The organism is Streptomyces sp. NPDC026522 (assembly GCF_055567555.1).
The window spans coordinates 361173-415905 of record NZ_JBVHQF010000007.1; the positions used below are offsets into that span (position 1 = coordinate 361173).

Annotated in this window: 56 protein-coding genes (2 of these 56 only partly in view); 33 read left to right on the plus strand and 23 right to left on the minus strand. The window is 73.2% G+C overall.

What is annotated here, in order from left to right:
• Positions 1-117, minus strand: partial view of an ATP-binding protein gene (locus ACZ4M3_RS20655; protein ID WP_467734591.1) — the 5' portion only. 333 nt of this gene lie to the left of the window's left edge; only the first 117 of its 450 coding nucleotides appear in the window; its start codon is at positions 115-117; its stop codon lies off the left edge, out of view.
• Between the two features lie 197 nt (positions 118-314).
• Between ACZ4M3_RS20655 and ACZ4M3_RS20660 the strand changes: the two genes are divergently transcribed.
• Together ACZ4M3_RS20660 and ACZ4M3_RS20665 are read left to right on the plus strand one after the other, a co-directional pair.
• Positions 315-1199 (plus strand): helix-turn-helix domain-containing protein, encoded by an 885-nt coding sequence (locus tag ACZ4M3_RS20660; RefSeq protein WP_467734593.1) that lies wholly within the window; start codon positions 315-317, stop codon positions 1197-1199.
• Positions 1200-1211: 12 nt separating this feature from the next.
• Positions 1212-1433: a DUF397 domain-containing protein gene (locus ACZ4M3_RS20665; protein ID WP_136211544.1), complete on the plus strand. Its 222-nt coding sequence runs from the start codon at positions 1212-1214 to the stop codon at positions 1431-1433.
• Positions 1434-1436: 3 nt separating this feature from the next.
• Here the strand turns inward: ACZ4M3_RS20665 and ACZ4M3_RS20670 are convergent, their stop codons facing one another.
• The gene (locus ACZ4M3_RS20670) at positions 1437-2609 is read right to left on the minus strand and encodes an 8-amino-7-oxononanoate synthase (RefSeq protein ID WP_467734595.1); all 1173 of its coding nucleotides are present in this window, start codon (positions 2607-2609) and stop codon (positions 1437-1439) included.
• A gap of 158 nt (positions 2610-2767) precedes the next feature.
• Between ACZ4M3_RS20670 and bioB the strand changes: the two genes are divergently transcribed.
• Genes bioB through bioD form a run of 3 tightly spaced genes read left to right on the plus strand, consistent with a single transcriptional unit; the run spans position 2768 to position 6048 of the window.
• Entirely contained in the window at positions 2768-4024 is a 1257-nt protein-coding gene (gene bioB, locus ACZ4M3_RS20675) for a biotin synthase BioB (RefSeq protein WP_467734597.1), read from the plus strand.
• Positions 4017-5327, plus strand: coding sequence for an adenosylmethionine--8-amino-7-oxononanoate transaminase (locus ACZ4M3_RS20680; RefSeq protein WP_467734599.1), 1311 nt, complete (start codon positions 4017-4019; stop codon positions 5325-5327). The genes bioB and ACZ4M3_RS20680 overlap by 8 nt, the downstream gene beginning before the upstream one ends.
• Position 5328: 1 nt before the next feature.
• Complete coding sequence (bioD, locus tag ACZ4M3_RS20685) at positions 5329-6048, plus strand: dethiobiotin synthase (protein ID WP_467734600.1); 720 nt, start codon at positions 5329-5331, stop codon at positions 6046-6048.
• A 72-nt stretch (positions 6049-6120) separates the two neighbouring features.
• On the opposite strand, the gene ACZ4M3_RS20690 is transcribed toward bioD, so the two are convergent.
• Positions 6121-6744, minus strand: coding sequence for a hypothetical protein (locus ACZ4M3_RS20690; RefSeq protein WP_467734602.1), 624 nt, complete (start codon positions 6742-6744; stop codon positions 6121-6123).
• A gap of 218 nt (positions 6745-6962) precedes the next feature.
• On the opposite strand from ACZ4M3_RS20690, the gene ACZ4M3_RS20695 reads away from it, so the two are divergent.
• Positions 6963-7628, plus strand: coding sequence for a class I SAM-dependent methyltransferase (locus tag ACZ4M3_RS20695; RefSeq protein WP_467734604.1), 666 nt, complete (start codon positions 6963-6965; stop codon positions 7626-7628).
• A gap of 27 nt (positions 7629-7655) precedes the next feature.
• Here ACZ4M3_RS20695 and ACZ4M3_RS20700 read toward each other — a convergent pair whose 3' ends face one another.
• Positions 7656-8081, minus strand: coding sequence for a GNAT family N-acetyltransferase (locus tag ACZ4M3_RS20700; protein WP_467734606.1), 426 nt, complete (start codon positions 8079-8081; stop codon positions 7656-7658).
• Between the two features lie 210 nt (positions 8082-8291).
• Here ACZ4M3_RS20700 and ACZ4M3_RS20705 point away from each other — a divergent pair, with 210 nt between their 5' ends.
• The 5 genes from ACZ4M3_RS20705 to mug all read left to right on the plus strand — a co-directional run bounded on the left by ACZ4M3_RS20705 (position 8292) and on the right by mug (position 13558).
• On the plus strand, positions 8292-9629 hold the full coding sequence (locus ACZ4M3_RS20705; RefSeq protein ID WP_467734608.1) for a hemolysin family protein: 1338 nt from the start codon (positions 8292-8294) through the stop codon (positions 9627-9629).
• Positions 9626-10651 carry a hemolysin family protein gene (locus ACZ4M3_RS20710; RefSeq protein WP_467734610.1) on the plus strand — a complete coding sequence of 342 codons (1026 nt, stop codon included), beginning with the start codon at positions 9626-9628 and terminating at the stop codon, positions 10649-10651. The genes ACZ4M3_RS20705 and ACZ4M3_RS20710 overlap by 4 nt, the downstream gene beginning before the upstream one ends.
• 71 nt (positions 10652-10722) lie before the next feature.
• Positions 10723-11514, plus strand: coding sequence for an SGNH/GDSL hydrolase family protein (locus ACZ4M3_RS20715; protein ID WP_467734612.1), 792 nt, complete (start codon positions 10723-10725; stop codon positions 11512-11514).
• A 71-nt stretch (positions 11515-11585) separates the two neighbouring features.
• Positions 11586-13019, plus strand: coding sequence for an adenylosuccinate lyase (purB, locus tag ACZ4M3_RS20720; protein WP_361137608.1), 1434 nt, complete (start codon positions 11586-11588; stop codon positions 13017-13019).
• Positions 13016-13558, plus strand: coding sequence for a G/U mismatch-specific DNA glycosylase (gene mug / locus ACZ4M3_RS20725; protein WP_467734772.1), 543 nt, complete (start codon positions 13016-13018; stop codon positions 13556-13558). The genes purB and mug overlap by 4 nt, the downstream gene beginning before the upstream one ends.
• 19 nt (positions 13559-13577) lie before the next feature.
• On the opposite strand, the gene ACZ4M3_RS20730 is transcribed toward mug, so the two are convergent.
• The 3 genes from ACZ4M3_RS20730 to ACZ4M3_RS20740 form a co-directional block, all read right to left on the minus strand.
• Positions 13578-14015 carry a hypothetical protein gene (locus ACZ4M3_RS20730; RefSeq protein WP_467734614.1) on the minus strand — a complete coding sequence of 146 codons (438 nt, stop codon included), beginning with the start codon at positions 14013-14015 and terminating at the stop codon, positions 13578-13580.
• A gap of 40 nt (positions 14016-14055) precedes the next feature.
• A complete protein-coding gene (locus ACZ4M3_RS20735; RefSeq protein ID WP_467734616.1) occupies positions 14056-14808 on the minus strand; it encodes an ABC transporter permease in 753 nt (250 codons plus the stop codon).
• Between the two features lie 88 nt (positions 14809-14896).
• On the minus strand, positions 14897-15811 hold the full coding sequence (locus tag ACZ4M3_RS20740) for an ABC transporter ATP-binding protein (protein ID WP_467734618.1): 915 nt from the start codon (positions 15809-15811) through the stop codon (positions 14897-14899).
• A gap of 108 nt (positions 15812-15919) precedes the next feature.
• Between ACZ4M3_RS20740 and ACZ4M3_RS20745 the strand changes: the two genes are divergently transcribed.
• From ACZ4M3_RS20745 to ACZ4M3_RS20755, 3 genes are all read left to right on the plus strand, one after another.
• Positions 15920-17098: a sensor histidine kinase gene (locus ACZ4M3_RS20745; protein WP_467734620.1), complete on the plus strand. Its 1179-nt coding sequence runs from the start codon at positions 15920-15922 to the stop codon at positions 17096-17098.
• 4 nt (positions 17099-17102) lie between these two features.
• Positions 17103-17753: a response regulator gene (locus ACZ4M3_RS20750; protein WP_467734622.1), complete on the plus strand. Its 651-nt coding sequence runs from the start codon at positions 17103-17105 to the stop codon at positions 17751-17753.
• 100 nt (positions 17754-17853) lie between these two features.
• Positions 17854-19011: an ROK family transcriptional regulator gene (locus tag ACZ4M3_RS20755; protein ID WP_467734623.1), complete on the plus strand. Its 1158-nt coding sequence runs from the start codon at positions 17854-17856 to the stop codon at positions 19009-19011.
• Positions 19012-19735: 724 nt separating this feature from the next.
• On the opposite strand, the gene ACZ4M3_RS20760 is transcribed toward ACZ4M3_RS20755, so the two are convergent.
• Entirely contained in the window at positions 19736-20503 is a 768-nt protein-coding gene (locus ACZ4M3_RS20760; protein WP_467734625.1) for a GntR family transcriptional regulator, read from the minus strand.
• Between the two features lie 314 nt (positions 20504-20817).
• Between ACZ4M3_RS20760 and ACZ4M3_RS20765 the strand changes: the two genes are divergently transcribed.
• The 4 genes from ACZ4M3_RS20765 (at position 20818) to ACZ4M3_RS20780 (ending at position 26808) form a co-directional block, all read left to right on the plus strand.
• Positions 20818-21684, plus strand: coding sequence for an alpha/beta fold hydrolase (locus ACZ4M3_RS20765; RefSeq protein ID WP_467734627.1), 867 nt, complete (start codon positions 20818-20820; stop codon positions 21682-21684).
• A 98-nt stretch (positions 21685-21782) separates the two neighbouring features.
• A complete protein-coding gene (locus ACZ4M3_RS20770; RefSeq protein WP_467734629.1) occupies positions 21783-23381 on the plus strand; it encodes an alkaline phosphatase D family protein in 1599 nt (532 codons plus the stop codon).
• A 170-nt stretch (positions 23382-23551) separates the two neighbouring features.
• Positions 23552-24985, plus strand: coding sequence for a GNAT family N-acetyltransferase (locus ACZ4M3_RS20775; RefSeq protein ID WP_467734630.1), 1434 nt, complete (start codon positions 23552-23554; stop codon positions 24983-24985).
• Positions 24986-25101: 116 nt separating this feature from the next.
• Entirely contained in the window at positions 25102-26808 is a 1707-nt protein-coding gene (locus ACZ4M3_RS20780; protein ID WP_467734632.1) for a DUF885 domain-containing protein, read from the plus strand.
• 69 nt (positions 26809-26877) lie between these two features.
• Here the strand turns inward: ACZ4M3_RS20780 and ACZ4M3_RS20785 are convergent, their stop codons facing one another.
• Positions 26878-27402, minus strand: coding sequence for a rhodanese-like domain-containing protein (locus ACZ4M3_RS20785; RefSeq protein ID WP_467734634.1), 525 nt, complete (start codon positions 27400-27402; stop codon positions 26878-26880).
• A gap of 93 nt (positions 27403-27495) precedes the next feature.
• On the opposite strand from ACZ4M3_RS20785, the gene ACZ4M3_RS20790 reads away from it, so the two are divergent.
• A complete protein-coding gene (locus ACZ4M3_RS20790; RefSeq protein WP_467734636.1) occupies positions 27496-27942 on the plus strand; it encodes an Lrp/AsnC family transcriptional regulator in 447 nt (148 codons plus the stop codon).
• 22 nt (positions 27943-27964) lie between these two features.
• On the opposite strand, the gene ACZ4M3_RS20795 is transcribed toward ACZ4M3_RS20790, so the two are convergent.
• The 3 genes from ACZ4M3_RS20795 to ACZ4M3_RS20805 form a co-directional block, all read right to left on the minus strand.
• Positions 27965-30976: an AAA family ATPase gene (locus tag ACZ4M3_RS20795; RefSeq protein ID WP_467734638.1), complete on the minus strand. Its 3012-nt coding sequence runs from the start codon at positions 30974-30976 to the stop codon at positions 27965-27967.
• The gene (locus tag ACZ4M3_RS20800) at positions 30973-32142 is read right to left on the minus strand and encodes an exonuclease SbcCD subunit D (protein WP_467734640.1); all 1170 of its coding nucleotides are present in this window, start codon (positions 32140-32142) and stop codon (positions 30973-30975) included. The genes ACZ4M3_RS20795 and ACZ4M3_RS20800 overlap by 4 nt, the downstream gene beginning before the upstream one ends.
• 119 nt (positions 32143-32261) lie before the next feature.
• Entirely contained in the window at positions 32262-32888 is a 627-nt protein-coding gene (locus ACZ4M3_RS20805) for a YigZ family protein (RefSeq protein WP_467734642.1), read from the minus strand.
• A gap of 589 nt (positions 32889-33477) precedes the next feature.
• Between ACZ4M3_RS20805 and ACZ4M3_RS20810 the strand changes: the two genes are divergently transcribed.
• The 3 genes from ACZ4M3_RS20810 (at position 33478) to ACZ4M3_RS20820 (ending at position 35595) form a co-directional block, all read left to right on the plus strand.
• Positions 33478-34716, plus strand: coding sequence for an IS110 family RNA-guided transposase (locus tag ACZ4M3_RS20810; RefSeq protein ID WP_467734644.1), 1239 nt, complete (start codon positions 33478-33480; stop codon positions 34714-34716).
• Positions 34717-34768: 52 nt separating this feature from the next.
• Positions 34769-35089, plus strand: a complete 321-nt coding sequence (locus ACZ4M3_RS20815; protein ID WP_467734645.1) for a hypothetical protein — start codon at positions 34769-34771, stop codon at positions 35087-35089.
• Positions 35090-35190: 101 nt separating this feature from the next.
• Positions 35191-35595 (plus strand): CoA-binding protein, encoded by a 405-nt coding sequence (locus tag ACZ4M3_RS20820; protein ID WP_467734647.1) that lies wholly within the window; start codon positions 35191-35193, stop codon positions 35593-35595.
• Between the two features lie 9 nt (positions 35596-35604).
• On the opposite strand, the gene ACZ4M3_RS20825 is transcribed toward ACZ4M3_RS20820, so the two are convergent.
• Complete coding sequence (locus ACZ4M3_RS20825; protein WP_467734649.1) at positions 35605-36204, minus strand: XRE family transcriptional regulator; 600 nt, start codon at positions 36202-36204, stop codon at positions 35605-35607.
• A gap of 119 nt (positions 36205-36323) precedes the next feature.
• Between ACZ4M3_RS20825 and ACZ4M3_RS20830 the strand changes: the two genes are divergently transcribed.
• Entirely contained in the window at positions 36324-37190 is an 867-nt protein-coding gene (locus tag ACZ4M3_RS20830) for an EamA family transporter (protein ID WP_467734651.1), read from the plus strand.
• A 22-nt stretch (positions 37191-37212) separates the two neighbouring features.
• Here ACZ4M3_RS20830 and ACZ4M3_RS20835 read toward each other — a convergent pair whose 3' ends face one another.
• Positions 37213-37971 (minus strand): acyltransferase, encoded by a 759-nt coding sequence (locus ACZ4M3_RS20835; protein ID WP_467734653.1) that lies wholly within the window; start codon positions 37969-37971, stop codon positions 37213-37215.
• A 132-nt stretch (positions 37972-38103) separates the two neighbouring features.
• Here ACZ4M3_RS20835 and ACZ4M3_RS20840 point away from each other — a divergent pair, with 132 nt between their 5' ends.
• On the plus strand, positions 38104-38655 hold the full coding sequence (locus tag ACZ4M3_RS20840) for a gamma carbonic anhydrase family protein (protein WP_467734655.1): 552 nt from the start codon (positions 38104-38106) through the stop codon (positions 38653-38655).
• 19 nt (positions 38656-38674) lie between these two features.
• Here ACZ4M3_RS20840 and ACZ4M3_RS20845 read toward each other — a convergent pair whose 3' ends face one another.
• Positions 38675-39340: a DedA family protein gene (locus tag ACZ4M3_RS20845; protein WP_467734657.1), complete on the minus strand. Its 666-nt coding sequence runs from the start codon at positions 39338-39340 to the stop codon at positions 38675-38677.
• 311 nt (positions 39341-39651) lie between these two features.
• Positions 39652-40104, minus strand: a complete 453-nt coding sequence (locus ACZ4M3_RS20850; RefSeq protein ID WP_366080101.1) for a DUF4442 domain-containing protein — start codon at positions 40102-40104, stop codon at positions 39652-39654.
• A gap of 96 nt (positions 40105-40200) precedes the next feature.
• On the opposite strand from ACZ4M3_RS20850, the gene ACZ4M3_RS20855 reads away from it, so the two are divergent.
• Both ACZ4M3_RS20855 and ACZ4M3_RS20860 read left to right on the plus strand, forming a co-directional pair.
• On the plus strand, positions 40201-41241 hold the full coding sequence (locus ACZ4M3_RS20855) for a DUF8017 domain-containing protein (protein ID WP_467734659.1): 1041 nt from the start codon (positions 40201-40203) through the stop codon (positions 41239-41241).
• Positions 41242-41316: 75 nt separating this feature from the next.
• Positions 41317-42630, plus strand: a complete 1314-nt coding sequence (locus ACZ4M3_RS20860) for an MFS transporter (protein ID WP_467734661.1) — start codon at positions 41317-41319, stop codon at positions 42628-42630.
• Between the two features lie 40 nt (positions 42631-42670).
• Here ACZ4M3_RS20860 and ACZ4M3_RS20865 read toward each other — a convergent pair whose 3' ends face one another.
• From ACZ4M3_RS20865 to tuf, 3 genes are all read right to left on the minus strand, one after another.
• Entirely contained in the window at positions 42671-43495 is an 825-nt protein-coding gene (locus ACZ4M3_RS20865; RefSeq protein WP_467734774.1) for a spermidine synthase, read from the minus strand.
• 34 nt (positions 43496-43529) lie between these two features.
• Complete coding sequence (locus ACZ4M3_RS20870; RefSeq protein ID WP_467734663.1) at positions 43530-44375, minus strand: patatin-like phospholipase family protein; 846 nt, start codon at positions 44373-44375, stop codon at positions 43530-43532.
• A 95-nt stretch (positions 44376-44470) separates the two neighbouring features.
• Positions 44471-45649 carry an elongation factor Tu gene (gene tuf / locus ACZ4M3_RS20875; protein WP_467734665.1) on the minus strand — a complete coding sequence of 393 codons (1179 nt, stop codon included), beginning with the start codon at positions 45647-45649 and terminating at the stop codon, positions 44471-44473.
• Between the two features lie 395 nt (positions 45650-46044).
• On the opposite strand from tuf, the gene ACZ4M3_RS20880 reads away from it, so the two are divergent.
• From ACZ4M3_RS20880 to lnt, 5 genes are all read left to right on the plus strand, one after another.
• A complete protein-coding gene (locus ACZ4M3_RS20880) occupies positions 46045-46773 on the plus strand; it encodes a TVP38/TMEM64 family protein (RefSeq protein ID WP_467734667.1) in 729 nt (242 codons plus the stop codon).
• Between the two features lie 48 nt (positions 46774-46821).
• Positions 46822-47694 carry an undecaprenyl-diphosphate phosphatase gene (locus ACZ4M3_RS20885; protein ID WP_467734669.1) on the plus strand — a complete coding sequence of 291 codons (873 nt, stop codon included), beginning with the start codon at positions 46822-46824 and terminating at the stop codon, positions 47692-47694.
• 128 nt (positions 47695-47822) lie between these two features.
• Positions 47823-47999 carry a hypothetical protein gene (locus ACZ4M3_RS20890; protein WP_190186999.1) on the plus strand — a complete coding sequence of 59 codons (177 nt, stop codon included), beginning with the start codon at positions 47823-47825 and terminating at the stop codon, positions 47997-47999.
• A gap of 69 nt (positions 48000-48068) precedes the next feature.
• Positions 48069-48536, plus strand: coding sequence for a nuclear transport factor 2 family protein (locus ACZ4M3_RS20895; RefSeq protein WP_467734671.1), 468 nt, complete (start codon positions 48069-48071; stop codon positions 48534-48536).
• A 39-nt stretch (positions 48537-48575) separates the two neighbouring features.
• Complete coding sequence (lnt, locus tag ACZ4M3_RS20900) at positions 48576-50132, plus strand: apolipoprotein N-acyltransferase (RefSeq protein ID WP_467734673.1); 1557 nt, start codon at positions 48576-48578, stop codon at positions 50130-50132.
• Here lnt and ACZ4M3_RS20905 read toward each other — a convergent pair.
• The gene (locus ACZ4M3_RS20905) at positions 50077-50982 is read right to left on the minus strand and encodes a Gfo/Idh/MocA family protein (protein WP_467734675.1); all 906 of its coding nucleotides are present in this window, start codon (positions 50980-50982) and stop codon (positions 50077-50079) included. The genes lnt and ACZ4M3_RS20905 overlap by 56 nt on opposite strands.
• 82 nt (positions 50983-51064) lie before the next feature.
• On the opposite strand from ACZ4M3_RS20905, the gene ACZ4M3_RS20910 reads away from it, so the two are divergent.
• Together ACZ4M3_RS20910 and ACZ4M3_RS20915 are read left to right on the plus strand one after the other, a co-directional pair.
• The gene (locus ACZ4M3_RS20910) at positions 51065-51586 is read left to right on the plus strand and encodes a DinB family protein (RefSeq protein WP_467734677.1); all 522 of its coding nucleotides are present in this window, start codon (positions 51065-51067) and stop codon (positions 51584-51586) included.
• Positions 51587-51697: 111 nt separating this feature from the next.
• A complete protein-coding gene (locus ACZ4M3_RS20915; protein WP_467734679.1) occupies positions 51698-52225 on the plus strand; it encodes a hypothetical protein in 528 nt (175 codons plus the stop codon).
• A gap of 26 nt (positions 52226-52251) precedes the next feature.
• Here ACZ4M3_RS20915 and ACZ4M3_RS20920 read toward each other — a convergent pair whose 3' ends face one another.
• The 3 genes from ACZ4M3_RS20920 to ACZ4M3_RS20930 form a co-directional block, all read right to left on the minus strand.
• Complete coding sequence (locus ACZ4M3_RS20920) at positions 52252-52767, minus strand: hypothetical protein (protein ID WP_467734681.1); 516 nt, start codon at positions 52765-52767, stop codon at positions 52252-52254.
• Between the two features lie 94 nt (positions 52768-52861).
• On the minus strand, positions 52862-53530 hold the full coding sequence (locus ACZ4M3_RS20925) for a uracil-DNA glycosylase (RefSeq protein ID WP_467734776.1): 669 nt from the start codon (positions 53528-53530) through the stop codon (positions 52862-52864).
• Positions 53531-53662: 132 nt separating this feature from the next.
• On the minus strand, positions 53663-54733 hold the 3' portion of the coding sequence (locus ACZ4M3_RS20930) for an ABC transporter substrate-binding protein (RefSeq protein ID WP_467734683.1). 510 nt of this gene lie beyond the right edge of the window; 1071 of the gene's 1581 nt are visible here — the last part of the coding sequence; the start codon falls outside the window, past its right edge — the gene reads right to left on this strand; its stop codon occupies positions 53663-53665.

Genomic DNA, 54733 nt, shown 5'->3' on the forward strand with positions numbered 1-54733 from the left:
CTCGGATTCCTCGGGCAGTCCCCATTCACCGAGCACCTCCGCGGCGTACCGGCGGGCAGCGGCGACCGCGGCCGGGTCGCTCGGCAGAGTGACGGATGCTTCCTGGTGGTCTGCCATGGCGACGTCCCTTTCCCACCGGGGCGCAGCCGCCCCGGATCTACGCTGAGCGTCAGAGTGCACCCATCGTGCCGCCGTTTCCGTCGTTCCCCCAAGATATGCATATATCTGTCGCTCAATGCGGTGAACTCTGCTACGGAAGAGCTTATTTGGACGGCAGACTGGTGCGAGGTGTGCCGGTGGGAAGGAGAGCGGGTATGCAGCACGGTCCCGCGGTACGCCGCCGCAAGCTGGGCGAGGAATTGCGTGCGCTCCGTGACCGGACCGGTCTCACCAGTGGTGAGGCCGCCCGGTTGGTGGGATGGCACCAGTCGAAAATCAGCCGCATCGAAACAGGGAGAAGTGGCGTGAAGACGGAGGACATCCGGCTCCTCCTCGACGCCTACGGGGATGTGGTGAGCACCCAGCAGCGGGCCCTGCTGGAGGCCCTGGGAGCCTCGGCGGCCGGCCCCGGGGCGGGGGGCGACCGTGCGCCCGGCCGCCAGTGGTGGCACGACTACCGGGGGCTGCTGCCCCAGGAGTACCGGGACTTCATCAGCCTGGAGGCGGGGGCCCGCTCCGCACGCACCGTCGAACTCTCGGTGGTGCCGGGCCTGCTGCAGACGCCGGAATACGCGCGCGCCGTGACCCGGGCGGCGCTGGGCGGGCTGCCGGAGCCGAAGGTGGACGCGCTGGTCGACGTACGGCTGGCCCGCCAGTCGGTGCTGCGGGCCGACCCTCCGCTCGAACTGAGCGCGGTCCTGGACGAGGCGGTGCTGCGCCGGCAGATCGGCGGCCCGGGGGTGATGCGGGAGCAGCTGCGGCACCTGGCGGAGGTGGCCCGGCTGCCCCAAGTGCGCCTGCAGGTGCTGCCGTTCAGCGTGGGGGGGCATCTCGGCCTGACCGGACCGTTCGTCATCTTCTCATTTCCGAACATCGCCGATCTGGATGTGGTGGTACTCGACCATTTGACGAGTAGCCTCTACCTGGAGCGGAAGGAAGACCTAGAGGCGTACAGCGCCGCGTTCCGCACCATCCAGGCGCACGCCCTCCCGCCCCGGGACTCGTCGGATCTGATCAGCTCTATCGCTGACGACGCGTAAGGAGGCACCCCCGTGTCCGCAACCCCCTTATCCACCCGCGGACTTCTGATCAGCGCGCGGTGGCGGCGGAGCAGCCGCAGCACCGGAATGAACAACTGCGTGGAAGCGGCCGTCCTCAGTGGCGGTCTCCTGGCCGTCCGCGACTCCAAGCGGACGGAGGGCCCGGCCGTGCTCTTCACCGGACCCGCCTGGGACGGCTTCCTCGCCTCGGTCCGGGCGGACGCCCCGGCGTGAGGTTCAGCGGTCCGTGGCTCCGGCGGGCGCGGTACGCACGATCACCGCGACGGCCCGACTGATCTCGTCCCCCGTGAGATCGGCCCGGGCGGTCAGCCGCAACCGGGAGATGCCGTCCGGAACGGACGGCGGCCGGAAGCACCCCACGGACAGACCTGCCTCGCGGCAGTCGGCGGCCCAGCGCAGTGCCGCCGCAGCCGACGGGGCCCGCACCGACACCACGGCCGCGTCCGGCCGGGCCGAGGTCAGGCCGGACGCGGTGAGCCGCCCGTACAACTCGGCGGCCACCTCACGCGCCCGCGCGGCGCGTTCCGGTTCCCGCCCGAGCAGGCGCAGGGCGGCGAGCGCCGCGCCCGTGGCGGCCGGGGCGAGCCCGGTGTCGAAGATGAAGGTCCGGGCCGTGTTGACCAGGTGCCGTATCACCTTGGCCGGTCCGAGCACGGCGCCGCCCTGGCTGCCCAGCGACTTCGACAGGGTCAGCGTCGCGACCACCCCGGGCGCGCCCGCGAGCCCGGCCGCGTGCAGCGCGCCCCGGCCGCCCTCGCCCAGGACGCCGAGCCCGTGGGCGTCGTCCACCACCAGGGCGGCCCGCTCCTCGCGGCAGGCGGCGGCGTAGTCGGCGAGCGGGGCGGCGTCCCCGTCGACGGAGAACACGGAGTCGCTGACCAGCAGGGAGCGGCCCTCGTGCCCGGCCAGCGCCTTGCGCGCGGCGTCCGCGTCACCGTGCGGGACGACGCCGACGTCGGCGCGCGAGAGCCGGCAGCCGTCGACGATCGAGGCGTGGTTCCCCGCGTCCGAGACGACGAGCGTGCCGCGGTCGCTCAGCGCCGTGACCGCGGCGAGATTCGCCGCGTAACCGGACGAAAGCACCAGTGCGGCCTCGAAGCCGCAGAACGCCGCGAGTTCGCGCTCCAGCGCGGCGTGCAGTTCGGTGGTGCCGGTGACCAGGCGGGAGCCGGTGGCTCCGGCGCCCCAGCGCTCGGCCGCCCGCTGCGCGCCGGCGATGACCTCGGGGTGCCGGGCCAGGCCGAGGTAGTCGTTGCTCGCGAGGTCCAGCAGCGGCGAGGATGCCGGGCGCGGACGCAGCGTCCGGACCAGCCCGGCCCGCTCGCGGGCCCGTTCCGCTTCGTCGATCCAGGCGAAGACGTCCACGGGCTCGGGGGTGTGCTGGAGCATCGGCGCAGTCCTCGGGTTTTGTCGGCTGTCCACAGGCCTGCTAGACCTTAGCCCGCCGGGGCACGAGCGCCAGGTGTGGCGATACACACACTGTGTTCCGGCGATGTTGTGCGATCTCTCCTTGGCCGTGAGTGCCGGTGTGGTCCAGGATCGGCGTCATGGACCTGCTGAACACCCTGGTGGAAAAGGGGCTGCGGCGCGAGCTGCCGACCCGCGAAGAGGCACTCGCCGTACTGGCGACTTCCGACGACGAACTGCTCGACGTGGTGGCCGCGGCCGGCAAGGTGCGCCGCCAGTGGTTCGGACGGCGAGTCAAGCTGAACTACCTGGTCAACCTGAAGTCGGGACTGTGCCCGGAGGACTGTTCGTACTGCTCCCAGCGGCTGGGATCGAAGGCGGAGATCCTCAAGTACACCTGGCTGAAGCCCGAGGAGGCCTCGCAGGCCGCCGCGGCCGGTGTCGCGGGCGGCGCCAAGCGCGTCTGCCTGGTGGCGAGCGGGCGCGGTCCGACGGACCGTGACGTGGAGCGGGTCGGCAAGACGATCGAGGCGATCAAGGAGCAGAACGAGGGCGTCGAGGTCTGCGCCTGTCTCGGCCTGCTCTCCGACGGCCAGGCCGAACGCCTGCGGGACGCGGGCGCCGACGCGTACAACCACAACCTCAACACGTCCGAGGCGACGTACGGTCAGATCACCAAGACGCACACCTACGCGGACCGGGTCGACACCGTACAAAAGGCGCACGCCGCGGGTCTGTCCGCCTGCTCCGGCCTGATCGCGGGCATGGGCGAGAGCGACGAGGACCTCGTCGACGTCGTCTACTCGCTGCGCGACCTGGATCCGGACTCGGTGCCCGTCAACTTCCTGATCCCCTTCGAGGGCACCCCGCTGGCCAAGGAGTGGAACCTCACCCCGCAGCGCTGCCTGCGGATCCTGGCGATGGTGCGCTTCGTCTGCCCCGACGTCGAGGTCCGGCTCGCCGGCGGCCGCGAGGTGCACCTGCGCAGCATGCAGCCGCTGGCCCTGCACCTGGTGAACTCCATCTTCCTCGGCGACTACCTGACGAGCGAGGGCCAGGCCGGTCAGGCCGACCTCGACATGATCGCGGACGCCGGTTTCGAGGTGGAGGGCGCCGGTACGACGACCCTCCCGGCGCACCGCTCGGACCAGGCGGCGGCCGGGGGCTGCGGCTCGCACGGCGCGGGCGGCCCCGTGTGCGGCTCGGCGGCTTCCGCCGGCTCCGCCGACGCGCCCGGCTGCGGTTCCGCGTGCGGCGGCTGCTCGGGACACGACTCCCCGGAGTCGGCGCCCGAGGAGGCTCCCGTCCGCGGCCAGGCGGAGGCCGGCGAGGTGCGCTCGGACCTGGTGGCGGTACGGCGCCGCGGCGCGGGGACGGATCTCGCCCCCAATGCCTGATCCGCTCCACCTTTCGGCTGCCGGTCTGCTCGCGCTGGACCGGCAGCACGTCTGGCACCCGTACGGCCCCATGCCCGGGCGCCAGGACCCGCTGGTCGTCTCCTCCGCCGCGGGTGTCCGGCTGCGGCTCGGCGCCCCGGCGCACGGGCAGCAGGAGCTGGTCGACGGCATGTCCTCCTGGTGGTCGGCCATCCACGGCTACAACCACCCGGTGCTGAACGAGGCCGTCACCGCCCAGCTGGGCCGGATGTCGCACGTCATGTTCGGCGGGCTCACCCACGAGCCCGCCGTCCGGCTGGCCACGAAGCTGGTCGAGATCACCCCGGCCGGTCTGGAGCACGTCTTCCTCGCCGACTCGGGCTCGGTCTCGGTCGAGGTCGCCGTCAAGATGTGCCTGCAGTACTGGCGCTCCCTGGGGCGGCCCGCCAAGACCCGGCTGCTGACCTGGCGCGGCGGCTATCACGGGGACACCTGGCAGCCGATGGCGGTCTGCGACCCCGAGGGCGGGATGCACGAACTGTGGTCGGGGCAGTTGCCCCGGCAGGTGTTCGCCGACGTGCCGCCCGGCGGGTTCGACACCCCGGTGGACCCGGCGTACACCGCGCACCTGCGCTCGCTGATCGCCGCGCACGCGCACGAACTGGCCGCCGTGATCGTGGAACCGGTGGTGCAGGGCGCGGGTGGGATGCGCTTCCACAACCCCGGCTACCTGCGGGTGCTGCGGGAGCTGTGCGACGAGTACGACGTCCTCCTCGTCCTGGACGAGATCGCGACGGGCTTCGGCCGCACCGGCTCCCTGTTCGCCGCCGGCCACGCGGAGATCACCCCGGACGTGATGTGCCTGGGCAAGGCGCTGACCGGCGGCTACCTCACCCTGTCGGCGACGCTGTGCACGCCCCGAGTGGCCGACGGCATCTCGCGCGGCGAGGTGCCGGTCCTGGCGCACGGACCGACCTTCATGGGCAATCCGCTGGCCACGGCGGTCGCGCTGGCCTCGGTCGAGCTGCTGCTGAGCCAGGACTGGGCGGCGGAGGTCGAGCGGATCGAGGCCGGCCTGCTGGCGGGCCTGGCCCCCGCCGCGGAGCTGCCCGGGGTGAAGGACGTACGGGTGCTGGGCGCGATCGGCGTGGTCCAGCTCGACCACGAGGTCGACCTGACCGCCGCCACGCGGGCGTCGGTGCGCGAGGGCGTCTGGCTGCGCCCGTTCCGCGATCTGATCTACACGATGCCGCCGTTCGTCACGGGTGACGCGGACGTGGCCCGCATCTGCCGTGCCGTCCGTGCGGCCGCGCAGGAGGGCTGACATGACGATCCTGTTCGTATCCGGCACCGGCACGGAGATCGGCAAGACGGTGGTGACCTCGGCGGTCGCCGCCGCGGCGGTGGCCGCCGGCCGGTCGGTGGCGGTACTCAAACCCGCCCAGACGGGGGTGGGTCCGGACGAGCCCGGTGACGCGGCGGAGGTCGCCCGGCTGGCCGGCCCGTCCGTCACCGCGCGGGAACTGGCCCGCTATCCGGAGCCGTTGGCACCGGACACGGCGGCGCGCCGCTCGGGGTTGGCGACGCTGTCCCCAGCCGTCGTCGCGGAGGCGGCGGAGAAGCTGGCGGCCTCGCACGACCTGGTCCTGGTGGAGGGCGCGGGCGGTCTGCTGGTCCGCTTCGACGAGGCGGGGCACACGCTGGCCGATGCGGCGCGGCTGCTCGACGCGCCGGTCCTGGTCGTCGCCCCGGCGGCTCTCGGCACGCTCAACTCGGTGACGCTGACGGTGGAAGCGCTGGAGGCGCGCGGGCTCACCGCGCCGGGCGTGGTGATCGGCAGCTGGCCGGCCGTGCCCGACCTGGCCTCGCGCTGCAACCTGGCGGACCTCCCGAAGGTGTCGGGCCTGCCGCTGCTCGGCGCGGTTCCGCAGGGCGCCGGCGCGCTGGCGCCCGCCGAGTTCCGGGCCGGGGCCCCCACCTGGCTCGCCCCGTCCCTGCACGGCGGCTGGTCGGCGCACTCGTTCACGGCCGCCTGGCCGGCCTGAGGACCGGTCCGGCCGGGGCGGGGGCGTTCGCGCGACGGCGCTCCCCGCCCCACCGGCCCCTGCCTCCACGTCTCAGTGGCCGCCGCGGGGCTCGTGACAGCCGCCCTCCATGTACATCCCGTGCGCCTCGATCTTCACCGGGCTGCCCAGGTAGCCCGTCACGCACGGCCCGCTCTCCGGGACCGACAGTACGAACATCAGATTGTCCGGCGCCGAGCCGTACACGTCCCCGCTCTCGACCCGGTAGCCCAGCCCCGTCAGCAGTACGCGGAGTTCCTCCGTGGTGCGCGGCGCGCCCTTGCCGTCGGGGCCGTCCAGCGCCGCCTTGATCCGCGCGGCGTGCGCGTCGCCCCGGCACCGGGCCGCCGGGGTGAGCCGGGCCTGGGTCTTGTACCCGTGGTTCTCGGCGTACTTGCGCGCCTCCGGGTCCGTCGGCAGGCCGGCCGGCGTCCCGGTCTCGGAAGGCATCGTCTCGGCCCGGCCCGCGCACCGCGCGGCCACCTCGGGGAACAGCTTGTCGTGGCGCTCCACCGCGGCGGCGGCCTGCGCCGCGTAATCGACGCTCGGCGCCGCGGAAGGGGCGGCGGATCCGGCCGCCGGCCGGGCGCCCGGGGCTACTGTGGTTCCACAGGCGGTCAACGCGAACAACCCTGCCGCGAACAGCACGGTACGGGCCGGTCCGGTACGGAACTTCACGGCGTCTCCACGTCCTGAGGCGGCCCCGCGACAAGGGCCGGATGATCCGATTATCCGCACGGTCCGGCCGGGGTCATGAGTACGCGTACCTACCTCACCCGGCCTCAACTCCCCCACCGTGGCGGCCAGTACCACGCGCCACCGGTTTCGCGGGCCGCCTGGACGGGGAACAGCCCGGCAGGGCAACCGCACCCGTCGCACCCGCCCGGAGGCTCGCCATGCCCACTTCACGTCTTGGTTCGGATCCCGTCCACCACCCCCTCTTCGCCCGGTTCTACGCCCGCGTCAGCCCGGCCGCCGACACCCGGGGCGGTATCGCCGCCGTGCGGCGCGAGCTCCTGCACGGGGTGTCCGGCCGCGTCATCGAGATCGGGGCGGGCAACGGGCTGAACTTCGCCCACTATCCCCGCGCCGTCGCCGAGGTCGTCGCCGTCGAGCCGGAGCGCGTGCTGCGCCTGCGCGCCGCTGCCGCCGCGCTGCGCGCCGACGTCCCGGTGGACCTGGTACCCGGCGTCGCGGAGGCCCTCCCGGTCAAGAGCGAGGCCTTCGACGCCGCCGTCGCCTCCCTCGTGCTGTGCAGCGTGCGCAGCCTGCCGCGGGCCCTCGCCGAGCTGTACCGGGTCCTGCGCCCCGACGGCGAGCTGCGCTTCTTCGAGCACGGCCTGGCGCCGGGACCGGGCATGGCCGCAGTCCAGCGCACGCTGGACCGGACCGTGTGGCCCCGCCTGTTCGGCAACTGCCACACCGCGCGCGACCCGCTGGCCTCGATCGAGGCAGCCGGGTTCCGGATCGTCTCGCAGCGGGTGTTCCGCCTGCCCGAACGCGGGCCCGCGCTGCCGACCTCGTACTGCGTGCTGGGTACGGCCCGGCGGGGCGTGGACTGAGCGGTCCCGGCGGCCGGGGCGCCGGTGTCAGCCGTTCAGCGGCTTGACCCAGCGGGTCCAGTGGTCCTCCGGGTGGTACCCGGCCGCCTCCCACGCCGCCTGTGCCCGCTCGTTGCGGTCGAGCACCATCGCGTCGGCGCGCCGGCCGCCGAGGGCGCAGAAACGTTCCTCCGCGGCGGCCAGGAGCGCCCCGCCGATGCCCTGCCTGCGGTGTTCGGGGTGCACGGCGAGCCGGTAGAGATGGCAGCGCCAGCCGTCGAACCCGGCGATCACGCTGCCGACCAGCTCCCCGTCGCGGCGGGCGAGGAGCAGGGCGTGCGGATCGCGGGCGTGGAGCCGTTCGACGCCCACGAGGTCGTCGCTGATGCTCGTGCCCTCGGCGGCGGTCTTCCAGAAGTCCAGCACGGCGGTGAGGTCGGCGGCCGTCGCGGCGGCGATATGAAGATCATTCATACGGCGATCCCACCATTCGGCGGGACCCGCCAAAAGCAGGGGACCTTCCCTTTGCCCGTCCTTTACCATGTCAGGACCCGTCCTCACGAGCGAAAGGTGTGAACGTCCGCCCATGGGCGAGCCTCCCAGTACCCGCAGCCGACCTCCGGTGGCACGACGTCGCGCGATGCCCCGCCTCCTGACCGATCATGGAACGGAGGTGACCGACCGATGACCGAAGTGCTCCTGCTCCTCCTGGCGCTGCTGCTCTGCCTCGCCTGCGGGGTGTTCGTCGCGGCCGAGTTCTCCCTGACGACCGTCGAGCGCGGCGAGCTCGAAGGGGCCGTCGAGCGCGGTGAGCGGGGCGCCGAGAGTGCCCTGGCCGCCGTTCGCAGCCTGACCTTCCAGCTGTCCGGCGCACAGCTCGGCATCACCGTGACGGGCCTGGTCATCGGCATGATCTCCAAACCTTCGATCGCCGCCCTGCTCAAGGGCCCGTTCCAGGCCATGGGCCTGTCGGCGGGCGCCGCCTCCTCCACCGCGCTGGTGGTGGCCACCGTGCTGTCCACGGTGGTCCTGATGGTGATCGGCGAGCTGGTTCCGAAGAACTGGGCGATCTCCTCCCCCCTGGCCATCGCCAAACGCGTGGCGACCCCCCAGCGGGTGTTCAGCCGGGCGTTCAGGCCCTTCATCAGCCAGCTCAACAGGACGGCGAACCACATGGTCCGCAGGTTCGGCATGGAGCCGGCCGAGGAGCTCGCCTCGGCGCGCAGTCCGCAGGAGCTCGTCGCCCTCGCCCGGCACTCCGCGAAGGCGGGAGCGCTGGAGAAGGACACCGCCGAACTGTTCGTGCGGACCCTGAACCTGGCCGATCTGACCGCCGAGAACGTCATGACACCTCGGGTCCAGGTCACCGCGCTCGACGTGCAGACCACCGCCGAGGACGTGGCGAACGCGACGCTGGCGACCGGCCTGTCCCGGTTCCCCGTGTACCGCGGCAGCCTCGACACCGTCGTGGGGACCGTCCACATCAAGGACGTCCTGGCCCTGCCCGCAGAGGAGCGGCACGGCTATCCGGTGTCGCAGCTGCTGCGCGCACCCCTGCTGGTGCCCGAGTCGCTCACGGTGGACCGGCTGCTGGACCGGCTCTCCGGCAAGCAGACGATGGCCGTGGTGATCGACGAGTACGGCGGTACGGCCGGCGTGGCCACGCTGGAGGACATCGTCGAGGAGGTCGTCGGCGAAGTCCGCGACGAGCACGACCCGCACGAGACGCCGGACCTGGCCCCGGCCGGTGCCGACGACTTCGGCCGCCCCCTGTTCTCGGCCGACGGCGCCGCGCGCACCGATCAGCTGCGCGGGATCGGCCTGCGGGTGCCGGACGGCCCGTACGAGACGCTGGCCGGGCTGATAGCGACCGAGCTGGGCCGGATCCCGGAGGTCGGGGACAGCCTGGAGCTCGACGGCTGGCGGCTGGACGTGGTGGACGCGAGCGGGCGCAGGGCGGCGCGCGTGCTGCTGCACCAGCCCGCGGATGGCGATGACGAGGGTGCGGGGGACTCGCGATGACCGTGATCCAGTTGCTGATCGGCCTGGCGACCCTGGTCGTCAACGCCTTCTTCGTCGGCGCGGAGTTCGCTTTGATCTCCGTCCGGCGCAGCCAGATCGAGCCGTACGCCGAACAGGGCGACCGGCGGGGGCGCGCGGTGCTGTGGGGCCTGGAGCACGTGTCGGCGCTGATGGCGGCGGCGCAGCTGGGCATCACCCTGTGCACCCTGGTGCTGGGCGTGGTCGCCGAGCCGGCCATCGCCCACCTGCTGACACCGGTGTTCGACTTCTTCGGTGTGCCGGGCGGGCTGACCCACGCGATCTCCTTCGTGGTCGCGCTGGCCCTGGCGACGTACCTGCACATGCTCTTCGGCGAGATGCTGCCGAAGAACGTCGCGCTGTCCGAGCCGGTACGGACGGCGCTGCTGCTGGGGCCGCCGCTGGTGACCCTGACCCGGGCGCTCAAGCCGGCGATCTTCGCGATCAACGCGTTCGCCAGCCTGCTCCTGCGTCTGCTGCGGGTGGACGCCAAGGACGAGGTCGCGGCGACGTTCTCGGACGACGAACTCGCGCGGATGGTCAAGGACTCCAGCGCCGCAGGGCTGATCGACAACCGGGCGAGCGCCCGGCTGCACGACGCCCTGGAACTGGGCCGGCGGCCGGTCACCGACGTGGTGCTGTCCTCGGACCGGGTGGTCCCGGCGCGCGAGGACATCACCCCGGCGGGGCTGGAGCGGCTCGCCGCCACGTCCGGGTACTCCCGGTTCCCGGTGATCGACGGGCAGCACAAGATCCTCGGTTACCTGCACGTCAAGGACGCGCTCGACGCGGACGTGACCCAGCGGGACCAGCCGTTCCCGGCCTCCGCGCTGCGCCCGATCGCGCAGGTACGGGCGGAGACCCCGCTGGACGACGTACTGACCGCGATGCGGCGGAGCCGCACGCACCTGGCCGCCGTGCAGGGGCCGGACGGTGCGATGACCGGGCTGGTGACCATGGAGGACGTCCTGCGCGAGCTCTTCGGCAGGCCGGCCCCGGCTTGAGGGTGTCCGCGGTGCCCCGGTTCCGCAGGGCCGTGCGGAGCCGGGGTACCGCGCGGTAACATCGCTGCGCCATGGAGATGAATGCCTCTTACACCAGTTTCGTCGCGGTCGGCGACTCCTTCACCGAGGGCATGTCCGACCTGCTCCCGAACGGCTCCTACCGGGGCTGGGCCGACCTGCTGGCCGCGCGTCTCGCCGCGCGGGAGCCGGGCTTCCGCTACGCGAACCTCGCCGTCCGCGGGAAGCTGATCGGGCAGATAGCCCGGGACCAGGCGCCCGCGGCAGCGGCGATGGGCGCCGATGTGGTGACGCTGGTGGGCGGCCTGAACGACGCCCTGCGGCCCAAGGTCGACATGGGTCGGGTGCGCGGGCATCTGGAAGAGGCCGTGGGGCTGCTCGCCCCCACCTGCAAGACCCTGGTCCTGATGCGCTCCCCGGGCCGCAACGGTCCGGTGATGGAACGTTTCCGCCCGCGGATGGAGGAACTCTTCGCCCTGCTGGAGGAGCTGGCCGCCCGGCACGGCGCGCTGCTCGTGGACCTGTACGGGGCGCCCGTGCTCGGCGACCCCCGGCTGTGGGACGTGGACCGGCTGCACCTGACCCCCGAAGGTCACCGGCGCGTGGCCGAGGCGGTCTGGCAGGCGCTGGGCCTGCCACCGGAGGCGGACTGGCGGGCCCCGCTGCCGCCCGCGGTGGCCCCGGGCTGGTCCGTGCGCCGGACCGAGGACATCCGCTTCGCCCGGCAGCACCTGCTGCCCTGGATCGGGCGCCGGATCACAGGCCGTTCCTCCGGCGACGGCCGCGCGGCGAAGCGCTCGGAGCTGCTGCCGTACGAGGCCTGGGCGCCCGACCGGCTCTCGTAGCAAGGCACAATCCGCAGCGGGTCGCCTACCTGCGTAAACGCACAGCGGCGGCCCAAGTAGAATCCCTACACGTGACAGCCAAGCCCCGCATCCCCAATGTCCTGGCCGGCCGCTACGCCTCCGCGGAGCTCGCCGTCCTGTGGTCCCCCGAGTACAAGGTGACGCTGGAGCGGCGGCTGTGGCTCGCCGTGCTGCGCGCCCAGAAGGATCTCGGCATCGAGGTCCCGGACGCCGCCCTCGCCGACTACGAGCGCGTCCTGGAGACCGTCGACCTCGCCTCCATCGCCGAGCGCGAGAAGGTCACCCGGCACGACGTGAAGGCCCGCATCGAGGAGTTCAACGCCCTCGCCGGCCACGAGCACGTCCACAAGGGCATGACCTCGCGCGACCTCACCGAGAACGTCGAGCAGCTCCAGATCCGGCTCTCCCTGGAACTGGCCCGCGACCGTACGGTCGCCGTCCTCGCCCGCCTCGGCAAGCTGGCCGGTGAGCACGCCGAGCTGGTCATGGCCGGCCGCTCCCACAACGTCGCCGCACAGGCGACCACCCTGGGCAAGCGGTTCGCCACCGCGGCCGACGAGCTGCTGGTCGCCTACGACCGGCTGGAGAACCTGCTGGCCCGCTACCCGCTTCGCGGGATCAAGGGCCCGGTCGGCACCGCCCAGGACATGCTCGACCTGCTGGGAGGCGACGCCGCCAAGCTCGCCGACCTGGAGCAGCGCATCGCGGCCCACCTGGGCTTCGCCCAGGCCTTCACCTCGGTCGGCCAGGTCTACCCGCGCTCGCTGGACTACGACGTGGTCACCGCCCTGGTGCAGCTGGCCGCCGCCCCGTCCTCGATCGCCAAGACGATCCGCCTGATGGCCGGCCACGAGCTGGTCACCGAGGGGTTCAAGCCCGGCCAGGTCGGCTCGTCCGCGATGCCCCACAAGATGAACACCCGCTCCTGCGAGCGCGTGAACGGCCTCATGGTCATCCTGCGCGGTTACGCCTCGATGACCGGCGAGCTGGCCGGCGACCAGTGGAACGAGGGCGACGTCTCCTGCTCCGTGGTCCGCCGCGTGGCCCTGCCCGACGCGTTCTTCGCCTTCGACGGCCTGCTGGAAACCTTCCTCACCGTCCTCGACGAGTTCGGCGCCTTCCCGGCGGTCGTGGCCCGCGAGCTGGACCGCTACCTGCCGTTCCTCGCCACCACCAAGGTGCTGATGGGCGCGGTACGGGCCGGGGTCGGCCGGGAAGCCGCCCACGAGGTCATCAAGGAGCACGCCGTGGCTTCCGCACTCGCCATGCGCGAGCAGGGAGCCGAGCGCAACGAGCTGCTCGACAAGCTGGCCGCGGACGAGCGGATGCCGCTGGACCGGGCCCAGCTCGACGCCCTGATGGCCGACAAGCTGTCCTTCACGGGCGCCGCCGGCGACCAGGTCGCCACCGTGGTCTCCCGCATCGAGGACATCGCCAAGCAGCACCCGGAGGCCGCCGGGTACACGCCGGGGTCGATCCTCTGACCCCCGACGAGCTGAACGCCGCCCGTGACCGCGTCGTCCCCGACGTGGTCGCGGGCGGTCTGCGCGTGCTCTTCTGCGGGATCAATCCGGGACTCCTCTCCGCCGCGACGGGCCACCACTTCGCCCGCCCGGGCAACCGCTTCTGGCCGGTCCTGCACCTGTCCGGCTTCACCCCGCGCCGGCTGGCCCCCGCCGAGCAGGAAGAGCTGCTGTCCTACCGCCTCGGCATCACCAACGTCGTGGCCCGCGCCACGGCGCGCGCCGACGAGCTGAGCGCCGAGGAGTACCTGGAGGGCGGCCGCCTCCTGACCGCCAAGGTGGAATTCCTGCGCCCCCAGTGGCTGGCCGTGGTCGGTGTCACCGCCTACCGCATCGCCTTCCAGGAGCCCAAGGCCAAGATCGGCCCCCAGGAACGCACCATCGGCACGACCCGCGTCTGGGCCCTGCCCAATCCCAGCGGTCTCAACGCCCACTGGACGGCGGAGTCCATGGCCCAGGAATACGCCCGCCTCCGCGCCGCCGCCGAGGGAACCGTCTAGGCCCTTGGCCGGAGGCGGCCTACGGCGGGTCGATCACGGTGACGCCGGCGATCAGCCGGTACGGATCCTCCGCCTCCCAGTGGGCCACGCAGGCCACGAGCCACCGGTCTTCGGCCCGCCACAGGTGCACGTGGTCGGTACTGTTGCTGAGCTCCTCCCATGGCTCCGGTATCTCCTCCCCGTCGAGCCCCCGGTGCAGCATCCCCGCGAGGGTGAACAGCTGGGGCTCACCCCATCGATCGGTGAGGGCCTGTGCGAGCGCCCCGTACTCTGCACTGATCTGGTCGGCCGCCTCGATCCGCCCCGAGCCGTCGTCCTCCCAGAAGTCCCGGGTCTCCACGAGCTGGACCAGGTGGTATCCCGGCCCACTGCTGTGCCGGCCGGACCAGACCGGCTCCGAAGGAAACACCTGCGCCCGGAGCCGGTCGATCGTGTCGAGATGCTCTGCCGTGGTCATGGCGTCAGTATCCCGGCGGGCACTGACAACTGGCCCGGCGTCACGCCGCCCGGCGCCGCACCGCCAGCCATCCCGCGGCCAAGGCCACGAGCGACCAGAGCGCGGCGACACCGAGCCCGCTCCAAGGGCCGAGTGACCCCTCCGCCTCCATGCGCATGACCAGCTGCCCCGCCCGGTCGGGCATGAACTGGCCTGCTCCGCCCGCCACCTGGCCGATGACGAACGGCAGGATCAGCAGGAAGGGTATGAGCAGGCTCATCACGAGGGTGCCGCTGCGCACCAGCGCGGTCAGGCCTGCCGACAGCAGGGCGATCAACATCAGGTAGACACCGCTGCCGAACACCGCCCGCAGCGCACCGGGGTCACCCACCTCCAGGGCCCGCTCCCCCATGAAGGCCTGTCCGGTGACGAAGGTGACCACACCCGTGATCTCCCCCACCACGAAGGCCAGTACGGCCACCACCGCCGCCTTGGAGAGGTAGAGCCGGCTCCGGTTGGGCACGGCCGTGAGCGAGACCCGCAGCGCTCCCTCACGGAACTCACCGGCGAAGGCGGTGGCGCCGAACGCCACGGCGGCTATCTGGCCGAAGTTCACGCCGTAGAAGGCCCCGGCGAGCCGGTCTTCTCCCAGTGCATCCTCCTGCCCCGCGCCGAGCGCGGCGGCGACGAGAAGGGTGATGCCGACGGTGGTGAGCAGCACGGCTATGAGGGACCCGAGGGTCGCGCGGGCGGACCGTATCTTGATCCATTCCGAGTGCAGGACGGGGACGGTGGGTAGACCGGCTGCGGTCACGGCGGTAGCTCCGTTCAAGGGGACAGGGACAGGGACAGGAATTCGGGGACCGGGGTCGAGGACCGGGATCGGGACGGGTCGAGGATGATCAGGCGGGCGTCGCGACGAACTGCGTTCGGTCTGAGGTGAGTTCGAGGTAGGCCTGTTCTAGCGAGGCCCGCTCGTCGGAGAGCTCCAGCAGCGGTATCCCGTGGCGGGCCGCGAGTGCGCCGATGCGTTCGGCCCTTATGCCGTCGACGCTCCAGCTGCCGTCCCCGGCTGCGGCGAGCGCGAAGCCCTCGCCTGCGAGCGCCTCCCGCAACCGGCCGGGCTCGGTGGTCCGCAACCGGGTCCGGGGAGTGCTGCGCGAGTCGATGAACTCCTTCATCGGGCTGTCCGCCAGCAGCTTGCCCTGTCCGAGCACGATCAGGTGGTCGGCGAACGAGGCGGTCTCCGCCATCAGATGACTGGAGACGAGCACCGTGCGCCCTTCGGCGGCGAGGCTTCGCAGCAGCTCCCGGATCCAGATGATGCCCTCCGGGTCCAGGCCGTTGGTCGGCTCGTCCAGGAGCAGCACCGCCGGGTCACCGAGGAGCGCCGCGGCTATGCCCAGCCGCTGGCGCATGCCGAGTGAGTAGGTCTTCACCCGTCGGCGGGCCACCGAGGCGATACCGCACTGCTCGAGTACCCCGTCCACCCGCTGCGCGGGAATGCGGTTGCTGACCGCGAGGGCCAGCAGGTGGTCCCGGGCGGTGCGCCCGCCGTGGGCCGCTTGCGGATCGAGCAGGGCGCCCACCCGGTGCAGCGGCCGCGCCAGTTCGGCGAAGGCGCTGCCCGCGATGCTGGCGGCGCCGGACGTCGGCCGGTCGAGCCCGAGGATCAGGCGCATCGTCGTGGACTTTCCCGCCCCGTTGGGGCCCAGGAAGCCGGTTACCCGTCCGGGCAGGACATCGAAGGTGAGGTGGTCCACGACCCGGGTCGGGCCGTAGTCCTTGGCCAGTTCGCGGATCTCGATGCGGTTCATGGCTCAAGGCTCGCCGCCGGCCCCCACCCGGCTCCTCCCCCGTGCGAGGGTGCCGTCTCCCCCACGTGGGGGAGACGCCCGGCGCCGGGCCGCTGTCACGATGAAGCCATGTACCGAATGCTCCGCGCACCGCTCCAGGCGGTGACGTACTCCCGCTGGCTGCACCTCTGCGTGCCGTTGCTGCTGCTGGCGATCTGGATGTTCATCAGGCCCGACATGCCGTGGGTGCCGTTGCTGATCGTCGTCCCGTTCGGCTTCGTGCCGTGGGTCCGGCTGGCCGAGGGCCTGCAGGCCCGGTTCCTGCTGACGCCGGACGAGGGCGACTCCGTCGACGCCGCCATCACCACGGCTGCGTCAGCGCGTTGGGGTGACCGGTGGCGGACTCTGCTCTGGCTGGAGATACGGCTGGTCGTCGCCGGAGCGGCCATGTTCGCGACCGTCACCCTGCCCGTGCTCACCGTCCAGCTCATCGCGATCGCGGTCGGCCACCCGACGGAGGCGGACGTCATGGTGCCGTTCGCTCCACCGCCGCGTTGGGCGGCCGCCCTGCTGGCACCGGTTCCGTTGGCCCTGCTGATCGTCATCGTCGCACTGCTCGGCGAGATGATCACCGCGATCGCCCGTCGGCTGCTGGGGCCTTCCGCGGCGGAGCGGGTGTCCGCGCTGGAAGCCCGGACGGAGCAGTTGTTGGAGCGGACCCGGATGGCGCGGGAGCTGCACGACTCCATCGGGCACGCGCTGACCGTCGCGGTCGTACAGGCCGGCGCGGCACGGGCGGCCGGGGATCCGGCGTTCACCGAGCGGGCGCTGTGCGCGATCGAGGAGACGGGCCGGGCGGCCCTCGAGGATCTGGAGCGGGTCCTCCTGGTCCTTCGGGAGTCGGCTCAGCCGCTGTCCCGGCGCCCGACCCTGGCGGAGGCGGACCGGCTCCTGGAGTCGGCGCGGGCATCGGGGTCGGAGGTGGACGCCCGACTGAGCGGCGCGCTCGAAACGTTGCCGGGCCCGGTCACCCGCGAGGGGTACCGGATCCTGCAGGAGGCGCTGACCAATGTGCTGAGACACTGCGGGCCCGTGCCCGTCCGGGTGCGGGTCGAGATGGCCGCCGGCCGGCTCGACCTGGAGGTGACGAACCCGCTGCCGGACGGGCCCAGTGTCATCACGGGCAGCGGAAGCGGCCTGCGCGGGATGCGGGAGCGGGCCGCGCTGCTCGGCGGCCAGGCCGAAACCGGTCCGCACCAGGGGCGTTGGAGGGTGCGCGCCCGGCTCCCGCTGGAGCGAATACCCTGACCGGATGCCGGTTACCGTACTGCTCGTCGATGACGAACCCCTGGTGCGCGCGGGCCTGCGTGCCGTTCTCGAAGCCCAGCCCGACATCGAAGTCGTCGGCGAGGCGGCGGACGGGGCGTCCGTCGTCCCCCTGGTGCGGCAGCTGCGCCCCGATGTGGTGGCGATGGACGTGCGGATGCCACTGCTCGACGGGATCGAGGCGACCCACGCGGTGCTGCGTTCCGTGGCCGCGCCGCCGAAGATCCTCGTGGTCACCACCTTCGAGAACGACGAGTACGTCTACCAGGCGCTGCGCGCCGGTGCCGACGGGTTCTTGCTGAAGCGGGCCCGGCCGTCGGAGATCGTGCATGCGGTGCGGCTCGTGGCGGAGGGGGAGACTCTTCTCTTCCCGTCCGCGGTGCGGGCGCTGGCGGCGGAGTACGGCAATCGGAAGGCCCGGTCGGTGCTGGAACGGGCCGCGCTCACCGAGCGCGAGGAGGCGGTGCTCCGACTGATGGCCCGGGGGCTGACCAACGTCGAGATCGCCGCCGAACTGATCATCGGGACGGAGACGGTCAAGTCCCACGTCAGCGCGATCCTGGCGAAGCTGGGGGCGCGGGACCGGACCCAGGCGGTGATCACGGCGTACGAGTCCGGCTTCGTCTCACCGGCCTGAGACGACCCTGTGGCACCGGCCGGTGGGGGCCGCTTCTCGCCGCCGCACCGGGAGCGCAGTACGATCCGGCTGACAGGGCCGCTAGCTGGGAGGACACACGTTGGGGCAGCTGACCGGCGGGGATCCCTCTCTGCTCCGGCGCATCAATTCGGCCGTCGTGCTGCGCGCCCTGCGGGCCGCCGGGTCGCCGACCCTCACCGACCTCACCCGGGTCACCGGCCTGTCGCGGCCGACCGTGGAGGGGGTCGTCGAAGGGCTGATCGGGGCCGGGCTCGTGGTCGAGGCCGACGCCGAGGAGGGCGCGCGACGTCAGGGCCGACCGGCCAGGAGGTTCCGTTTCCGGGCCGAGGCAGGCCATCTGCTGGGCATCGAGATCGGCTCCCACCGGGTCGCGGTCCTGCTCTCCGGGCTGGACGGACGGGTGATAGGCGCGGGCACCAAGGACGTCGCCGAGAGCGCTTCGGCCGACGAGCGGCTGGAGCGGGTCCGCGCGGCGGTGGCCGACCTGCTGCGGCGGGCCGGTGTACCCCGGGACTCGCTGAGGGCCGTGGGCGTCGGCAGCCCCGGCATCGTGGAGGCGGACGGCACGGTCCGGCTCGGGACGGCGCTGCCGGGCTGGACGAGGCTGCCGCTCGGCGACCGGTTGCGGCGCTCGTTCCGCTGCCCGGTGCAGGTGGAGAACGACGCCAACGCGGCGGCGGTCGCCGAGCACTGGAAGGGCGCGGCACGCGACACGGGTGACATGGTCTTCGTGATGGCGGGCCTCAGTCCCGGCGCGGGCTCCCTGATCGGCGGCCGGCTGCACCGCGGCTTCGGCGGGGCAGCGGGTGAGATCGGCGCACTCCATCTGCTGGGGCGCGAGGCCACACCGGAGAGGCTGCTGTCGACCACCGGCGAGCCGCTGCACCCGCTGGACGAGCCCGCGGTCGCGGAGGTCTTCGCGATGGCCCGGCGCGGGGACGCGCGGGCGGTGGCCGCGGTGGAGCGCTTCCTGCAACGGCTGGTCCACGACGTGGCGGCGCTGGTCCTGGCCATGGATCCGGAGCTGGTGGTGGTCGGCGGCTGGGCGGCCGGCCTGGACGGGGTCCTCGAACCGCTGCGCCGCGAACTGGAGCGGTACTGCCTGCGCCCGCCGAAGGTGGAGCTGTCGCTGCTCGGCGAGGCGGCGGTGGCCACGGGAGCGCTGCGGCTCGCGCTGGACCACGTGGAGGAAGAACTGTTCGCGGTGGAGAAGACGGTGACAGCCCGCCGCCGCTGATGGCGTCCCGCGGTGTCTGCACCGCCGCCGGGCCTCCGACCGCCCGACCGCTCCCGGGGCCGGGGCCGGGGCGGAACCTCCCCCGGGGCAGCCTCCGGCGCGCTTCCTACCCCCGCCGGACCGGGCCGGACGCGGCAGTGCTCCTGCCGCGACCGGCGCCAGGCCCGCCGCCCGTGGGGGCGGCGGCCCGCTGTACCGCCGCTGTCTCCGGAGGGGCCGCTCCGTGACGGCCGTACCCAGGGCCCCGGAAACCGGCGGAGCCCCGGCCGGCCGCAACGATGCTCCCGCTGCTGGCCCCCCGCCGCCCCGGGAAATACGGCTGCCACGGCTCGGCCCCCGCGCGGGACCCCGTGCCGGCGGTCCCAGGGGCGGCCCGCACCCGGCCCACTGCGGGGGCGCGGCCTACGCCGGGCGCTGCGCGAGCGCGTGTGTCCAGCCCTGGACGGGGCGTTGTCGTACCGACCGCGCTCCGGCCAAGCCCCGCTCGGCCCGCGAGCGGGCACTCCGCCCTTCGCCCGTGCCCCGGTCGCCGCACCCCTCCTCCGGCACGTCTGAACGCGGGGCCGCGGCCCCGCGTTCAGACGTGCCGGAGGAGGGGTGCGGCGCACGTTCGGGACGTACTCGCGCGGTACGACAACGTCGGCAGTAACCAGTCGGCAGTAACCAACGGACGAAGTGCCGGGCCGTGCGGACCGGGGGGTACCCCGGCGGCCCGGTCACCGCGCTACGAGGCGGCGCGGGTCGTGTCCGTGATCTCGATGCCGGAGTCGCCGAAGGTCAGGCGGCAGGTGTCCGCGCGGTACGTGGCCACCGAGACGGCGGCCGTCCCCTCGGCGGTGAAGTAGCGGGTGGTCACCAGCAGCACGGGAGCGCCCGGCAGCCGGTCGAGTTCCTTGGCGTCATCGGCGCGCGCGGAGCCGAGTTCCACCGACCGGTCCTGCCCGTCGAGGGTGAGCCGCTGGAGCTCCCGAAGCACCGCCCGCGCCCGCGCGGGCCCGGCCGGCGCGTCGATGGCGGAGAGTCCCGGAACCGACCCCGCGGGCACGTACAGCAGCTCGGCGGCGACGGCCTGCCCCTGCGTGACCCGGGTCCGGCGCACCGTGTGCACCAACTGGTCGGCGGCGAAGCCCGGCCCGGCGGCCAGCAGCGTCCGGACCGCGGCCGGCGCCACGGCCTCGACCGCGTCCACGCTCTCCCAGCCGTCGACGCTCTCGCCCGGCCAGCTGTGCCCCGCACTGCCGACGGCGACGCCCACCCGCGGCGGCGCGACGGTGGTGCCCACGCCCCGGCGCCGCTGCAGGCGGCCCTCCAGCTCCAGCTGCTCCAGCGCCTGGCGCAGGGTGGCACGGGCGACTCCGAACCGGGCGGCGAGCTCGCGCTCGTTCGGCAGCACCTCGCCCACGGCGAAGTCCTGGTCCAGCGCCTCGCTGAGCACGGTCTTCAGGTGCCAGTACTTCGGCTCCGGCACCGATTCGAGCTGCGTGGTCCCCACCCTGACTCCTCCTGCAATCGCTGCAAACGCCGTATTCCAGCGGCAGTTCCGCACCGCAGTTCCGCGCCTTTGTTTATTAAAGGTTCCTGCACTATCCCTGCGACGATAGGACGGTGCACCACCTTGGTCAAGACCAATGCTCGCCGCTTTGCCGGGCAGATCGGGCATATGCAGCAAGCCGTTCACAGGATGTTCGCGCGTACCAGAGGCCCCCGGGGCAGCCGAGGCCCGCCGGAGCCTTGCCGTCGGTACCTACTGAGCGGTAGTCATTACTGACAGCCTGTCTCACACGCGTCCACCCGACGAGGAGCAGCATGACCGCCACGGTCTCCTTCCCCATCGATTCGCCGCCCGGCCCGCGCACCGCCACCGTCGCCTACGAACGCAAGGGCGCCGGCGAGCCGCTCCTCCTCCTGCACGGCATCGGCCACCACCTCCAGGCCTGGCACCCGGTGACCGACATCCTGGCCGCCGAACACGACGTCATCGCCGTCGACCTGCCCGGCTTCGGCCTCTCGGGTCCGCTGCCGCACGGTGTCCCCTACAACCTGGCCACCGTCGCCCCGGCCCTCGGCGCGCTCTGCGCCGCGCTCGGCGTGCGGCGCCCGCACGTCGCGGGCAACTCCCTCGGAGGCCTGCTCGCGCTCGAAATGGCCCGCGGCGGCCTCGTCCGCTCGGTCACCGCCCTCTCCCCCGCCGGCTTCTGGTCGCAGGGCGAGCGGCGCTACGCCTTCGCCGCCCTGCGCGCCATGCACGCCGGAGCCCGGGCGCTGCCCCGCCCCGCGCTGGAGCGGCTCTCCCGCACCGCCCCGGGCCGGGCGGCGCTCACCGGGACCATCTACGCCCGCCCGGCGCGCCGTTCCCCCGAGGCCGTGGTCGCCGAGACGCTGGCCCTGCGCGGGGCCGGCGGCTTCGAGGAGACGCTGGCCGCGGGGGCCGCCGTACGGTTCACCGCCGACCTGCCCGGGCTGCCCGTCACCATCGCCTGGGGCGAACGCGACCGGCTGCTCATGCGCCGCCAGGGGGTCCGGGCGAAGCAGGCCATTCCGGGGGCGCGGCTGGTCCGACTGCCGGGGTGCGGCCACGTCCCGATGAACGACGATCCGGCGCTCGTCGCCCGGGTCATCCTCGACACGGCGCGCGCGGCCTCCTCCACCGCCCTGAGCACCGTGATCAGCTGACGGGTGTTCACCCACGGTTCGCGTGGGCGACGCGGCCGGGCCGGTGTGCGTCGGCACACTGGTCCGGCCCGCCCCCCGCCGGTCCCTGGAGACGCACCATGGCACCCACGCCGCACACCCGACGGTCCCTGCTCGGCAGTTCGCTCGCCGTCCCGGTCGGCCTCGCCCTGTCCGGCGCGTTCGCCGCACCGGCGTTCGCCGCCCCCCGCAAGGCACCGGCCCTGGCCCTCGCCGGCCGGCCGAGCGCCCTGTGGGGCGTCCAGTCCGGCGAGATCACCGCGCACTCCGCCACCGTCTGGACGCGTTCCGACCGCCCCGCGCGGATGTACGTCGAGACCTCCCCGAGCGAGTCGTTCCGCTACGGTGTGCGCCGCCACGACGGCCCCTTCCTCGGACCCGCGACCGACTTCACCGGCACCACCACCCTGCGCGACCTGCCTCCCGGACGCCAGATCCACTACCGCGTGCTGCTCGTCGACCCCGCCGACCCGCGCCGCACCGGCGAGCCGGCGCACGGCACCTTCCGCACCACCCCCGTCTCGCGCCGCGACGACGTGTGCTTCCTGTGGTCCGGGGACCTCGCGGGCCAGGGCTGGGGGATCAACCCGGACCTCGGCGGCTACCGGGTCTTCGAGGAGATGCGGCTGCAGGATCCCGACTTCTTCCTGTTCAGCGGTGACACGATCTACGCGGACGGCCCGATCCAGGCCTCCGTCGCGCGCCCCGACGGCAGCGTGTGGCACAACGTGACCACCGAGGAGAAGGACAAGGTCGCCGAGACGCTCGCCGAGTTCCGCGGGAACTTCCGCTACAACCTGCTCGATCGCAACCTCAAGGACTTCAACGCCCAGGTCCCGGTGCTCGCGCAGTGGGACGACCACGAGGTGCGCAACAACTGGTACCCGGGCCAGCTGATCGACGACCCCCGCTACACCGTCAAGGACGTCGACACCCTCGCCGCACGGGCCCGGCAGGCCTTCGGCGAGTACTTCCCCGTCACCGACCTGCGCGGCGGCCGCGCCGAGGGCCGGATGTACCGGGTGATGCGGTACGGCCCGCTGCTCGACGTGTTCGTCCTGGACATGCGGACGTACCGCGACGCCAACTCCCCCGGCACCCAGACCGAGGACCCCATCGGCATCCTCGGCGCCGAGCAGCTGGCCTGGCTCAAGCGCGAGCTGTGCCGCTCCCGCGCCACCTGGAAGGTCATCGCCGCCGACATGCCGCTGGGCATCGTCGTCCCCGACGGCGCCACCGACTTCGAGGCGGTCGCCCAGGGCGACCCGGGCGCACCGCTCGGGCGCGAGCTCCAGATCGCCGATCTGCTGCGCCACATCAAGCACCAGCACATCACGGGCACCCTGTGGCTCACCGCCGACGTCCACTACACGGCGGCGAACCACTACGCGCCGGAGCGGGCCGCCTTCACCGACTTCGCGCCGTTCTGGGAGTTCGTATCCGGCCCGATCGGCGCGGGCGGTTTCCCGGCCGGCCGGCTCGACGCCACCTTCGGGCCGCGGACGGCGTACGTCCAGTCGGCGCCGGTCGCCAACATGTCCCCGGCGGAGAACCCCCCGTACTACGGAGAGGTCTCGATCGACGGCGGCAGCGGCGAGCTCACCGTCCGCTTGCGCCGCCAGGGCGGCGGCGTACTCTTCACGACGACGCTCCAGCCCGGGCTCGTGGGGCAGTCGTAGCGGCCTGCTCCGCGGCGCGGGAAACCAGCGCGGGAAACCAGCCCGAAACCGGTAGACGGAGCAAAACCGACCAAGGCGGCCAGATCATCCACATCGACCGGATTGACACTTAACCAGTCGGTCACAGATCGTTCGTGATCACGCAACACCCCTGGGCCACAGTGGTCTGCATGACTGACCGTAACCCCGCCTCCGCCCAGCGTCCCCACCGCCACCACTGGCGCCGTGACGTCGTCGAACTCGCCGCCCTGTTCTGCGCCGTCGCGGTCGCCGACGGCATCGCCAATCTCGTCGCCCACGGCCCACGGGGTCCCATGCTGCTGGTGGCCTCGGCCGTCGCACTGCTGGGCACGGCGGCGTTCCACACCTGGTGGGCGCGCCGGCACAGCCATGCGCCGCCGCCGAGCACGGCGCTCCCCGATCCGGGCGGCCGGGCCGCCACCACCGCCCCCGCCTCCCCGTCCACGACCACCGCCGCCGCCCTGTGGCGGATGCGGACGACGGTGCGGGACGAGCCCGGCAGCCTGGCCGCGCTCTGCTCGGCCCTCGCCCGCAACGGCGTGGACATCCTGACCCTCCAGACCCACCCGCTCCCCGAGGGCGGCACCGTCGACGAGTTCCTGCTCCGCGCCCCGCAGCAGCTGCCCTCCGCCGAGCTGACCCGGGCCATCGCCGGGGCGGGCGGCCGCAGCACCTGGATCGAGCGCGCCGACGCCCACGACCTGGTCGACACCCCGACCCGGGTCCTCGGCCTGGCCACCCGCACCGCCCTGGACGCCGCCGAACTCCCCCTGGCCCTGCGCCAGCTGCTCGGCCGCTGCACCATCCACTCGATCCCCGCGACCACCCTCTCCGGCCGCCCCAACACCGGAGCCGACGCCCCGGTCGAGGGGGTCCTGGAGGCGACGGTGATGCGGCTGCGCGACCCGTCGGGCGGCGCCATCACCGTGGAGCGCCCCTACCTGCCCTTCACGCCGACCGAGTTCGCCCGTGCCCGGGCCCTGGTCGAACTCGACGCCCGCCTGGGCCCGCGCGTTCCGCGCAGCCAGGACGTACTGACGCTGCCCGAGGGCAACGAGATCACCGTGCGCCGCGCCGACGGCTCCGACCGGGCCGCCGCCCGCGCCATGCACGACCGGTGCTCCGAGCGGACCCTGGGCCTGCGCTACCACGGCCCGGTCGTCGACGCCGACCGATACCTGGGCCACCTGCTGAGCCCCCGCTTCGGCCGCACCCTCGCCGCCACCACCGCCTCGGGCAAGCTCGTCGCCCTCGGGCACCTGCTGTGGGACGGCGACGAGACCGAGGTGGCACTGCTCATCGAGGACGACTGGCAGCGCCGCGGCATCGGCTCCGAGCTGCTGCGCCGGCTCATCGCCATGGCCGTCGAGGCCGGCTGCGACAGCGTGTACGCCGTCACCCAGGCCTCCAACACCGGCATGGTCGCCGCCATGCGCGGGCTCGGCCTCCCGCTGGACTACCAGATCGAGGAGGGCACCCTGGTGATCACGGCCCGGCTGGACGCGACGCCGGTCGCCTCACAGGTGCCGTACGACGTCCCGCGCGACCGGAGCGCGTACGAGAGCCGGCGCCGCCAGGGCTGACCGGTCCCGCGGCAGCGGACGGGGGAGGGAGGGGAGCTCGGCGACCCCTCCCCCGGTAAGCAGGCCCAGAGCGAACGCTGATGACGCGGGGAGGCCGCCCGTACGAAGATGGCCGCATGTCAGAGACCCTCCACAGTGACAGCGCCGCCCGGCTCCCCCGTCAGGTCGCAGACGCCTACGTCGATGACCTGATCGCCATCGACCCGATCATCGGCACCTACCTCGGCGTCACCGCGAGCTCCGGTGAACTCCCCGACTTCTCCCCGGCTGGCCGCGCGGCCGCCGCCGACCTCGCCCGCGCCACCCTCGTACGGCTCGACGCCGCCGAGGCGCTCCCCGGCGCGGACAGCGACGCCGAGCGGCGCTGCGGCCGGCTGCTGCGCGAGCGCCTGACGGCGGAGCTCGCCGTATACGAGGCCGATGAGGACCTGCGCACGGTCAGCAACATCCACTCCCCGGCGCACGCGGTCCGCGAGGTCTTCACCCTGACCCCGGCCGAGACCGAGGAGGACTGGGCCGCGATCGCCCGGCGGCTGCGCGCCGTTCCCGGGGCCCTGGCCGGCTACCGCGAGAGCCTGCGGCTCGGCCTGGAGCGCGGCCTGTACGCCGGCCCGCGGGCCACCGCCACCTTCGTGGGCCAGCTGACCACCTGGGCGGGCCAGGACGCCGACGGGGACCGGGACTTCTTCGGCGAGTTCGCCGCGGCCGGCCCCGGGGCCCTGCGCGCGGAGCTGGACGGGGCCGCGGCCGCGGCCACCGCCTCCGTGGTGGAGCTGCGCGACTGGATGCGCGACGTGTACGCGCCGGCCGTGGAGGGACGGCCGGACACCGTGGGCCGCGAGCGCTACGCCCGCTGGTCGCGGTACTTCAACGGCACCGATCTGGACCTGGACGAGGCCTACGCGTTCGGCTGGGCGGAATACCACCGGCTGCTGGCCGAGATGAAGGCGGAGGCCGCCAAGATCCTTCCGGGCGCCGGTCCTTGGGAGGCGCTCAAGCACCTCGACGAGCACGGCACCCACATCGAGGGCGTCGACGAGGTACGGGCCTGGCTCCAGGGCATCATGGACGAGGCCATCGAGAACCTGGACGGCACCCACTTCGAACTCGCCGACCGGGTCAAGCGGGTGGAGTCCATGATCGCCCCGGCGGGCGGCGCGGCGGCCCCGTACTACACCAACCCGTCCGAGGACTTCTCCCGTCCGGGGCGCACCTGGCTGCCGACCATGGGCCAGACCCGGTTCGCGGTGTACGACCTGGTCTCCACCTGGTACCACGAGGGCGTTCCGGGCCACCACCTCCAGCTCGCGCAGTGGACGCACGTGGCGGACCGGCTCTCCCGCTACCAGGCCAGCGTCGGCATGGTCAGCGCCAACGTCGAGGGCTGGGCCCTGTACGCGGAGCGCCTGATGGACGAACTCGGCTACCTGCGGGACGCCGAGCAGCGGCTGGGCTACCTGGACTGCCAGATGATGCGCGCGGCCCGGGTCATCGTGGACATCGGCATGCACCTGGAACTGGAGATCCCGGCGGACTCGCCGTTCCACCCGGGCGAGCGCTGGACGGTGGAACTGGCGCAGGAGTTCTTCGGCCTGCACAGCGGGCGGCCGGCGGACTTCATCGAGAGCGAGCTGACCCGCTACCTGTCGATGCCGGGGCAGGCGATCGGCTACAAGCTGGGCGAGCGCGCCTGGCTGCTGGGCCGGGACCGGGCGCGGGCCGCGCACGGCGACTCCTTCGACTTGAAGGCGTGGCACATGGCGGCGCTGTCCCAGGGCTCGCTGGGCCTGGACGACCTGGTGGACGAGCTGTCGAAGCTCTGACGGCACCCGGCGGGCCGCTCGCCTCCCCCGAGGAGCGAGCGGGCCGCCGCGCCGGACCGGAGGGCGGTTTCAGCAGCCGCAGTCGTCGGAGTCGGTGGGTGCGGTCAGCGGGTCGGCCTCGGCGCGCCGCTCGTGGCCCTGCCAGGTCTCGACCTCGAAGCCCTCGCGGATCCAGTACTCGATGCCGCCCAGCATCTCCTTGACCTGGAAGCCGAGTTCGGCGAGGGCCAGCGCGCAGCGGGTGGCTCCGTTGCAGCCGGGGCCCCAGCAGTACGTGACCACCGGCACGTTCTTGTCCAGCAGCCGCTCGGCCTGCTCGGGGACGAGCGCGGTGGGCAGGTGGACCGCTCCGGGTACGTGGGCCTGGTCCCAGGAGGGCGTGGAGCGGGAGTCGACGAGCTGGAAGCCGAGTTCGGCGCCCTGCTCGCGGTGGGCCTTGACGGCCGCGGCGACATCGGACACGTCGGCGTGGAAGGCGAGGCTCGCCGAGAAGTAGGCGGCGGCCGCGGCCGGGGCGGCCGGGGGCACCCGGAGCACGGGGTTGGTGGGGGCGGCGGTCGCGGGGGCGGCGGGCTGGGCCTGTGTCGTCGTCATGGCTGAGAATCTACGAGTTGTTGTACCACCGCGGAAGTCGACTTCCCCTGCCTTCGGGTTGTCAGGCCGGGGAATCCCCGCTAGACCTGCACCATGACCGACTATTCCCCGGACGCCACCGACTGGCGGATCCTGCAAGTCCTCCAGGAGGACGGCCGCGCCAGCTTCGCCGATCTGGCCCGCACCGTCTCCATGTCCGCCAGCGCCGTCACCGAACGCGTGCGGCGCATGGAGGAAGCCGGCGTCATCACGGGCTACACCGCCGTGGTGGACCCGGAGAAGCTCGGCAAGACCATTCTCGCGCTGACCCGGCTGCGCTACCCGCACGGCAACTACAAGCCGTTCCACGACCTGCTGGAGGCGACGCCGGAGATCCTGGAGGCGCACCACGTGACGGGCGACGACTGCTTCGTGCTCAAGGTCGCGGCGCGCTCGATGTCGCACCTGGAGGAGGTGGCGGGGAGGATCTCCGGTCTCGGCCCGGTCACCACCAGCATCGTCTACTCGTCGCCGCTCCCCCGCAGGCCGCTGAGCCCCTGAGGGCCACCGGGCCGGCGTCGGTTCAGCCCGCCCCGCCCGCCATGCGGTGGCGCACCACCGAGCCGCCGCGCTGCTTGACGATCTCCAACTGGGCCTGGACCCGGGTGCGCAGATCGGCGACGTGGCTCACGATGCCGACGCTGCGGTCCCGTTCGCGCAGCGAGTCCAGTACGTCGAGCACCTCGTCCAGGGCCTGGTCGTCGAGGCTGCCGAAACCCTCGTCGATGAAGAGGGTGTCGAGGCGCATGCCGCCCGCCTCGTCGGTCACCACGTCGGCCAGTCCCAGCGCCAGGGCCAGCGAGGCGAAGAAGGTCTCGCCGCCGGACAGGGTGGCGGTGTCCCGCTCGCTGCCCGTCCAGGCGTCCACGACGTGCAGCCCGAGACCGGAACGGCCCCGCCCGCTCGCCCGCGCGTCGGAGTGGACGAGGGTGTAGCGGCCGCCGGACATCCGCAGCAGCCGCACCGTCGCCGCGGCCGCGACCTGCTCCAGGCGCGCCGCCAGTACGTACGACTCCAGCCGCATCTTGCGCTCGTTGTCGGCGGAGGTGCCCGCGGTGAGCCCGGCCATCCGGGCGACCCGCTCGTACTCCTCGCGCAACGGGCCCAGGGCGCGCAGTTCCTGCTCCGCCAGCCGCGCGAGCCGGTCCAGTTCGGCGCAGCTCAGCCGGGCGGCGTCGACGGCCGAGCCGGCCGCCCTCAGTTTCGCCGCCGCAGCGGCCGCGTACTCCTCGGCGCCCTGCGGATCGGCGGCCGGCAGCGCGGCCGCGGCCGCCGTGTCCTGCTCGGCGCGCCGGTCCGCCAGCATGGCCTCCTCGGCCTGCCAGGCGTCCAAGCGGTGCTGGAGCGCGGTGCGTTCGTACTCCGGCAGTACGGCGTCGGCCGCGGCCCCGGTGGTGTCGAACCCGGCCTTGAACGCGGCGTCGGCCAGCTGGTCGTCGGCCTCTTTCAGCCGCGCGGCGGTGGCGTCGGCGCGGCGCAGCGCGGCGGCGGCCGCGGTGACGATCCGGACCCGGTCCTCCAGGACCCGGGCGCGGGCCGCGACGCTGGGCGCGTCACCCCGTACGAGGGCCAGTTCGGCCTCCAGCGCGCCCTGTTCCCGCTCCAGGGCCTCCCGCCGCGAGGCCCTGGCGGCGGCCCGGCGTTCGGCGTCGAGCCGGTCGGCGCTGCGCGCGGCGTACTCCCGCTCGGCGCGGGCCAGCCGCTCCCGGGCGGTGTGCAGCCCGGCCGCGTCCGCGTGGGCGGCGGCGTGCCGGGCGCTCAGGTCGGAGGTGAGCGCGAGGAGTTCGGCGGTGGTCGCGTCCCCGGCGGCGGCCGCGGCTTCGGCCTCGGCCTCCCGGACGGCGGCCAGCTTCCGCTCGGCGGCGCCCCTGCGCTCCTCGGCCTGCTCGAAGCGGGCGTGGGCGGCGTCTTCGGCGGCCCGGTCGACGTGTCCGGCGGCCGGCCGCGCGGGCAGCGGGTGCTCCGCCGAGCCGCACACGGCGCAGGGCTCGCCGGCCACCAGGGCTCCGGCGAGTTCGGCGGCGATCCCGCGCAGCCGGGTCTCCTTCAGCTCCAGCCAGCTCTCCCGGGCGGCGGCGGACTCCTCGCGCAGCCGCAGCAGCGCGGCCCCGGCGACCTCGGCTTCGGCGGCCAGGGCGTCGCGCCGCCGGGCGGCGTTCAGGTGCAGCCGGGCCGGCTCCAGCCGGGCCGCGAGCTGCTCGGCGAGGGTGGCGGCCTGCTGGGCCGCGTCCACCCGGCCGGCCAGCTCGGCGCGGGTTCCCTCCCAGCGGGCGAGCCACTCGGCGGACTCCTGACGCTGCTCCTCGTCGTCCCGGGACTCCCGCTCCAGCGTGGCCCGCTCGCGACCGATCTCGGCGCTGCGCTGCTCGGCCCGCTGGGCGGCTCCGACAGCGCCGAGTTCCTCCCGCAGCCGCTGCTCGAAGGCGGCGAGCTGCTCGGCTCCGGCTTCGGCGAGGGAGGGCGGCAGTTCGGCCAGGGCGAGCGTCTGTGCGTGGGCGGCGGTCAGGTGCGCGGCGGCCGCGGCCCCGCGCAGTTCCAGGGCGGGGGCCACCAGGGCGCCCCGGCGGGCCCGGTCGAGCAGGGCGCGCACCCGCTCCCGTTCGGGCCCGGCGGCTTCGAGCAGGGCGGCCCGGCGGGCGGTCTCCGCGTGCCGGCGCTGCAACCGGTCGAGTTCCCGCGCTTCCTCGGCGGCCCGCCGGGCGGCCGCGTACCGGCTCTCCACGGCGGCCAGTGCGTACTCCGCGACGGTGAGCCGCTCCCGGGCGGCGCAGCGGGCGATCGCCGCCCAGGCGCGGACGGCGTCGGCGAGTCCGGGGTCGCCGGGCTGGTGCCGGGGCAGCGGCCAGGCCCGCAGGTCGGCGCTGTCCCCGGCGGCCTGGGCGAGCCGCTGGGCGACGCCGAGCACCTTCTCGTCGCCGGCGCGCACCTTGGCCTCGGCCGTCCGGCGCCGTTCGGCGAGCAGGGTTTCGACCGCGGCGAACCGGCGGGTGTCGAAGAGCCGCCCCAGGAGCCGGCCGCGGGCCTCGGCGCCGGCCCGCAGGAACTGGGCGAACTCGCCCTGCGGCAACAGCACCACCTGGCAGAACTGTTCGCGGCTCATGCCGAGCAGTTGCTCGATCTCCTCACCGATCTCCTGGTGGGAGCGGCTGAGTCCCTGCCAGGTGCCGTCGAGGCGCTCGCGCAGCCAGCTCTGGGCACGGTCCTTCGTGGTGCCGCTGCCGCGCTTCTTGGGCCGGTCCTGCTCGGGCCTCCGGGTGATCTCCAGGCGGCGGCCGCCCGCGGTGAGTTCGAGGGTGACCTCGGTCGCGGTGTCGGGGGCGGCGTGGTCGCTGCGCAGGCTGGTGAGGTGGGGGAGGCGGGAGCCGGGCACGGCCCCGTAGAGGGCGAAGCAGACGGCGTCGAGGACGGAGGTCTTGCCGGCGCCGGTGGGCCCGTGGAGCAGGAAGATCCCGGCGCCGGAGAGGGCGTCGAAGTCGATCTCCTGGGGCTCGGCGAACGGCCCGAAGGCGGTGACCTTGAGCCGGTGCAGTCTCATCGCAGGGTCTCCTGACTCGCCGCCTCGGTGCGGACGTCGTCGAAGGCGCCCCGCAGCACGGCCCGTTCGGCGTCGTCGGCCCGGCCGCCCCCGCGGACGTGCGCGACGAAGTCCTCGGCGATCTCCTGGTCGGTGCGGCCCCGCAGGCGCTGCGCGTAGGAGGCCGCGCCGTCCTCCTCCCGGCCCTCGGGGTCGAAGGCGAGGCTGAGGACGTGCGGGAAGCGGGCGGCGAGGCGGGCCATGGGGTCCTCGGGCCGGACGGGGTCGGTGAGGGTGGCTTCGATCCAGCGGTCCTCGTGAATGTCGAGGGCCGGGTCGTCCAGCAGTTCCTCCAGCCTGCCGCGGATCCGGCCGAGGGCGCGCGGTACGGGCGTGTCGATCCGCTCGGCGGTGAGGAGTTCCCCGGCCGCCCCGAGCTCGATCAGCCACATCGTCTTGCGGTGGCCGGCCTCGGAGAAGGAGTAGGCGAGCGGGGAACCCGAGTAGCGGACCCGTTCGTTGATCTCCTGGCAGCCGTGGAGGTGGCCGAGGGCGGCGTAGTCGACCCCGTCGAAGACGGCGGCGGGGACGGCTTCGACCCCGCCGACGGTGATGTCGCGCTCGCTGTCGCTGGCCTGCCCGCCGGTGACGAAGGCGTGGGCCAGGACGATGGAGCGGGTCCCGGGGGCCCGGCCCGCGAGGTCGGCGCGCACCCGCTCCATGGCGGCGCCGAGCACCGCCTCGTGGCTGACCTTCGGCGCCCCGAGGGCCTCCTTCACCAGGGCCGGCTCCAGATAGGGCAGTCCGTACACCGCCACCTCACCGTGTACGTCGGCCAGCACCACGGGGTCCGAGCAGCCGGCCGGATCGGTCCTGAGGAATATCCCGGCCCCCTCGATCAATCCGGCCCCGACCCCCAGACGGCGGGCGGAGTCGTGGTTCCCGGAGATCATCACCGTGGGCACGCCGAGCGCGGCGAGCCGGTGCAGGGCCCGGTCGTACAGCTCGACGGCGGGCAGCGGGGGCACGGCCCGGTCGTAGACGTCCCCGGCGACGAGGACGGCGTCGACCCGGTGCTCCTCGACGGTCGCGACGAGGTGGTCGATGAAGGCGGCCTGGGCTCCGAGCATGTTGACGCGGTGGAAGGACCGTCCGAGGTGCCAGTCGGAGGTGTGCAGAAACTTCACTCGCCGGCCTCGCCGCGCATGCCCGTCCCCCTGGTCGTCCTCCGGCCCACTGCCCCCACTACGCTAACCCGTCGCCGGGGCCGCCACGGCCGCTCCGGCGAGAGCGGGGCACCGCGGGCTCAGGGCGCGTACGTCTCCCCGCCCAGGGTGAGGGTGGCGCTGCCCGCGGTGCTGTCGGCCAGCCAGGCCCCGAACGCGGGGAGGTCGGCTTCCGGGAGGGCGACCTCGATCTCCACGGCCGGGCCGTAGCGCAGGTCGACGACGGTCCGGCCGGTGGCGCGCAGGTCGTTCTGGGTCTTGCCGGCCCGCTGGTGGTCGACGGTGACGGTGGCCAGCCGGTAGCGGCGGCGGGTGACGGTGCCGAGCGCGTCGAGCGCTTCGCCCACGACCCCGCCGTAGGCCCGGATCAGCCCGCCGGCTCCGAGCTTGACGCCGCCGTAGTACCGGGTGACGACGGCGACCGCGTACCGGACGTCGCGCCGCGTGAGCATCTGCAGCATCGGCACCCCGGCGGTGCCGCCGGGCTCGCCGTCGTCACTGGCCTTCTGCACCGAGGCGTCGGCGCCGATCACGTAGGCGAAGCAGTTGTGCGTGGCGGTGGGGTGCTCCTTGCGGACGCGCGCGATGAACTCCTGCGCCTCCTGCTCCGTCGCGGCGGGCGCGAGCGAGCACAGGAACCGCGAGCGGTTGATCTCGGACTCGTGCACGCCCTCCCGGGCCACTGTCACGTACTGGTCTGCCTTCACCGCTCCACCCTAATCCGTGGTTAAGAGCGGTCCGGCCGGATCAGAACCGGGTGGGCCGTTCGAGCGCCAGGGCTGTCACATCTGGCTCCACCCGGGCTTGCGAGGCCTTCCCGTAGATCGGTGGCCGGCTCTGGGGCGCTTGGTGGTGGCGGTCGGGCGGGTGTCGAGGCGACGCCTTTCCGTAAGCGGGCATGCGATGCCTCCACGGAGATCGCGCGGGTCTCGGCACCTCCCCGGCCACCACCACGACGAAGCGGTGTGGACACCCGTCGGCACTGGGTGGACGTCCTCCCTACCCCAGGCCCCGAAGCCTTCTGCCAGAGCGACGCCATCCAGGGTCGTCGGGTGTCAACACCGTTCCCTTGATCACTCGTTGGTGTTGGCGGTGTGAGCCCGCCGCATGGTGACCTCTCGATACGCCCGAGCCAACCGAGCTCCCGCATAGACCGAGGCCCGTGGGGTGAGCTGGTGCCACGAACGGCTACTGAGGTGGCGGACCGACCCTCGCGTCGAGTCCTGGGATTAGGTCGCTGCGTGGTCCCGCATGAGCTCGCGGCCAGCACAAACACGCAAATGTGGGAGGGGAATCTTGATCTACTGCGGCATCGACTGGGCGGAACGCACGCATGACGTCGCCCTGGTCGACGACAACGGCCAGTTATTGGCCAAGCGGCACATCACCGATGACGCCGCCGGCTACAAGATCCTTCTGGAGCTACTCGCCGAGTACGGCGACACGGAGGAAGCCCCGATTCCGGTGGCGATCGAGACATCCCGGGGCCTGCTGGTGGCCGTGCTGCGGACCGGCAAGCGGCAGGTGTTCGCGATCAACCCGATGGCCGCCGCCCGCTACCGCGACAGGCACTCCGTCTCGCGCAAGAAGTCCGACCCCGGCGACGCCTTGGTTCTCGCCAACGTGCTCCGGACCGACATGCACGCCCACCGGCCGCTTCCCCGGGACAGCGATCTGGCCCGTGCCGTCGCCGTCCTCGCCCGTGCTCAGCAGGACGCCACCTGGAACCGGCAGCAGATCGCCAACCAGCTCCGCTCCCTGCTGCGCGAGTACTATCCGGCCGCCCTCGCGGCCTTCGAACCCTGGAAGAACGGACTTTGCCGACCTGAGGCCCACCAGCTTCTCAAGCTGGCCCCGACGCCGGCCAGGGCCGCTCGTCTCACGCGCACGCAGTTGCAAGCCGCGCTCAAGCGAGCCGGTCGTCAGCGGGGCATCGCCGCCGACGCCGAGCGGCTCCGCGAGGTCTTCCGAGCCGAGTGGGCGCACCAGCCGCAGCTGGTCGAGGACGCGCTCGGCAAGCAGATGCTGGCCCTGCTGGTTCAGCTGGAGGCCGCGTGCACCGCAGCCGACTACCTCGCCGAGGCGGTCGAAGAGGCTTTCACGCAGCACCCGGACGCCGAGATCATCCTCAGCTTTCCCGGCCTTGGCACCCAGCTCGGCGCCCGGGTGCTCGCCGAGATCGGCGACGATCGACAGCGGTTCGCCGACGCCCGCGGACTGAAGGCATACGCCGGCGCCTCGCCCATCACCCGGGCCTCAGGCAAGAAATCGAGCATCACCCGACGCTGGGTGAAGAACGACCGCCTCAATGCCGCCGGCTACCTCTGGGCGTTCTCCGCGATCACCGCCTCGCCCGGGGCCAAAGCCCACTACCGGCGACGCCGCGACAACCACGCAGACTGGCACGCCGCCGCCCAGCGCAACCTCTTCAACCGCATGATTGGCCAGCTCTACCACTGCCTTCAGCACGGCGAACGGTTCGATGAGCTGGCCGCCTTCCCCCCGTCCACGCTGCCGGAGACAGCTGCCGCGTGACCTGCCACAACGCGCCTTGCTCAGGGCGCCGAGAGCAGCCGATCATTCACGGATGAGACCCGAAGTTCAGACGTTCGCTGCCGACGGACCCCTTCCCGACTGGGACGCCGACGAGGAGGAAATCGACCACCGGGTCAAACAACTCGAAGCCATCACCGCGCCTGTCACACCCGACGAGGCGCAGGCTTTGGCTGCCTGTTTCGGCCCCGACGACTGCTACGGCGTCGCTTGGTCGCTGCTGCACCTGATCGAGACCAGCCCAGGACCGGTGCCACTGGTCACACCGCCCGGCCCCGATGCCGATGACTGGCACCACACGCTCTGGAACCGCTGGGGAAACCACGGACTCACCGACGAGGACTTGACGCGTTAGAGCCCTGAGGTGTCTACGGGGAATCGGACAGGTGTCCTTTCGGTTGATCCCCGGTGCGGGGCGGCACGAGCCGGTCCGGCGGGCGGCAGGAGGCGGTGCGCGTGAACGGCGAGCAGGAGACCATCCGCAGGATCCTCACCGAAGTCGGTGACCCCTGGGCCGTGGTGGGCCTGTCGAACAACGAGCGCCGGGCGGCCTACGGGGTGGCGCGGGTGCTGCAACGGTTCGGGAAGCGGGTGGTTCCCGTACACCCCAAGGCGGAGACGGTGCACGGGGAGCCCGGGTACGCGTCGTTGGCGGACATCCCCTTCGCGGTGGACGTGGTCGACGTCTTCGTCAACAGCGCCCTCGCCGGCGCCGTCGCCGACGAGGCGGTGGCGATCGGCGCGCGTGCCGTGTGGTTCCAGCTCGGCGTGATCGACGAGGCCGCCTGCGAGCGGACCCGCGAGGCGGGTCTGCTGATGGTCATGGACCGCTGCCCCGCGATCGAGATCCCCGTGCTGTAGCGACGCCCGTCAGTGCGTGAGCGGCGCCGGCTCGTGGCCGCTGACCGGCGGGATGGAAACCGCCATGGTCATCTCCATCGGCTCCGGGCCGTCGTTGCGGTACTCGTGCGGGACGTTCGCCTCGAAGGAGACCGCCCCGCCCTGCGGCACCTCGTACGGTTCGCCGTCGACGGTCAGGGTGAGCCGCCCGGCTGTGACGTGCAGCATCTCCAGGGTCCCGGCCGGGTGGGGGTCCGACGCCGTGCCCTCGCCCGGCTCCAGCCGGTACGCCCACACCTCCAGCGGGCCGCGCCGGTCGTCGCCGAGCAGCATGGTGGCGCCGCTGCCGCCGGCCGTGGACCACATCCGGACCCCCTGACCGGGCGGCACCAGGTGCACCCGCGGGCCGCGGTCGCGGTCCAGCAGGGTGGTGATGCTGACGCCCAGGGCGTCGGCCAGTTTGACCGTGGTGCCGACGCTGGGGTTGGTCCGGGCCTGCTCGATCTGGATGATCATGCCGCGGCTCACGCCGGCCCGCGCCGCCAGCGCTTCGAGGGTGAAACCGCGCTCACCGCGCCAGCGCCTGAGGTTGCGCCCGAGCGCTTGCGTGAGCTGTTCCAGGTCCGACACCGTTTCCCCGCCCTCAGCGTCCAATATTTTGAATGACACGGTCCAGCAGACTGAACTACGGTGTGGTGTACTCGACGCTGCACTCCACCGTTCAAGACACTGTACTGCGAGGTCTCCGCATGACCGTCCTCTTCGCCCTGGCGACAGCCCTGCTGTGGGGACTCGCCGATTTCGGCGGCGGCCTGCTGACGCGCCGCATACCGGCGCTGACGGTGGTGGTGGTCTCGCAGGTCGTCGCCGTCGTCGTGCTCGGTTCGGTGGTGCTCGCCACCGGCGCCTGGCGCGAGGCCGGACCCCAGCTGTGGTTCGCGGTGGCCGCCGGGCTCATCGGACCGGTCGCGATGCTCAGCTTCTACAAGGCGCTGGCCCTCGGCCCGATGGGCGTGGTCTCCCCGCTCGGCTCGCTCGGCGTGATCGTCCCCGTCGGAGCCGGGCTGGCGCTGGGCGAGCGGCCCGGCCCCGGCCAGTTCGCCGGGATCGCGGTGGCCGTCGTCGGCATCGTCCTCGCCGGCGGCCCGGAACTGCGCGGAGCGCCGGTACAGCGCCAGGCCGTCCTGCTCACCCTGCTCGCAGCCTTCGGTTTCGGGGCGGTGATGGCCCTGATCGCAGAGGCGTCGCACACCGTCACCGGGCTGTTCCTGGCCCTGTTCGTGCAGCGCGTGACCAACGTGGCCGCAGGCGGTACGGCCCTGCGGGTGCAGGTCCGGCGGGGTACGTCCGCCCTGCCGCGGGACAGCGGCCCGCGACTCCTGTGGCAGCTGCTGCCGGCCCTGGCCTTCGTGGGCCTCGCGGACGTCGCGGCCAACGGCACGTATTCCGTGGCCGCACAGAGCGGCCCCGTCACGGTGGCCGCCGTGCTCTCCTCGCTCTACCCGGTGATCACCGCGCTCGCCGCCTTCGCCGTCCTCAAGGAACGCCTGCGTACGGTGCAGGCCGCCGGAGCGGGGCTCGCCCTCGCGGGCACCGTCCTGCTCGCGGCCGGTTAGGCGGTTCTCAACCGGCCCGGGCTCAGCCCACCCCGGGGCTGAGCTGCTCGGCTTCCGCCTCCGCCAGGGCCGCCAGCCCCCGCAGCTGCTCCGGCGTGATGCCCTCGGCGATCGGGACCGGCGCGGGGGTGCGCAGCGGCGGCTGCCAGCCCGTCTCGGGCTCCCACCTGCGCACGATGCGCGCCGGGGCGCCCGCCACCACCGAGTGGTCCGGCACCTCGCCCCGTACGACGGCCCCGGCCGCGACGACGACGTTGCGGCCCAGCCGCGCCCCGGGCAGGATCACCGCCCCGGTGCCCAGCCAGCAGCCCGGGCCGATCTCCACCGGCGCGCTGCGGGGCCATTGCCTGCCGACGGGCTCGTGCGGGTCGTCGTAGCTGTGGTTGGTGGAGGTGATGTACACGCCCGGCCCGCAGAAGGTGTCGTCCCCGATGCTGATCCGGGTGTCGGCTATCACATGGCTGCCGCGGCCCAGGACCACCCCGTTGCCGAGCACGAGCACCGGGTCCGGGCCCAGGTCCAGATCGGGCATCATCCCGGCCGTCAGGGTGACCTGTTCGGCGATGATGCAGTGTTCACCGAGCCGGATCCACTGCTCGCCGAAGACGGTGCCCTGCGGGAAGGCGAGCCGGGTGCCGGGGCCGATGGCGCCGAAGCGCAGCCGGCCGGGCGTCTCGGCGGTCACGGCGCCGGCCCGTTGCATCCAGCGCCACCCGGCCTGGACGGCGCGGTTGGCCATGCGACGGCGCAGGGATGAGAACGTGTTCTGGTTCTTCGGCACCGGGCCACCGTAGCGTGCCGCGTGCCGCCACCGCGCCGTGATCTTCACCCCATCTGCGGTGGTCGCACGCCGGTGTCCTACCGTGCCGGTAGCGCGGCACCGGCGGAGAACAGAGAACCGAGGGAAGAGAACATGACACAGCAGGCGGACCGGGCACTCGTGGCCGGCGTGGGCGGGAAGCGGCCGGTCATCGACCCGTCGGCCTTCACCGCCCCCACTTCCGTGGTGGTCGGGGACGTCACGCTCGGCGCCGGCTCCAGCATCTGGTACTCGGCGGTGCTGCGCGCCGACTGCGGGCCGATCACCCTGGGCGCGGACAGCAACGTGCAGGACAACTGCACCCTCCACGTGGACCCCGGGTTCCCGGTCACCATCGGGGAGCGGGTCTCCATCGGCCACAACGCCGTCGTGCACGGCTGCACCGTCGAGGACGACTGCCTGATCGGCATGGGCGCGACGGTGCTGAACGGCGCGGTGATCGGCGCCGGTTCGCTGGTGGCGGCGCAGGCGCTGGTCCCGCAGGGCATGGTGGTCCCGCCCGGCTCACTGGTCGCGGGGGTACCCGCCAAGGTGCGGCGGGAGCTGACGGCGGAGGAACGCGAGGGCATCCGGGTCAACGCCCTGATGTACACGGGGCTGGCCGAGCAGCACCGCGCGGCGGTGGGCGGCGGCCCGCAGAGCTGAGGGGTGGCCGGCGTCGGTCTCAGTCGGAGATCGACGCCGGCGCCGGGGCCGCGGGCTCGTCCTCGTCCACCTGCGCCGCGGCGGCGGCCTTCCGCATGCGGAAGCGCAGTACGAGGGTCACCGCGAGCCCGATCAGCAGGGCCGCGACCAGGGCCAGCCACGAGAACCGCTTGAGCCACGGCTCGGCGACGATGCCGACGGTGTAGATGACGGCGGTCGTGCCGCCCGCCCAGAGGATCCCGCCGAGCACGTTGGCGATCAGGAACTTCCAGTACGGCATGCGCAGCACGCCCGCCAGAGGTCCGGCGAAGATCCGCAGCAGGGCCACGAACCGCCCGAAGAAGACGGCCCACATGCCCCACTTCTCGAAGGAGCGTTCCGCCAGCGCCACGTGGCGCGGTCCGAAGTGCTTGGGGAAGCGCCGGCCAAGCCGCTCCAGCAGCGGTTTGCCGCCGCGCCGCCCGATCGCGTACCCGATGGAGTCACCGACGATGGCGCCCGCGATGGCGCACAGGCCCAGCACCACCGGGTCGATGTGCCCCTGCTGGGAGGCGAGCAGGGCCGCGCTGACCAGGATGATCTCACCGGGCAGCGGAACGCCCAGGCTCTCCAGCCCGATGACCAGCCCCACCAGGAGGTAGACGCTGATCGCCGGGATCGTCTCCAGCCATTCCTGGATGTGCACCGGTACGTCCTCCAGAGTCGTCCCCGGCGCGCCCCCTGTGACCCGCCGAACAGGCAGCCTATCGGCTCGCCACGACAGCCATCCCGCTCAGTGGCAGTAGCGCGATGAACGGCCGGCGTACACCTCCCGCGGGCCGGGACCCCGTATGCGGATATGCCGCTCCGGGTCCCGGGACGACAGCGCCCGCGCGCCGACCGCCGGGATCGACGCCTCCGGAGAGGCCGTCGGCCCTGGCAGCGGCGCCTCGGTGCCGTGTTCGTTGCGCAGCGGCACCGGGCCCCGGGTTCGGCCCTGCGGCGCCGCCGACGCGGCTACGCGTTGGGCCGCAGCGTCCAGACGACGGTCATCTCTCCGGTCACGGCCTCGTCCTCGCGCTGGATGGCGATGGTGACGGGGAACTCGGGGCGGCCGCCCGCGTCGAGTTCCGCGACGACCTCGGCGGCCGGGCGGCCGAGGGTGGCGGTGGCGGTCACGACGCCCTTGGCGAGCTTCTTGTAGCCGATCTCGGCCTTGACGGCGAGCGGCACGGCGCGCGAGAGCTGGTCCCCGAACGCGGCGAGGACGATGGCGCCGCTCGCGGATTCGGCGAGGGTGAACATCGCGCCCGCGTGCGGACCGCCGACGTGGTTGTGGAAGTCGGGCTGGTCGGGCAGCCGGACGACGGCGCGCTCGGGGGTCGTCTCCAGGAACTGGAGGTTCAGGGTGCGGGCCATCGGCACGGTCGCGGCGAGCAGTTCGCCCACGTTCATCTGTTCTGCGCTCATGACAGCCGATGTTACCCACGAGTAAGCCCGGTTGACCAGAGCGGATGAGGGGGCGGCCGTGGCTACCACCGGGCCCTCCCACTATCGTTACCGGCCATGTGGCCAGGACAGCAGCAGCCGCCCGGGGGACAGCCCGACCCCCGGGACGCGCGACAGAACCCGTACCAGCAGCAGCCGGGACAGCCGAACCCGTACCAGCAGCAGCCGCAACCGGGATTCGGCGAGCCGCAGCCCGGCTACGGATACCCGCAGGCGGGTTACCAGACGCCCCCGCCCGTCCAGCCGTGGGGCCCGCCCCAGCCGGCGCAGCAGCAGCCGGGGCGCGCCAGGAGCCCGTACTCCACGAAGACGGTGGCCATCGTCGCCGCCGCCGCGGTGATCGTGACCGCGGCCGTCACCGGGACGTTCGTCCTCACCCGGGACAAGAAGACGACCAACCAGGCCAACGACAAGCCGGTGGCCGCCTCCTCGCCGCCCGCCACCGGTTCGGCCGCGCCACCCGCCCCGACCGGGAACCCGCGGGCCGGCGGGGAGGTCAAGCCGGTGATCCCCGGCTGGAAGGTCGTCATCAACCCGTTGCACGGCACCGCCTTCGACGTACCGGCGGACTGGACCGTCGCCAGCTCGGGTCTGAGCACCGGCTTCGAGGACTCGAAGAAGGGCGACGGCTCCGCGCTCGTCATGATGACGGCGCCGGCCTTCTACAAGCAGGACTGGTGCAAGGTCGACTCCAACAAGGACGGCAAGGAGGAGACCACCGAGCTGGCCGGGACCGGCGCCAAGGGCGCCCAGGGCGCCAAGGACACCGCCGAGGCGGCGCGCATCGCGGCCGAGAACTGGGTGTACGCCGCCTACGCCCAGGATTCGCCGAACCCTAAGGAGACCGTCAAGTCCACGGACGCGAAAGACTTCACGACCCTCTCCGGTCTCAAGGGCAGCTTCTCCACCGCGACCGCCACCGGCCTGCCGAAGAAGAACAAGTGCTCCTCGGACGGCAAGAGCATCGCCTTCGCGTACAAACTCGCCAACGGCGACTTCGCCGTCTGGGTGCTCTACGCGGTCGCCGGCGTCCCCGGTGAGGTCTCCAAGGAGACGTACGAGAAGATCATGAGCTCGGTACGCCTCACCGGCAGCTGAACTGCGGTGGACCGCCCCCCCCCCGGGCCGACAATCCGTTTGGCTTCTCGGCCCGGGCCGGGCGATAGTCCCGGGGTGAGTTCTCCCCCCGCCGCCCCGTCCCGCGCTCCCCTGCGCCGTCGGCCCGCATGGGCCGGCCGCAACTACACCCTGCTGACGGGCGCCGCCGTCGTCACCAACCTCGGCAGCCACGGGGCGCTCATCGCCGCCGCGTTCGCCGTGCTCGACTCCGGCGGGACCGCGGGCGACGTCGGTCTGGTGGCGGCGGCCCGCACCCTGCCGCTCGTCCTCTTCCTGCTGATCGGCGGCGCGCTGGCCGACCGGCTGCCGCGGCACCGGGTGATGGTCGCGGCCAACGCCCTCAACTGCCTTTCCCAGGCCGCCTTCGCCGCCCTCGTCCTGGCCGGTGACCCGCAGCTGTGGCAGATGATGCTGCTCACCGCGCTCTGCGGCACGGGTACCGCCTTCTTCAACCCGGCCGCCGAGGGAATGCTGCTGTCGAGCGTCTCGGGCGAGCACGCCAACCGCGCCTTCGCGCTGTTCCGGATGGCGATGAACGGCGCGGGCATCGGCGGCGCGGCGCTGGGCGGGGCCCTGATCGCCGCGATCGGCCCGGGCTGGGTGCTGGCGGTGGACGCCACCGCCTTCGCCGTCGCGGGTGCGCTACGGGCGTTCCTGCGGGTCGGCAAGATCGCCGGACGGGCCCCCGGCGGGGGTCTGCTGGCCGACCTGCGCGAGGGCTGGGACGAGTTCCGGAGCCGCTCCTGGCTGTGGGGGATCGTGCTCCAGTTCTCCGTGGTCGTCGCCGTCGTGGGCGCGGCGGAGGCGGTGTACGGGCCGCTGGTCGCCCGGGACCGGCTGGGCGGGCCCGCCCCCTGGGGCGCGGCCCTGGCCTTCTTCGGGCTGGGGACGATCGGCGGGGCGCTGCTGATGGCCGTGTGGAAACCGCGCCGGCTGCTGCTGGCCGGCACGCTCTGCGTGTTCCCGCTGGCCCTGCCTTCGGCGGCGCTGGCGGTGCCGCTGCCCGCCTGGGGACTGTGCGCGGTGATGCTGGTCACCGGCGTGTCCATCGAGGTGTTCGGCGTGAACTGGATGACGGCCCTGCACCAGGAGATACCGGAGGAGAAGTTCTCCCGGGTCTCGGCCTACGACTGGTTCGGCTCCGTGTCGATGCTCCCGCTGGCCACGGCCCTGGCCGGGCCGGTCGAGACGGCCTTCGGGCGCACGCAGGCCCTGTGGGGCTGCGCGGCCCTCGTGGTCCTGGCCACCGCCGCGGTCCTGGCCGCGCCGGACGTCCGCCGCCTCACCCGGCGCCCGGCCCCGGCTCGGAGCCCTGGAGCGACGGCGGAACCGGCACCGGAGCCGGCACCCGAGCCCGCCGCCGCATGAGGCCGGGCCCGGCGCGGACACCCCCCTGACCCACGCTGACCTAACCCACGCTGAACGCCCCCGCCGGGGGCTCCGGTGACGCCACGGCCCGGGCGTCCGGCACCGGGACCGCGCCCCGCACGAGCCGGGCGAGGGCCGGGCCCGCCTCCACCCGGGCCGGGAACGCGTCGGCCGCGCAGCGCCGGGCCAGGGCGGCCACCGGGACCTCCCGGTCCGAGGCGACGAGCACCGCGTTGCCGAACCTGCGCCCGCGCAGCACCCCCGGCTCGGCGATCAGCGCCAGCTCCGGGAAGACGGCCCCGAAATTCGCCAACTGCCCCCGCAGGAAGGCGAAGGGCGCGCCGTCGGCCAGGTTCGCCACGTACAGTCCGCCGGGCCTCAGCACCCGCGCCGCCTCCCGCGCGTACTCCAGCGAGGTCAGCTGCGCCGGTACCCGGGATCCCCCGAAGACGTCGGCGACCACCACGTCGGCGCTCGCACCCGGCGCGCCCTCCAGCCAGGCCCGTGCGTCGGCGGCGTGCACCGTGATCCCGGAGCCCTCCCCCCACGGCAGGTGCTCCGCCACCAGCTCGACCAGGCCCGCGTCGAACTCCACCACCTGCTGCCGGGAGCCGGGCCGGGTCGCGGCGGCGTACCGCGGGAGCGTCAGCGCGCCCCCGCCCAGGTGGAGCAGGTCCAGCGGCGCCCCCGGCTCCGCCGCGCAGTCCAGCACGTGGGCGAGGCGGCGTACGTACTCGAACTCGAGGTGCTCCGGTTCGTCGAGGTCGACGTACGACTGCGGCGCCCCGTCGACGGTGAGCAGCCAGGCCCGCTCCCGGTCCACGTCCGGCATCAGCTTGGCGGTGCCCTGGCCCACGTCCCGCATCACCGGGATCTGCTCGTCGTCCACCCCACCATTGTCAGGCCGCCCAGACCCGCGCCGCCTCCGCCGCGTGCGCCGCCGCCTGGGCCAGCCCGGCCCGGGCGGCCGGGTCCCGGCGCGCGGGATCCAGCAGGTTGCGTCCGAAGGTCTTGCGGGCCTCGGCGGAAGGGGTGATCAGCAGCACCTCCGCCCCCGCCTTCCGCAGCCGCTCGGCCTGCGCCGCAGGCGAGGGGATCAGCTTCGATCCGAGCGACATCGGCGCGACGATCACCACCCGCTCGTAGTCGGCGGCCAGGTCGGCGTTGGTCGCCGAGCGGACGCCGCCGTCGATGTACCGCCGGCCGGCCACGGTCACCGGCGGCCACACCCCGGGCACCGCGCAGCTCGCCGAGACCGCGTCCAGCAGGCCGGCCCCGCTCTCCCGGTCGAAGGCCGCCAGTGCACCGGTCAGCGCGTCGACCGCGGTCACGACCAGCCGCCGCTCGGGCCATTCGGACGAGACCAGCCGGGCCTTCAGCACCTCGCGGCGCACCGCCTCGGGCCCGGTGTCGGCGGCGAGCGCGAAGGCACCGACCCGGCGCCGGTAGGCCGCGGCGTCCCGGGAGCGCAGCATCGTGACGGCGTACCGCGCGAAGGTGGCGGCCCCCAGCCTCGCCGCGACCTCGCCGGCCGCGTCGCCGAGCTGGCGCTCGTAGAGCTCCCTCGGCGTGAGCAGCCCGGAGGTGAGCTGGGCGCCGACGACCGAACCGGCCGAGGTGCCGACGACGAGGTCGGCGGTGGTCAGGTCGGTGCCCGCCGCGGCCAGCCCGCACAGGATCCCGGTCTCCCAGCCGATCCCGGTGAGTCCGCCGCCGCCGAGCACCAGTGCCGTCTTGCCGCCCATCGCCGCCCGCCCCTCGTCGCATCGCACCCGTGTGGTGACGGCAGTCTGACGCAGACCCACCACCGCCACCACACCGGGTGCGGATCCGGCCGGGGCTACCCGACCGAGGTGACGGTCCCCGCGCCGACCGTGCGGCCGCCCTCGCGGATCGCGAAGCCGAGGCCGGCCTCCAGCGGAACGTCACGGCCCAGTTCGACGGTCATGGTGACCGTCTCCCCCGGCCGGGCCACCGCCACCGCGCCCAGGTCCACGTCCCCGACGACGTCGGCGGTACGGATGTAGAACTGGGGCCGGTACCCGGAGGCGACCGGCGTCGTCCGGCCGCCCTCCCGCGCGGAGAGCACGTACACCTGGGCGGTGAAGCGGCGGCTGGGCACGACGCTGTCCGGCGCCGCGACCACGTGCCCGCGGCGCACCCCGTCGCGCGGCACGCCGCGCAGCAGCAGCGCGACGTTGTCCCCGGCCTCGGCGGACTCCATCGGCTTGCCGAAGGTCTCCAGGCCGGTGACCACCGTCTCGACCGGCTCGCCGTCGCCGCCGAGCACGCTCACCCGGTCGCCCGTGCGGACGCTGCCGCGCTCGACGGCGCCGGTGACGACCGTCCCGCGTCCGGTGATGGTCAGTACGTTCTCCACCGGCAGCAGGAACGGCGCGTCCGTGTACCGCACGGGCATCGGCACGTACGTGTCCACCGCGTCCAGCAGCGCCTCGACGGCCGCGGTCCAGCGCGGGTCGCCGTCCAGCGCCCCCAGCCCGGAGACCCGTACGACGGGCGCGCCGTCGCCGCCGTAGCCGTGCGCGTCGAGCAGTTCACGGACCTCCAGCTCGACCAGGTCGGTCAGCTCGGGGTCCCCGGCGTCGGCCTTGTTGAGGGCCACCACGATGTGGTCGACGCCGACTTGGCGGGCGAGCAGGACGTGCTCGGCGGTCTGCGGCATGACCCCGTCGACGGCGGAGACGACGAGGATCGCGCCGTCGAGCTGGGCCGCACCGGTCACCATGTTCTTGATGTAGTCGGCGTGCCCGGGCATGTCGACGTGGGCGTAGTGGCGGGTGTCGGTCTCGTACTCGACGTGCGTGAGGTTGATGGTGATCCCGCGCCGGGCCTCCTCGGGGGCCCGGTCGATGCGGTCGAAGGGGACGAAGGAGGCGCCGCCGCGCTCGGCGAGGACCTTGGTGATGGCGGCGGTGAGGGTCGTCTTGCCGTGGTCGACGTGTCCCATGGTGCCGATGTTGAGGTGCGGCTTGGTGCGCACGAAGGCCGTCTTGGCCATGATGTCTTCCCGTGTGTCGCGAAGCTGGATACGGGACCCCTGGAGCGGACCGACCCTCCCCCTCTGGGGTCCGCCGGACGTTCCGGGAAGGGTCAGCTTCGTGCGCCGTCGACTGCGGCGAAGGGGAATGCCTCTGCGGGGACGGCAGCCTTCGGCGCGTCCGCGACTGCGGACGGCGCTGCGGGGAAGGCGTACCGGGACATGCACCTGATCCTGCCTCAGGGCCCGGGGCGCGTCGAACCGTTTTTCCCGGACCGGGCGGCGCGGATCCGACGTGGCCTTCGTCACTGCGGGTGCGGGGCGCGGGCGGCCGGCCTCGCAGGCGTCGGCCGCCGTTCGTCCGCGCGGGATGCGGACGGCGGCGCGGCGCCGGACCCGTCGGCTAGTCTCCCGGAATGCCCCTTCTCCGCTCGCCGTGGACCCGGCTGTCGCTGCTCGTCCTGCTGCTCGCGGCGGGCGGCGCGGGCGTGCTGCTGTACGAGCCCCAGCGGCTCCTGTCGCAGGGGCCGCCGCCGGGGCTCCCGCTGGGTGCGGCGACACTGCTGTTCGCGACGGTGTACGGCCTCTGCACGGCGGCCTTCGTGCCGAGGCCGTTGCTGAACCTGGCGGCGGGGGCGGTGTTCGGCTCCGCGCTCGGGCTGGTCGCGGCGGTCGCCGGTACGGTTCTGGGCGCCGGAATCTCCTTCGGCCTGGGCCGGGCGCTGGGCCGCGGCGCGCTGCGGCCCCTGGTGCGCGGCCGCTGGCTGCGCGCGGCGGACGGGCAGCTCGGCCGGCACGGCTTCCGCTCGACGCTCGCGATCCGCCTCTTCCCGGGGGTGCCGTTCGCGGCAGCCAACTACTGCGCGGCGGTGTCCCGCTGCGGCTGGCTGCCGTTCCTGGGCGCGACGGCGCTGGGCACCGTCCCCAACACCGCCGCCTACGTGATCGCCGGGTCGAGCGCCTCCTCCCCGGATTCCCCCGCGTTCCTCGTCTCCTTCGGCTTCATCGCGGTGTCGGGGGTGGTGGCGGCTGCGGTCGCCTGGCGCAAGCGGCACCGCTTGGCGCCCCCGGCGGCGCCGGTGGCGGCGTACGCCCTGGCGCCCCAGCACCCCCCTGCGGTCAGCGGCGTTCCCCACGGGCCCTAGCATCGGACGCGACCTTCCCGACGATCACAAGGACGAGCGCACCCCGACATGAGCTGGTTCGAATCCCTAATCCTCGGTCTCGTGCAGGGGCTTACGGAGTTCCTCCCGATCTCCTCCAGCGCCCACCTCCGGCTGACCGCGGCATTCGCCGGCTGGCAGGACCCGGGCGCCGCCTTCACCGCGATCACGCAGATCGGCACGGAAGCCGCCGTGCTGATCTACTTCCGCAAGGACATCGCGCGGATCGTGTCCTCCTGGTTCCGTTCGCTCTTCGACAAGTCCTTGCGCGGGGACCAGGACGCCAAGATGGGCTGGCTGGTGATCGTCGGTTCCATCCCCATCGGTGTGCTGGGCGTCACGCTCAAGGACGCGATCGAGGGCCCGTTCCGCGATCTGCGGCTGACCGCCGCCACGCTCATCGTGATGGGCATCGTGCTCGGCATCGCCGACCGGCTGGCGGCACGTGACGAGGAGGGCGGCCGGCACCGCGCCGTTCGCGAGCGCAAGACGCTCAAGGAGCTCGGCGTCAAGGACGGTCTGATCTTCGGCATCTGCCAGGCGATGGCGCTGGTGCCCGGTGTCTCCCGGTCCGGCGCGACGATCTCCGGTGGCCTGCTGATGGGCTTCACGCGTGAGGCCGCGGCACGTTACTCCTTCCTCCTCGCCATCCCGGCGGTACTGGCCTCCGGTGGCATGGAGTTGACGAAGCTGGGTGAGGGCCAGGTGTCCTGGGGCCCGACCGTCTTCGCCACGATCATCGCCTTCTTCGTCGGCTACGTGGTGATCGCCTGGTTCATGAAGTTCATCTCCAGCAAGAGCTTCATGCCCTTCGTGGTCTACCGCATCCTGCTGGGCATCGCCCTGATCGTGCTGATCAGCATGGACGTGCTGAGCCCGCACGCGGGCGAATCGGCCGGGTAAATCACCGTTTCGCGTGAATCGGAGGCCGTCCGGGAACGTTCCCGGACGGCCTCCGCGTCGTTGTGCCTGTAAAGAGTGGTGCCTGTGAAGAGCTGAGAGACCTGTAGGAAAGCAGCAGGGGGTGTCCCATGCGTCGAGTGGTGTTGGAGCGTTTTCCGGCCGGAAGCCCGAGGGGAAGCTGGCCGGCCGAGGAGTACGCGGCCCAGCGGATGCGCGAGGGCGTGCCGGCCGAGGTGGTGATGGATCTGGACAGCGACGCGTTCCTGGTCGTCGTCCGCCAGCGGGAGGCGCATTCCGGTCGTTGACGGACCCGGCGGGGATCAAGTCCGCGCACGCCCCTTGGACTCGCGGCCCGGCGGCCGCACACTGACCCGATGACGCAGCGTGTGGACCTCGCGACGGTGATGGACCGGCTGGCGATCGACGAGGTGGTCTCGGGATACGCGGTGGCCGTCGACGACGGGGACTGGGACGCCTACCGGGCCCTCTTCACCCCGGCCGGGCGCGCGGACTACCGGTCCGCCGGCGGGGTGGAGGGCCCGGCCGGGGAGGTCGCGCAGTGGCTGGAGCGGACCATGACGGTGTTCCCCGTCCGCCAGCACCTGATCGTCAACCGGCTGGTCCGGCTGGCGGTCACCGACGGCGCGCCCGGGGACACGGCGGAGGTGCGGGCCGACTTCCTCAACCCCATGCGGCTGGCCGGCGCCGGGTCGGACCCGGCCGTCACCGCCCCCAACTTCGTCGCCGCGGGCCGCTATGCCTTCGCCCTGGCCCGGACCCGCGATGGCTGGCGGCTCTCCGGGGTAACCGTGCACGAGAAGTGGCGGCACCCGGCGGGCTGACCCGGCCCCGCTGCCCGACACTGGAAGCGGAGGCGCCTCATGGCCTTGGAGCACAACGGTTGGTGGCGTGCGGCCGCCGCGGTCGCGGTGGGGGCGCTGCCCGCGCTCGCTTTTCCGGCTCCGGCGCTCTGGTGGTTCGCCTACGTCGCCCTCGTGCCCTGGATGCTGCTGTTGAGGTCGGCGCCCACCGGGCGGCGCGCCGCGCTGGAAGGCTGGCTCGGCGGGACGGGGTTCGTCTTCGCCGTCCACCACTGGCTGCTGCCGAGCCTGCACGTGTTCCTGTTCCTGCTGGCGGCGCTGCTCGGTGCGCTCTGGATCCCCTGGGCGCTGCTCGTACGGGAGCTGCTCGGCGGGGTCGCCACGCCCGGGCGCACGGGCGCCGCGCTGGTGCTCGTACCGGCGGGGTGGGTGCTGCCGGAGCTGGTCCGGTCCTGGCAGGGGCTGGGCGGGCCGTGGGGGCTGCTGGGGGCCAGCCAGTGGCAGGTGCCGCCCGCGCTGCTGCTGGCGTCGGTGGGCGGCGTGTGGCTGGTGAGCCTGCTGGTGGTGGCGGTGAACTGTGCGCTGGCGCTGCTGGTCGCCGTGCCGGGGGCGCGGGTGCCCGCGGTCGCCGGGATGACGGGATGTGCGGTGCTCGTGGGCGCGGCGTGGCTGTGGGCGCCCCGGCCGCAGGTGTCGGGCGCGCTGCGGGTGGCCGTCGTACAACCGGGTCTGATACCGGACGGCCCGGACAGTACGGAGCGGCGGTTCGCGGCCGGAGAGCGGCTGACCGCGGCGCTGGCCGAGCGGCCGCCGGAGCAGCGTCCGGACCTGGTGGTCTGGGGCGAGAGCAGCGTCGGCGAGGATCTCGCCGCCCGGCCGGACCTGGCCCGGCGGCTCGCGGCGCTGTCGGCGCGGGTGGGCGCTCCGCTGCTGGTCAACGTGGACGCGCGGCGCAGTGACCGGCCCGGGATATACAAGAGTTCCGTGCTCATGGGCCCCGCAGGACCGACCGGGGACCGGTACGACAAGATGCGTCTGGTGCCGTTCGGGGAGTACATACCGGCGCGGGCCCTGTTCGGCTGGGCCACCTCGGTCGGCAAGGCGGCGGGCGAGGACCGGATGCGCGGCGACGCCCAGGCCCTGATGGAGCTGCCGGGGCGGCCCGGGGTGCGGCTGGGCCCGCTGATCTGCTTCGAGTCCGCGTTCCCGGACATGAGCCGACGGCTCACCCGCGACGGGGCGGCGCTGCTCGTGACCCAGTCGTCGACCTCCAGTTTCCAGCACAGCTGGGCCCCGGCCCAGCACGCTTCGCTCGCCGCCCTGCGGGCCGCCGAGGACGGCCGCCCGGTGGTGCACGCCACCCTGACCGGGATCAGCGAGGTGCACGGTCCCTCCGGCGAGCGGATCGGGCCGGCGCTGCCCACCTCGGCGAGCGCGGCGGCCGTGTACGAGGTTCCGCTCGCCCGGGGTACGACGCTCTACGTGCGCTTCGGGGACTGGCCGGTGGGCGCGGCCCTCGCCGCCCTGGCCGCGTACTGCGCCGCGCAGGCGGCGCGTTCGCTCAGGAGGCCTGCTCCAGAGCCGAGCGCACCACCCGCTCGCACAGTTCATGGGTGAGCAGGGCGTCGCGGGCGCTGAGGGTCCGGCCCGCCTCGACGGCCTCCAGGAAGGCGTCCACGACCTGTTCGATGCCGCGCTGGCGGGCGACCGGCACCCAGTCGCCGCGGCGGCGCACGGTCGGCTGGCCCCGGTGGTCGATGACCTCGGCGAGGTTGACGACCTGCCGCTTGGTGTCCTGTCCGGACACCTCCAGGATCTCCTCGGTGGAGCCGGAGAGGCGGTTCATGACGCCGAGGGCGGTGAATCCGGCGCCGGACATCTGGAGGACGACCTGGTGCATCAGCCCCTCGCGCACCACGGCCCGTACGTCGATGTGATCGGCTTCGCCGGGCAGGAGGAAGCGCAGGGTGTCGACGACGTGGATGAAGTCGTCCAGGACGAGGGTGCGCGGGTCCTCGGGCAGGCCGACCCGGTTCTTCTGCATGACGATCAGCTCGCGCGGGTGGTCGGCGCACTGCGCGTAGCCCGGTGCGTGGCGCCGGTTGAAGCCGACGGCGAGGGAGACCCCGCGCGCCTCGGCCAGTTCGACGAGCGCCCGCGACTCCGCGAGCTCGTAGGCCAGGGGCTTGTCCACGTAGGTCGGTACGCCCGCCTCCAGCAGCCGGGTCACGATCTCGGGGTGGGCGGCGGTGGGCGCGTGGACGAAGGCCGCGTCGAGGCCCTGGGCGATGAGCGCGTCGAGGCCGGTGTGCCGGCGTTCGGCGGGGACGTGGTGGACGTCGCCGATCCGCCGCAGGGTTTCGGGGGTCCGGGTCTGCAGGTGCAGCTCGGCTCCGGGGCGGGTGGTGAGGACGGGCAGGTACGCCTTCCGGGCGATGTCGCCGAGTCCGATGACGCCGACCTTCACGGGTACCTCCTGGTTGCTTCCTGTGGGACGCTCGCAGCTTAATCCCTGGTGACGGGGGCCGTGTTCGCCGAAGATAGGCACCATGACCAGTTCTGGATCACACCGTGACGAGCCCTCCACCACCGCGAACGAGCGTGAGATGCTGGACGGCTGGCTCGACTACCACCGTTCCACGCTCGCCTGGAAGTGCGAGGGCCTCAAGGAGGAGCAGCTGCGCAGCATTCCGCTCGCGCCCTCCGAGCTGAGCCTGCTGGGCCTGGTACGCCACATGGCGGAGGTGGAGCGGTACTGGTTCCGGGAGATCATGCTGGGCGCGGACCTGCCGGAGCTGTACTCCACCCGCGAAGACCCGGACGGGGACTTCCACTTCACCGCCGACGACAGCTGGGCGGAGTCGGAGGAGGTCTGGCAGACGGAGGTCGAGCTGGCCCGGCAGGCCGCCGCGGGCCGTTCCCTGGACCTGCTGTCGGAGCCCGAGAGCCACCACCGCGGCGAGGTGTTCAGCCTGCGCTGGGTCTACACCCACATGATCGAGGAGTACGCGCGCCACAACGGCCACGCGGACCTGCTGCGCGAGCACATCGACGGCGCCACCGGCGACTAGGGCGGGCGGCGCGTCAACCTGCGGTGCCGCGTCGGCCGGCCGTCACCCTTGCGGGGGCAATATCCGCTCAGGGTTTTCGCAACGGGGTCCCCGCACAGCAGAGTTGCGCGGGTGCATCCAACCCGAACCACGACAAAACTGCTGCTCGGAGTGGCCTGTGCCGTCTCGGCCGTCTCCGGCTGTGTGACCGTGAGCCCCACCGCGACGCAGCCCGCGGCGGGCACCGCCAGCGGGCTGCCGCCCCACCACGAGCCGGGCGGTGGGCCGGGGGTCCTGCCGGTGGTGGTCCAGGCTCCCGCGCTGGAGGCGCTGAAGGCGGTGCCCGGCGAGTCCGCGCGTCCGGCGGCTCCGGGGAACTCCCGCCTGCCCGCCGCGCGCCCGGGGACGGGGCCGGCCGCCGAGGTGGCCCCGCCGCCCGTGCCCGACATCCCCGAGCCCCGGCGGCCCGCGAAGGCGCCCACGCGGCACCCCGGGGGCCCGTCCGGCCCGGCCGGGCCGCGCGAGGCGGAGGCCGGCCGCGAGCTGATGCGGGAGCTGCCGGTCCGCCCGGCCGACGTGTGCGCCCTCGGGCGGCGGCACGGGCGCTGGCATCCGGACAGCCCGGAGGCCCGGATCTGCGCGGGCGTCCACGGCGGCTGACGCCGTACGGGGCCACCCGCGGGCGGCTACGGGCCCTGCTCGGGGAACGGCCGGGGCGGGGCGCCCGGGTCCGCGTCGAGCCGCCGCTCCAGCCGGGCGATGGCGGCCCGCACCCCGTTGCCGTAGCCGTCGTCGGCCAGCGCCCCGGTGGCGGCCCGGGCCCGCGCGAGGTGGGCCCGGGCCGCCTCGGGACGGCGCAGCTTGACGTAGTCGGCGGCCAGACTCAGGTGCAGCGACGGGTAGAACGCCCGGACCGCCTGGTGGGGCTCCGGCCGCGCGGGCGGCCACCGGGCCGCGATGTCCTCGGCGGCGCGCAGGGCCCGCAGGTCCCAGGCCAGTTCGTCCGCGGGATCGTCCTGGGCGTCGGCCATGTAGTGCGCGAGGGTGCAGCGGTGGAGCAGGTCGCCGCCCTCCCCGAGCTCGGACCAGATCTCGCCCAGCCGGTTGCGGGCCTCCTCGCGGTCGCCGGCGTGCAGCAGGATGACCGCCTGGCCGATCCTGGTCATGACGGCGTCCTCCGACGCCTCCCGCTGCTCCGTCAACGCGACCTCCGGCTGCTCCGCCAGACCTGCCCCGGTCTGATCGTCAAGACGCTAACCGGAGCAACCGGCTCAGGCACCGAGGCGCGGTGTGGCGTCAGCCCAGGTCCGGGATGCGCCAGTCGATCGGCTCATGGCCCTGCGCGGCGACGGCCTCGTTGATCTGCGTGAAGGGCCGGGACCCGAAGAACTTCTTGGCCGACAGCGGAGAGGGGTGAGCGCCCTTGACGATCACGTGCCGCTCCTCGTCGATGAGCGGGATCTTCTTCTGGGCGTAGGCACCCCAGAGGACGAAGACGACCGGGTCGGGGCGGGCGGAGACGGCGCGGATCACCGCATCGGTGAACTTCTCCCAGCCCTTGCCCTTGTGGGAGTTGGGCTCGGCCTCACGGACGGTGAGCACCGCGTTGAGCAGCAGGACGCCCTGCTCGGCCCACGGCATCAGGTAGCCGTTGTCGGGGACGGGCAGACCCAGCTCCTCCTTCATCTCCTTGTAGATGTTGCGCAGCGAGGGCGGGGTCTTGACGCCGGGCCGCACGGAGAAGCACAGGCCGTGGCCCTGGCCCGCGCCGTGGTACGGGTCCTGGCCGAGGACCAGCACCTTCACCTTGTCGAAGGGGGTGGCCTCCAGGGCCGCGAAGACCTGCTCGTGGGGCGGGTAGACCGGCCCGTTGGCCCGCTCCTTCTCTACGAACTCCACGAGCTCTTTGAAGTAGGGCTGGTCCAGCTCCCCGCCGATCGCGGGGAGCCAGGACTCGGGCAGCATCTGGCTCACGTCTACATCCTCCGGTACAGGTCCGTGCAACTGCTTGGTGTGACTGGACCGAACCTACCCGCAGGCACTGACAACGCCTCGCCCGCCCGGGGCCGGGGCCGGGGCCGGGGCCGGGGAGCAGGACTACCAGCTGGTCTTGCGGTACAGCTCCCACATCTGCATGACGGTCTGCGGGTCCAGCGCCCGCTCGGCGCCCGCGATGTCGTCGCGCGCGGCCACGTACAGCTTGCCCTGCCACAGGGGCAGCAGGCGGACGTCCTGGGCGAAGGTCTGCTGGGCCTGCTCGAACTCCTTGACGCCGGCCGAGCGGTCGCTCTCGCGCCGGGACTTGGGCAGCAGGTCGTTCAGGATGTCGGCGGGCTCGTAGGGCGTCCCGACCGCGTTCTCCTTGCCGACGAACGGCGCGATGAAGTTGTCCGGGTCCGGGAAGTCGGGGAACCAGCCTCGGCCGAAGACGGGGAACTCACCGTTCTTGTAGCCGTCCTGGAATTCGATCCAGGGCTTGCTGCGCAGGGTGATCTTGAAGAGGCCGCTCTCGTCGAGCTGGCGCTTGAGTTCCGTGAACTCGTCCGCCGTGGAGGAGCCGTAGCGGTCGGTGGTGTACCAGAAGGTCAGCTCCACCGGCTGGGTGATCCCCGCGTCCCGGAGGGTCTTGCGGGCCTTGTCGACGTTCGGCTGGCCGTACATGTCGTAGAACGGCGTCTTGTGACCGAGGACGCCCTTGGGGACCATCGAGTACAGCGGCTCGGCCGTACCCTGGTAGACCTTGCTGACGAGGGCGCCGCGGTCGATGGTCTGGGCGATCGCCTGGCGCACGGCCGGCTTGGCGACCTGCGGGTCCTTCGGGTTGAAGACCAGGTAGCGGATCTCGGAACCGACGTTCTCGACGACCTGGACGCCCTTGTCGTGCGAGGCGGGGCTCTGCAGGTCCTTGATCTCGGTCGCGGACAGGCCTCGGTAGGTGGCGTCGATCTCCTTGTCCTTGAGCGCCGCGACCATCTTCTTGGAGTCCGTGAAGTAGCGGATGGTCACGGTGTCGTTGCGCCGGTTGGCGAAGCCCACGTAGCTGTCGTTGCGACCGAGGACCGCTTCGCCGTCCTTGTACGACGTCAGGACGTACGGGCCGGAACCGGTGGTCTTGCCGTCCTTGCGGACCTTGTCGGCGGGGTACTCGCCGGGCGGCACCAGCGAGGC

Bases quoted from the DNA above. Each gene is read 5' to 3' on its own strand.
- ACZ4M3_RS20830 (WP_467734651.1), top strand. From the start codon at position 36,324: ATGACCGTCCTCTTCGCCCTGGCGACAGCCCTGCTGTGGGGACTCGCC.
- ACZ4M3_RS20890 (WP_190186999.1), top strand. From the start codon at position 47,823: ATGCGTCGAGTGGTGTTGGAGCGTTTTCCGGCCGGAAGCCCGAGGGGA.
- ACZ4M3_RS20775 (WP_467734630.1), top strand. From the start codon at position 23,552: ATGACTGACCGTAACCCCGCCTCCGCCCAGCGTCCCCACCGCCACCAC.
- ACZ4M3_RS20670 (WP_467734595.1), bottom strand. From the start codon at position 2,609: ATGCTCCAGCACACCCCCGAGCCCGTGGACGTCTTCGCCTGGATCGAC.
- ACZ4M3_RS20765 (WP_467734627.1), top strand. From the start codon at position 20,818: ATGACCGCCACGGTCTCCTTCCCCATCGATTCGCCGCCCGGCCCGCGC.
- ACZ4M3_RS20700 (WP_467734606.1), bottom strand. From the start codon at position 8,081: ATGAATGATCTTCATATCGCCGCCGCGACGGCCGCCGACCTCACCGCC.
- ACZ4M3_RS20885 (WP_467734669.1), top strand. From the start codon at position 46,822: ATGAGCTGGTTCGAATCCCTAATCCTCGGTCTCGTGCAGGGGCTTACG.
- ACZ4M3_RS20770 (WP_467734629.1), top strand. From the start codon at position 21,783: ATGGCACCCACGCCGCACACCCGACGGTCCCTGCTCGGCAGTTCGCTC.
- ACZ4M3_RS20795 (WP_467734638.1), bottom strand. From the start codon at position 30,976: ATGAGACTGCACCGGCTCAAGGTCACCGCCTTCGGGCCGTTCGCCGAG.
- bioB (WP_467734597.1), top strand. From the start codon at position 2,768: ATGGACCTGCTGAACACCCTGGTGGAAAAGGGGCTGCGGCGCGAGCTG.
- ACZ4M3_RS20695 (WP_467734604.1), top strand. From the start codon at position 6,963: ATGCCCACTTCACGTCTTGGTTCGGATCCCGTCCACCACCCCCTCTTC.
- bioD (WP_467734600.1), top strand. From the start codon at position 5,329: ATGACGATCCTGTTCGTATCCGGCACCGGCACGGAGATCGGCAAGACG.
- ACZ4M3_RS20660 (WP_467734593.1), top strand. From the start codon at position 315: ATGCAGCACGGTCCCGCGGTACGCCGCCGCAAGCTGGGCGAGGAATTG.
- ACZ4M3_RS20680 (WP_467734599.1), top strand. From the start codon at position 4,017: ATGCCTGATCCGCTCCACCTTTCGGCTGCCGGTCTGCTCGCGCTGGAC.
- ACZ4M3_RS20815 (WP_467734645.1), top strand. From the start codon at position 34,769: ATGAGACCCGAAGTTCAGACGTTCGCTGCCGACGGACCCCTTCCCGAC.
- ACZ4M3_RS20785 (WP_467734634.1), bottom strand. From the start codon at position 27,402: ATGACGACGACACAGGCCCAGCCCGCCGCCCCCGCGACCGCCGCCCCC.
- ACZ4M3_RS20715 (WP_467734612.1), top strand. From the start codon at position 10,723: ATGGAGATGAATGCCTCTTACACCAGTTTCGTCGCGGTCGGCGACTCC.
- ACZ4M3_RS20925 (WP_467734776.1), bottom strand. From the start codon at position 53,530: ATGCTGCCCGAGTCCTGGCTCCCCGCGATCGGCGGGGAGCTGGACCAG.
- ACZ4M3_RS20705 (WP_467734608.1), top strand. From the start codon at position 8,292: ATGACCGAAGTGCTCCTGCTCCTCCTGGCGCTGCTGCTCTGCCTCGCC.
- ACZ4M3_RS20740 (WP_467734618.1), bottom strand. From the start codon at position 15,811: ATGAACCGCATCGAGATCCGCGAACTGGCCAAGGACTACGGCCCGACC.
- lnt (WP_467734673.1), top strand. From the start codon at position 48,576: ATGGCCTTGGAGCACAACGGTTGGTGGCGTGCGGCCGCCGCGGTCGCG.
- ACZ4M3_RS20855 (WP_467734659.1), top strand. From the start codon at position 40,201: ATGTGGCCAGGACAGCAGCAGCCGCCCGGGGGACAGCCCGACCCCCGG.
- ACZ4M3_RS20780 (WP_467734632.1), top strand. From the start codon at position 25,102: ATGTCAGAGACCCTCCACAGTGACAGCGCCGCCCGGCTCCCCCGTCAG.
- ACZ4M3_RS20865 (WP_467734774.1), bottom strand. From the start codon at position 43,495: ATGCGGGACGTGGGCCAGGGCACCGCCAAGCTGATGCCGGACGTGGAC.
- ACZ4M3_RS20790 (WP_467734636.1), top strand. From the start codon at position 27,496: ATGACCGACTATTCCCCGGACGCCACCGACTGGCGGATCCTGCAAGTC.
- ACZ4M3_RS20850 (WP_366080101.1), bottom strand. From the start codon at position 40,104: ATGAGCGCAGAACAGATGAACGTGGGCGAACTGCTCGCCGCGACCGTG.
- ACZ4M3_RS20710 (WP_467734610.1), top strand. From the start codon at position 9,626: ATGACCGTGATCCAGTTGCTGATCGGCCTGGCGACCCTGGTCGTCAAC.
- ACZ4M3_RS20750 (WP_467734622.1), top strand. From the start codon at position 17,103: ATGCCGGTTACCGTACTGCTCGTCGATGACGAACCCCTGGTGCGCGCG.
- ACZ4M3_RS20730 (WP_467734614.1), bottom strand. From the start codon at position 14,015: ATGACCACGGCAGAGCATCTCGACACGATCGACCGGCTCCGGGCGCAG.
- ACZ4M3_RS20745 (WP_467734620.1), top strand. From the start codon at position 15,920: ATGTACCGAATGCTCCGCGCACCGCTCCAGGCGGTGACGTACTCCCGC.
- ACZ4M3_RS20910 (WP_467734677.1), top strand. From the start codon at position 51,065: ATGACCAGTTCTGGATCACACCGTGACGAGCCCTCCACCACCGCGAAC.
- ACZ4M3_RS20870 (WP_467734663.1), bottom strand. From the start codon at position 44,375: ATGGGCGGCAAGACGGCACTGGTGCTCGGCGGCGGCGGACTCACCGGG.
- ACZ4M3_RS20840 (WP_467734655.1), top strand. From the start codon at position 38,104: ATGACACAGCAGGCGGACCGGGCACTCGTGGCCGGCGTGGGCGGGAAG.
- ACZ4M3_RS20880 (WP_467734667.1), top strand. From the start codon at position 46,045: ATGCCCCTTCTCCGCTCGCCGTGGACCCGGCTGTCGCTGCTCGTCCTG.
- tuf (WP_467734665.1), bottom strand. From the start codon at position 45,649: ATGGCCAAGACGGCCTTCGTGCGCACCAAGCCGCACCTCAACATCGGC.
- ACZ4M3_RS20895 (WP_467734671.1), top strand. From the start codon at position 48,069: ATGACGCAGCGTGTGGACCTCGCGACGGTGATGGACCGGCTGGCGATC.